This is a genomic window from Pullulanibacillus sp. KACC 23026 (assembly GCF_029094525.1).
Classification (GTDB): domain Bacteria; phylum Bacillota; class Bacilli; order Bacillales; family Sporolactobacillaceae; genus KACC-23026.
In genome coordinates, this window is sequence record NZ_CP119107.1 from 2,422,208 (window position 1) to 2,479,878 (window position 57,671).

General features: G+C 40.1%; 57 protein-coding genes, 1 other RNA gene and 1 pseudogene (2 of these 59 running past the window's edge). 45 read left to right on the forward strand and 14 right to left on the reverse strand.

Annotated elements, in window-relative coordinates; genetic code table 11:
• The 35 genes and pseudogenes from PU629_RS11265 to PU629_RS11430 form a co-directional block, all read left to right on the forward strand.
• Window positions 1-522: the 3' portion of a carbohydrate ABC transporter permease gene (locus tag PU629_RS11265; protein ID WP_275280166.1), read on the forward strand. Its footprint begins 378 nt before the window's first position; only the last 522 of its 900 coding nucleotides appear in the window; the start codon falls outside the window, past its left edge; its stop codon occupies window positions 520-522.
• Between the two features lie 9 nt (window positions 523-531).
• Window positions 532-1,437, forward strand: coding sequence for a carbohydrate ABC transporter permease (locus tag PU629_RS11270; RefSeq protein WP_275280167.1), 906 nt, complete (start codon window positions 532-534; stop codon window positions 1,435-1,437).
• Window positions 1,438-1,441: 4 nt separating this feature from the next.
• Window positions 1,442-2,428: an N-acetylglucosamine kinase gene (locus PU629_RS11275; RefSeq protein WP_275280168.1), complete on the forward strand. Its 987-nt coding sequence runs from the start codon at window positions 1,442-1,444 to the stop codon at window positions 2,426-2,428.
• A complete protein-coding gene (locus tag PU629_RS11280) occupies window positions 2,425-3,735 on the forward strand; it encodes a 6-phospho-beta-glucosidase (protein WP_275280169.1) in 1,311 nt (436 codons plus the stop codon). Before PU629_RS11275 ends, PU629_RS11280 begins: the two co-directional genes overlap by 4 nt.
• Window positions 3,736-3,774: 39 nt before the next feature.
• Window positions 3,775-4,905: a GNAT family N-acetyltransferase gene (locus PU629_RS11285; protein ID WP_275280170.1), complete on the forward strand. Its 1,131-nt coding sequence runs from the start codon at window positions 3,775-3,777 to the stop codon at window positions 4,903-4,905.
• Between the two features lie 59 nt (window positions 4,906-4,964).
• On the forward strand, window positions 4,965-5,939 hold the full coding sequence (locus PU629_RS11290; RefSeq protein ID WP_275280171.1) for a Gfo/Idh/MocA family protein: 975 nt from the start codon (window positions 4,965-4,967) through the stop codon (window positions 5,937-5,939).
• A complete protein-coding gene (locus tag PU629_RS11295; RefSeq protein WP_275284403.1) occupies window positions 5,939-6,919 on the forward strand; it encodes a Gfo/Idh/MocA family protein in 981 nt (326 codons plus the stop codon). The genes PU629_RS11290 and PU629_RS11295 overlap by 1 nt, the downstream gene beginning before the upstream one ends.
• 241 nt (window positions 6,920-7,160) lie before the next feature.
• On the forward strand, window positions 7,161-8,330 hold the full coding sequence (locus PU629_RS11300) for an MFS transporter (RefSeq protein ID WP_275280172.1): 1,170 nt from the start codon (window positions 7,161-7,163) through the stop codon (window positions 8,328-8,330).
• A 198-nt stretch (window positions 8,331-8,528) separates the two neighbouring features.
• Window positions 8,529-9,266 carry a glucosamine-6-phosphate deaminase gene (gene nagB / locus PU629_RS11305; protein ID WP_275280173.1) on the forward strand — a complete coding sequence of 246 codons (738 nt, stop codon included), beginning with the start codon at window positions 8,529-8,531 and terminating at the stop codon, window positions 9,264-9,266.
• A 338-nt stretch (window positions 9,267-9,604) separates the two neighbouring features.
• Window positions 9,605-10,321, forward strand: coding sequence for a 6-phosphogluconolactonase (locus tag PU629_RS11310; RefSeq protein ID WP_275280174.1), 717 nt, complete (start codon window positions 9,605-9,607; stop codon window positions 10,319-10,321).
• Window positions 10,322-10,342: 21 nt separating this feature from the next.
• A complete protein-coding gene (locus PU629_RS11315; protein WP_275280175.1) occupies window positions 10,343-11,242 on the forward strand; it encodes an ROK family protein in 900 nt (299 codons plus the stop codon).
• Between the two features lie 19 nt (window positions 11,243-11,261).
• Window positions 11,262-12,644 carry a family 4 glycosyl hydrolase gene (locus PU629_RS11320; protein ID WP_275280176.1) on the forward strand — a complete coding sequence of 461 codons (1,383 nt, stop codon included), beginning with the start codon at window positions 11,262-11,264 and terminating at the stop codon, window positions 12,642-12,644.
• 391 nt (window positions 12,645-13,035) lie between these two features.
• Window positions 13,036-13,161 (forward strand): annotated as a pseudogene (locus tag PU629_RS22600) (DUF255 domain-containing protein); the annotation flags it as partial.
• A 160-nt stretch (window positions 13,162-13,321) separates the two neighbouring features.
• Entirely contained in the window at window positions 13,322-13,576 is a 255-nt protein-coding gene (locus tag PU629_RS11325) for a hypothetical protein (protein ID WP_275280177.1), read from the forward strand.
• 56 nt (window positions 13,577-13,632) lie between these two features.
• On the forward strand, window positions 13,633-13,947 hold the full coding sequence (locus PU629_RS11330; RefSeq protein WP_275280178.1) for a retropepsin-like aspartic protease: 315 nt from the start codon (window positions 13,633-13,635) through the stop codon (window positions 13,945-13,947).
• A gap of 375 nt (window positions 13,948-14,322) precedes the next feature.
• Window positions 14,323-14,652: a helix-turn-helix domain-containing protein gene (locus PU629_RS11335; protein ID WP_275280179.1), complete on the forward strand. Its 330-nt coding sequence runs from the start codon at window positions 14,323-14,325 to the stop codon at window positions 14,650-14,652.
• Between the two features lie 147 nt (window positions 14,653-14,799).
• Window positions 14,800-16,854: a thioredoxin domain-containing protein gene (locus PU629_RS11340; RefSeq protein ID WP_275280180.1), complete on the forward strand. Its 2,055-nt coding sequence runs from the start codon at window positions 14,800-14,802 to the stop codon at window positions 16,852-16,854.
• A gap of 304 nt (window positions 16,855-17,158) precedes the next feature.
• Window positions 17,159-19,444 (forward strand): DEAD/DEAH box helicase, encoded by a 2,286-nt coding sequence (locus PU629_RS11345; RefSeq protein ID WP_275280181.1) that lies wholly within the window; start codon window positions 17,159-17,161, stop codon window positions 19,442-19,444.
• Complete coding sequence (locus tag PU629_RS11350; RefSeq protein WP_275280183.1) at window positions 19,434-20,732, forward strand: ribonuclease H-like domain-containing protein; 1,299 nt, start codon at window positions 19,434-19,436, stop codon at window positions 20,730-20,732. The genes PU629_RS11345 and PU629_RS11350 overlap by 11 nt, the downstream gene beginning before the upstream one ends.
• Before the next feature lie 462 nt (window positions 20,733-21,194).
• The gene (locus PU629_RS11355) at window positions 21,195-21,758 is read left to right on the forward strand and encodes an SLOG family protein (protein WP_275280184.1); all 564 of its coding nucleotides are present in this window, start codon (window positions 21,195-21,197) and stop codon (window positions 21,756-21,758) included.
• Window positions 21,759-21,938: 180 nt separating this feature from the next.
• Window positions 21,939-22,244, forward strand: coding sequence for a cell division regulator GpsB (gene gpsB, locus PU629_RS11360; protein ID WP_481900429.1), 306 nt, complete (start codon window positions 21,939-21,941; stop codon window positions 22,242-22,244).
• 73 nt (window positions 22,245-22,317) lie between these two features.
• Window positions 22,318-22,706: RNase P RNA component class B (gene rnpB / locus PU629_RS11365), an RNA gene on the forward strand.
• A gap of 173 nt (window positions 22,707-22,879) precedes the next feature.
• A complete protein-coding gene (locus PU629_RS11370; protein ID WP_275280185.1) occupies window positions 22,880-24,010 on the forward strand; it encodes a THUMP domain-containing class I SAM-dependent RNA methyltransferase in 1,131 nt (376 codons plus the stop codon).
• Between the two features lie 422 nt (window positions 24,011-24,432).
• Window positions 24,433-25,191 (forward strand): sugar phosphate isomerase/epimerase family protein, encoded by a 759-nt coding sequence (locus PU629_RS11375; protein WP_275280186.1) that lies wholly within the window; start codon window positions 24,433-24,435, stop codon window positions 25,189-25,191.
• The gene (locus tag PU629_RS11380) at window positions 25,188-26,147 is read left to right on the forward strand and encodes a sugar kinase (protein ID WP_275280188.1); all 960 of its coding nucleotides are present in this window, start codon (window positions 25,188-25,190) and stop codon (window positions 26,145-26,147) included. The genes PU629_RS11375 and PU629_RS11380 overlap by 4 nt, the downstream gene beginning before the upstream one ends.
• Before the next feature lies 1 nt (window position 26,148).
• Window positions 26,149-27,429 (forward strand): MFS transporter, encoded by a 1,281-nt coding sequence (locus tag PU629_RS11385; RefSeq protein ID WP_275280189.1) that lies wholly within the window; start codon window positions 26,149-26,151, stop codon window positions 27,427-27,429.
• 117 nt (window positions 27,430-27,546) lie between these two features.
• The gene (locus PU629_RS11390) at window positions 27,547-28,557 is read left to right on the forward strand and encodes a substrate-binding domain-containing protein (protein WP_275280190.1); all 1,011 of its coding nucleotides are present in this window, start codon (window positions 27,547-27,549) and stop codon (window positions 28,555-28,557) included.
• Window positions 28,558-28,695: 138 nt separating this feature from the next.
• Window positions 28,696-29,331, forward strand: coding sequence for a 3-hexulose-6-phosphate synthase (gene hxlA / locus PU629_RS11395; protein ID WP_275280191.1), 636 nt, complete (start codon window positions 28,696-28,698; stop codon window positions 29,329-29,331).
• Complete coding sequence (hxlB, locus tag PU629_RS11400) at window positions 29,328-29,876, forward strand: 6-phospho-3-hexuloisomerase (protein ID WP_275280192.1); 549 nt, start codon at window positions 29,328-29,330, stop codon at window positions 29,874-29,876. The genes hxlA and hxlB overlap by 4 nt, the downstream gene beginning before the upstream one ends.
• A gap of 255 nt (window positions 29,877-30,131) precedes the next feature.
• Window positions 30,132-30,428: a phage holin gene (locus PU629_RS11405; RefSeq protein ID WP_275280193.1), complete on the forward strand. Its 297-nt coding sequence runs from the start codon at window positions 30,132-30,134 to the stop codon at window positions 30,426-30,428.
• 109 nt (window positions 30,429-30,537) lie between these two features.
• Window positions 30,538-32,052, forward strand: coding sequence for a carboxypeptidase M32 (locus tag PU629_RS11410; RefSeq protein ID WP_275280194.1), 1,515 nt, complete (start codon window positions 30,538-30,540; stop codon window positions 32,050-32,052).
• 135 nt (window positions 32,053-32,187) lie between these two features.
• Window positions 32,188-32,604 carry a CoA-binding protein gene (locus PU629_RS11415; protein ID WP_275280195.1) on the forward strand — a complete coding sequence of 139 codons (417 nt, stop codon included), beginning with the start codon at window positions 32,188-32,190 and terminating at the stop codon, window positions 32,602-32,604.
• A gap of 240 nt (window positions 32,605-32,844) precedes the next feature.
• Complete coding sequence (parE, locus tag PU629_RS11420; RefSeq protein WP_275280196.1) at window positions 32,845-34,809, forward strand: DNA topoisomerase IV subunit B; 1,965 nt, start codon at window positions 32,845-32,847, stop codon at window positions 34,807-34,809.
• A gap of 3 nt (window positions 34,810-34,812) precedes the next feature.
• Window positions 34,813-37,257, forward strand: coding sequence for a DNA topoisomerase IV subunit A (gene parC / locus PU629_RS11425; RefSeq protein WP_275280198.1), 2,445 nt, complete (start codon window positions 34,813-34,815; stop codon window positions 37,255-37,257).
• A gap of 229 nt (window positions 37,258-37,486) precedes the next feature.
• Window positions 37,487-38,215, forward strand: coding sequence for a metallophosphoesterase family protein (locus PU629_RS11430; RefSeq protein WP_275280199.1), 729 nt, complete (start codon window positions 37,487-37,489; stop codon window positions 38,213-38,215).
• A 58-nt stretch (window positions 38,216-38,273) separates the two neighbouring features.
• On the opposite strand, the gene PU629_RS11435 is transcribed toward PU629_RS11430, so the two are convergent.
• From PU629_RS11435 to PU629_RS11450, 4 genes are all read right to left on the reverse strand, one after another.
• Complete coding sequence (locus PU629_RS11435) at window positions 38,274-38,369, reverse strand: YjcZ family sporulation protein (protein ID WP_275280200.1); 96 nt, start codon at window positions 38,367-38,369, stop codon at window positions 38,274-38,276.
• A 52-nt stretch (window positions 38,370-38,421) separates the two neighbouring features.
• Entirely contained in the window at window positions 38,422-38,517 is a 96-nt protein-coding gene (locus PU629_RS11440) for a YjcZ family sporulation protein (protein ID WP_275280201.1), read from the reverse strand.
• Window positions 38,518-38,570: 53 nt separating this feature from the next.
• A complete protein-coding gene (locus PU629_RS11445) occupies window positions 38,571-38,669 on the reverse strand; it encodes a YjcZ family sporulation protein (protein ID WP_275280202.1) in 99 nt (32 codons plus the stop codon).
• A gap of 785 nt (window positions 38,670-39,454) precedes the next feature.
• Window positions 39,455-39,925 carry a hypothetical protein gene (locus PU629_RS11450; protein WP_275280203.1) on the reverse strand — a complete coding sequence of 157 codons (471 nt, stop codon included), beginning with the start codon at window positions 39,923-39,925 and terminating at the stop codon, window positions 39,455-39,457.
• Between the two features lie 333 nt (window positions 39,926-40,258).
• On the opposite strand from PU629_RS11450, the gene PU629_RS11455 reads away from it, so the two are divergent.
• The 7 genes from PU629_RS11455 (at window position 40,259) to purU (ending at window position 46,812) form a co-directional block, all read left to right on the forward strand.
• A complete protein-coding gene (locus tag PU629_RS11455) occupies window positions 40,259-40,660 on the forward strand; it encodes a thiol-disulfide oxidoreductase DCC family protein (RefSeq protein ID WP_275280204.1) in 402 nt (133 codons plus the stop codon).
• A 92-nt stretch (window positions 40,661-40,752) separates the two neighbouring features.
• Entirely contained in the window at window positions 40,753-43,107 is a 2,355-nt protein-coding gene (helD, locus tag PU629_RS11460) for an RNA polymerase recycling motor HelD (RefSeq protein WP_275280205.1), read from the forward strand.
• A 75-nt stretch (window positions 43,108-43,182) separates the two neighbouring features.
• A complete protein-coding gene (locus PU629_RS11465) occupies window positions 43,183-43,656 on the forward strand; it encodes a DinB family protein (RefSeq protein WP_275280206.1) in 474 nt (157 codons plus the stop codon).
• Between the two features lie 128 nt (window positions 43,657-43,784).
• Window positions 43,785-44,093, forward strand: a complete 309-nt coding sequence (locus PU629_RS11470) for a hypothetical protein (protein ID WP_275280207.1) — start codon at window positions 43,785-43,787, stop codon at window positions 44,091-44,093.
• Window positions 44,094-44,219: 126 nt separating this feature from the next.
• Window positions 44,220-44,714, forward strand: a complete 495-nt coding sequence (locus PU629_RS11475) for an Lrp/AsnC family transcriptional regulator (RefSeq protein WP_275280208.1) — start codon at window positions 44,220-44,222, stop codon at window positions 44,712-44,714.
• Window positions 44,711-45,892, forward strand: coding sequence for an aminotransferase (locus PU629_RS11480; protein WP_275280209.1), 1,182 nt, complete (start codon window positions 44,711-44,713; stop codon window positions 45,890-45,892). The genes PU629_RS11475 and PU629_RS11480 overlap by 4 nt, the downstream gene beginning before the upstream one ends.
• Before the next feature lie 17 nt (window positions 45,893-45,909).
• The gene (gene purU, locus PU629_RS11485; protein ID WP_275280210.1) at window positions 45,910-46,812 is read left to right on the forward strand and encodes a formyltetrahydrofolate deformylase; all 903 of its coding nucleotides are present in this window, start codon (window positions 45,910-45,912) and stop codon (window positions 46,810-46,812) included.
• 65 nt (window positions 46,813-46,877) lie between these two features.
• On the opposite strand, the gene xerS is transcribed toward purU, so the two are convergent.
• The 4 genes from xerS to PU629_RS11505 all read right to left on the reverse strand — a co-directional run bounded on the left by xerS (window position 46,878) and on the right by PU629_RS11505 (window position 52,114).
• On the reverse strand, window positions 46,878-47,975 hold the full coding sequence (gene xerS, locus PU629_RS11490) for a tyrosine recombinase XerS (protein ID WP_481900512.1): 1,098 nt from the start codon (window positions 47,973-47,975) through the stop codon (window positions 46,878-46,880).
• Window positions 47,976-48,767: 792 nt separating this feature from the next.
• Entirely contained in the window at window positions 48,768-50,165 is a 1,398-nt protein-coding gene (locus PU629_RS11495; protein WP_275280211.1) for an MDR family MFS transporter, read from the reverse strand.
• 151 nt (window positions 50,166-50,316) lie between these two features.
• Entirely contained in the window at window positions 50,317-50,784 is a 468-nt protein-coding gene (locus tag PU629_RS11500) for a MarR family transcriptional regulator (RefSeq protein WP_275280212.1), read from the reverse strand.
• Between the two features lie 205 nt (window positions 50,785-50,989).
• Window positions 50,990-52,114, reverse strand: a complete 1,125-nt coding sequence (locus PU629_RS11505) for an FUSC family protein (RefSeq protein WP_275280213.1) — start codon at window positions 52,112-52,114, stop codon at window positions 50,990-50,992.
• 270 nt (window positions 52,115-52,384) lie between these two features.
• Between PU629_RS11505 and PU629_RS11510 the strand changes: the two genes are divergently transcribed.
• Window positions 52,385-52,675, forward strand: a complete 291-nt coding sequence (locus PU629_RS11510) for a hypothetical protein (protein ID WP_275284406.1) — start codon at window positions 52,385-52,387, stop codon at window positions 52,673-52,675.
• A gap of 104 nt (window positions 52,676-52,779) precedes the next feature.
• Here the strand turns inward: PU629_RS11510 and PU629_RS11515 are convergent, their stop codons facing one another.
• The 5 genes from PU629_RS11515 to PU629_RS11535 all read right to left on the reverse strand — a co-directional run bounded on the left by PU629_RS11515 (window position 52,780) and on the right by PU629_RS11535 (window position 55,772).
• The gene (locus PU629_RS11515; protein WP_275280214.1) at window positions 52,780-52,980 is read right to left on the reverse strand and encodes a cold-shock protein; all 201 of its coding nucleotides are present in this window, start codon (window positions 52,978-52,980) and stop codon (window positions 52,780-52,782) included.
• Between the two features lie 221 nt (window positions 52,981-53,201).
• A complete protein-coding gene (locus tag PU629_RS11520) occupies window positions 53,202-53,606 on the reverse strand; it encodes a MaoC/PaaZ C-terminal domain-containing protein (protein WP_275280215.1) in 405 nt (134 codons plus the stop codon).
• Window positions 53,603-54,052: a MaoC family dehydratase N-terminal domain-containing protein gene (locus tag PU629_RS11525; RefSeq protein ID WP_275280216.1), complete on the reverse strand. Its 450-nt coding sequence runs from the start codon at window positions 54,050-54,052 to the stop codon at window positions 53,603-53,605. The genes PU629_RS11520 and PU629_RS11525 overlap by 4 nt, the downstream gene beginning before the upstream one ends.
• A gap of 19 nt (window positions 54,053-54,071) precedes the next feature.
• Entirely contained in the window at window positions 54,072-54,836 is a 765-nt protein-coding gene (locus tag PU629_RS11530) for a beta-ketoacyl-ACP reductase (protein ID WP_275280217.1), read from the reverse strand.
• Window positions 54,837-55,064: 228 nt separating this feature from the next.
• A complete protein-coding gene (locus PU629_RS11535) occupies window positions 55,065-55,772 on the reverse strand; it encodes a hypothetical protein (RefSeq protein ID WP_275280218.1) in 708 nt (235 codons plus the stop codon).
• Window positions 55,773-56,003: 231 nt separating this feature from the next.
• Here PU629_RS11535 and cax point away from each other — a divergent pair, with 231 nt between their 5' ends.
• Window positions 56,004-57,053, forward strand: coding sequence for a calcium/proton exchanger (gene cax, locus PU629_RS11540; protein ID WP_275280219.1), 1,050 nt, complete (start codon window positions 56,004-56,006; stop codon window positions 57,051-57,053).
• Here the strand turns inward: cax and PU629_RS11545 are convergent, their stop codons facing one another.
• Window positions 57,054-57,380 (reverse strand): CHY zinc finger protein, encoded by a 327-nt coding sequence (locus PU629_RS11545; RefSeq protein WP_275280220.1) that lies wholly within the window; start codon window positions 57,378-57,380, stop codon window positions 57,054-57,056.
• A gap of 179 nt (window positions 57,381-57,559) precedes the next feature.
• Between PU629_RS11545 and PU629_RS11550 the strand changes: the two genes are divergently transcribed.
• Window positions 57,560-57,671: the 5' portion of a YndM family protein gene (locus PU629_RS11550; protein WP_275280221.1), read on the forward strand. Its footprint extends 365 nt past the window's final position; only the first 112 of its 477 coding nucleotides appear in the window; it begins with the start codon at window positions 57,560-57,562; its stop codon lies beyond the right edge, outside the window.

Below are 57,671 nucleotides of genomic sequence, written 5' to 3' on the forward strand. Positions count from 1 at the left end.
CTTTGGGATACTATGCTTCAGCCAGGTTCTAACGGAGGTGCGATTCAAATTGTCCTTCACGCCCTTCATTTATTACCTCAAAACAGTAATCCCGTATGGCTCGCAACGGTTACAGGATCTGTCTTTTTTGCAGGTATTGCTGATATTTGGAAAATGACCCCTTTTATGACCCTTTTAATGCTTGCCGGTTTGCAACCTATTTCAGGGGAAATGTATGAAGCGGCAATGATTGATGGAGCTGGATTCTGGAAGAAAATTTGGTTAATTACAATTCCTCAGTTAAAGCCTGCGATCATTGTTGCTGTAGTATTGCGTATCATGGGCGCGTTCCGCGTATACGATATCTTAACTGAATTTACAGGCAGTGACACCACTTCGGTCACTTATCTGACATTTAACAATGCATTTCGGTATTTTTATTTAGGAAAAGCGTCTGCAATGGCGTGGTTTAGCACCCTCTTTATTATCGGAATCATTATTTACTATATCCGTATTCTGAAAAAGAATATGGAGGAAGCGTGAGGTGGTAATATGAAAAAAATACAGAGAAGTGCTACAGATATTATCCCGCGCGGCTACATGTGGATTGGATTAATTCTATTGTTTCTCTTCTCAGTATTACCCTATGTTTATTTGGTCACAACATCATTTTCTAATCAAGTTGAGATCAATGCGGGTCACTTATTTCCGCAACATCCAACACTATCTAATTATCGGCAATTATTCAGTCCAAAGGATAGTTATGCTTTAGAGCTGATCCAAGCGATGAGAAACAGTCTCGAAGCTTCGATTTTAACGACGATCATAGCGCTTATTTTTGGCTCTATGGCAGCCTATGCGTTTGCCAGAATTAAATTCCCTTTCCGGATGACCGGGTTATTCGCAATATTGTCAATGCAAGTGCTTCCCACTGTCAGCATTGTTGTACCGCTTTATATGATGTTTCGTAATGGTTTTGGGATTCCAATTCCATTTACACACTATTCCATCCAATTAACTGGTCCTTTGCTAAACACGCCGTGGGCGCTCATTATATCTTACGCCTCGGGTACGATTCCTTACGTCGTGTGGATGGTCACAGGTTATTTTTCGGCAGCACCGAAAGAACTTGAAGAGGCGGCATATATTGATGGGTGTGGTCTTTGGGGCACCATGATCCGTATTATTCTTCCACTCTCCTTACCAGGACTTGCAGCTACTTTTATTTTTAGTGTGTTAAATAATTTTGACGAATTCATGTTTGCGAATGCCTTTACCAGTACATATGCCTCAAAAACAGTTCCACTTTTTATCGCAGAACTTGTGGGTAAACACAGCTTGCCTTGGGGACTGATGTGTGCGGCAGGAGTTGTTGCGACCATCCCGTTTGTCATTTTATCCATGATTTGTTATCGCTGGATCGTTACTGGCGTAACGGCTGGAGCAGTAAAGGGGTGATTATGTGACGTATATTCTAGGACTTGACGGTGGAGGAAGTAAAACCTTCGTCGCCGTTGTTGACGAAAAAGGCAACCTTTTAGGTAAAGGGACGGCAGGACATGGGAATTATCAAAACCAAAAAGTAGGAATCAATGGGGTTCTTTCCAATTACCGTTCTGCGATCGATGTGGCACTTCAAGAAGCAAATCTATCGATTGCCGACATAGAATTTGCTCAATTTGGGCTTGCGGGTGCCGATCGCGAAAAGGACTTCAGCATCCTTCGTCCAGCACTTAAAGAACTTGGTTTTAAAGCTTGGGATGTAGTATGCGACACCTATGAGGGGCTGCGCACAGCCAGCCGTGAAAATATTGGAGTTGTGTTGGTCTGCGGAAGCGGTACGAACGCAGCAGGTAGAAATCCATTTGGTGAAACCAAACAAATCGGAGGGTTTGGGTATTTATTTGGTGATACAGCGGGTGGAAGTTATTTAGCGCAAGAAGCTTTTCGAGCAGCATGCCGTGATTTCGAACGACGAGGTCCCAAAACTAGTCTGCGAAAAAAGATCGCTGATTATTATAAGATGAAGGAAATGGGAGAGGTTCTTGATTATTATTATGACAACGACCTCTACCAAACGAATTTAGATATGTGTAAACTTCTTCACAACGCTGCAGACGAGGGAGATCTGGTATCTATCGGGATTCTTAAATCTGTCGGACGAGAACTTGGCATCGCTGCCAATTCGGTGATCTATCACCTTGGGGGATTTAATAACATCGATATTCCTATTGTTCTTGTTGGATCTGTTGTTCAAAAAGGTAAAAACAAATATTTACTGAAAGAATTAGAGGATACAATTCGAAGAGAAAACCAAAACTTTCACTTCGTTATCCCGAAAATGGAACCTGTTTACGGCTCTGTTCTTTTGGCAATGGATCATCTTAACATTCAAGTTGACCGTGAGATCGAAAACAAATTTGAATCATACGGGGGTTACGAACTATGAAAAAAGACAGTTTGAAAGTTGCAGTAATTGGAGGCGGCTCTTCTTATACACCAGAAATTGTAGAAGGATTTATTCAACGCTATCATGAATTGCCAGTTCGTGAATTATATTTGGTAGACATCGAAGAAGGACGGCACAAGCTTGAAATTACAGCAGCACTCGCAAAACGGATGGTTGAAGAGTCTGGTTTACCTATTAAAGTCGTACCCACACTGAACAGACGAGAAGCGATTGAAGGTGCGGACTTTGTCACCACACAACTTCGAGTTGGACTATTAGATGCGCGTGCAAAGGACGAATCAATTCCCCTTAAATATAGCATTATCGGCCAAGAAACTACAGGAGCCGGTGGCTTTGCAAAAGCGCTGCGTACCATTCCTGTACTTCTCGATATTGCCCGTGATATTGAAGAACTTTCTCCAGATGCGTGGATGTTTAACTTTACAAATCCAGCTGGTATTAACACCGAAGCTGTCTTAAATCACAGCAAAGTGAAATCCGTCGGGCTTTGTAATTTACCGATAGGTACACAAATGCAAATTGGGAAACTTCTAGGTGTTGAAGCCTCGAAAATCGGTTTGGAATGGGTAGGACTTAACCACCTCAATTGGGCAACAAAGATTTTAGTTGAAGGCGAAGACCTTTTACCTGTGATTCTTGGAAAAGCATCCAGTGAAAAAGGGTTAACCATGAAAAATATTCCTGACTTCCAATGGGGTGAAGAATTTCTTCGTTCGATGGGGGCTCTTCCTTGCAGTTATCTTCGTTATTTCTATATGACGGATGATATGCTTGCGGAAGAACTTCAGGCTGCGAAAACAACAGGAAGTCGCGCTGAAGTAGTGAAGAAGCTTGAAGGAGAACTGTTCGAGATTTATAAAGACCCTAATCTTAAAGAAAAACCAAAGCAATTGGAACAACGCGGTGGCGCTTATTATTCTACCGCAGCGGTAAACTTGATTGATTCCATTTATAACAACCGCAACGATCAGCAAGTTGTCAACATTCAAAACAATGGTTTGCTTGATTTCTTACCCGATACAGCATCGATTGAAGCAAATTGTATTATTAATTCCGAAGGTGCAACACCTGTGCAAATTCGCTCAGAGATACCTAATCAGATTAAAGGATTAATTCAGGTCGTCAAAGCGTACGAGTCATTAACCGTTGAAGCGGCTGTTAGTGGTGACTACGGGACAGCCCTACAAGCACTTACCGTTCACCCATTGGTTACAAGTGCAAAAGTTGCCAAAGCAGTCCTTGATGATTTACTGAAAGCACATAAGCCGTATTTGCCACAATTTTAAGAAGGGCCCGGAAGGGCTTTTCTTATTAGGAGGAGTTACATGGTCACCATTAGACAAATTAGAGATAAAGAAGAACTTGAAAAATGTTATGACTTATGGGGTCAAGTTTTCCAAGGAAACGAAACAAGAGATTTTTTCGCGAATCGCTTAAATAAGGATTCCAGTTACAAGTTAACTACAACGTGGATTGCAAAAGTTGATAACGATATTGCTTCTTCGGTTCAAATTTTCCCCTATGAAATGCGCATCGGAAAGGAAAAACTCCTTGTAGGAGGAATCGGAAGCGTCGCCACTAATCGGTTGTATCGCGGGAAAGGATACGCCCAGGAAATCTTGCATGCCCAGAATCTTTGGATGCACCAAAACAAATATGACCTGTCACTATTATTTAGTGGAATTGGAACAAAATTTTATGAAGAGGTTGGCTATAAAAAAGTAAAAAATGTCGCCTATCAAGCTAAAAAGTTACCTAAGATCGAATCGGATCTGTTATTTGCTAAAGACGATGACATGGAAATGATCCAAAAAGTGTATCAAGAATACAATCGTGAAAAAACAAATAGCTGCATTCGTTCTTCACAATATTGGAAGGATCAGATCGCTTGGAGAGGGGAAACCAAAGAAAATTTTTGTGTGATTAAAGAGGATCGAGAAATAAAGGCCTACTTACGGTTCGAAAATAAAAAAGGAAAAACGAGTGTTCTAGAAGCATGTTACCTCCCTGGTGCGGAGATGTATATGACGAAACTTTTTCACCAGTTTTGTGCAAGCGCCTATTGTCTAAACGACTTTACTATAATGCTTCCAAACGATCACATTTTAACGCAAAACAGAGAGAAAATTGAAGAAGGGACACACATGTGGAGATTCTTTGATTTTCAAAATTTAATGCATAAGCTAGAACCCGTATTTAACGAAAGAATGCCGAACGATAAAAAAATAGTCTTCAGATGCGAAGAGGACTGTGTTGTACTAAATAGAAATAAAGTCGAAGTAACAGGTCATAACTACGACTACGATGAAAGAATACTTGTCACAAAAAAGGAATTTTTTGAGTTGTTAACGCAAGGCTATCAAGCCACAGAAAACCAAAAATTGAGAAACAATTCGATCATTCAAAAATTATTCCCACCACAAAATGGTATCCTTTGGCAAAGTGATTTTTTCTAAGTGCAAGACGTGTTTATAACATAAAGGATATAGACTGACCAAATTGAGGAGAGGTTTTTATGAAAATTGTTGTAATCGGTTCTGGCACCATGGCACACACCCATACGGATGCCTATACAAATATGACTAATGTTGAACTTGTCGGTGTCGTCGATATTCGTGAAGACCTCGGTCGCCCATTTGCACAAAAGTATAATATTTTATATTTTTCTTCTCTTGATGAGGCGCTGGAACAAACTGAAGTTGATGTCGTCGACGTTTGTGTGCCTACTTATTTGCATAAAAACTATGTTATTCAAGCTGCAAATGCCAAGAAGCATGTCATTTGTGAAAAACCATTGGCGAGAAGTATAGAAGACGCATGTGAGATGATTGAGCATTGTAAATCACAAAGCGTTCGCCTATTTGTCGGGCATGTGGTTCGCTTTTTCCCGGAATTCGAAAACGCACGCCAATTGATTCTCGATGGTGAAATTGGCAAAGTAGGAACCGTTCGTTTCTTCCGCGGCGGACCTTTTCCAAAGGCCACCTTCGAAAATTGGTATGCGGATACAGCTCGAAGCGGTGGTGTCATTTTGGACCTCATGATCCATGATTTTGATTTTCTGCAATGGACGTTCGGTAAGGCAGAAAGGGTTTATACCAAGGCGTTGCCTGATATGGATTACGCACTTACAAGTATTCGTTTTAAAAACGGTGTTATAGCAAATGTTGAAGGAAGCTGGTCAGATGTCGATGACTTTCACACAGAGTATGATATTGCAGGTTCTGAAGGTCTTCTTCAACATGATAGTCGAAAGGAAAAACCGCTCCAGATTTCACTGAAACAAGAAAATTCATGGAACGCAGAAGGCGTTGCTGTTCCTGAAAGCCCTATGTTTAAAAGGCCTTATCAACTAGAATTAGAGAATTTTATTCATTGCATTGAAACTGGTGAAACAGCACGTGTGACTCCAAATGATGCTTTGGAAGCACTGCGTCTCAGTTTCGCATCAATTGAATCTGCTAAGACAGGAAAGGCGGTAACATTATGATAAGAGTTGGCATTCTAAGCTTTGCTCATATGCACGCCTACAGCTATGCTCAAGTTTTACGTCAGTTAAAGAATATTGAACTACTCAGTGTCTACGACGAAGAGTTTTCTCGCGGTGAAAACTATGCAGCCGAATTTGGAGCCAAGTATTTCTCTAATATAGATGACTTCCTCCAAGATGAGAGTCTTGATGCCGTGATTGTTTGCAGTGAGAACAGTAAGCACAAAGAACATGTAATGGCTTGTGCCCAAGCAGAAAAACATATTTTATGTGAAAAGCCAATCGCAACGAACGTTGAGGATGCCCAACTTATGATTGATACATGTGAAAAATATAATGTCCTGCTGCAAATTGCTTTTCCTGTCCGTTATTCTCCTCCAATGGCTAGATTGAGGCAGATTATTCAAGAAGGAAAAATTGGAACGATTCGAGCCATGCGCGGGACCAACCACGGACGCAATCCTGGGGGATGGTTTATCGATCCTGCCCTTTCCGGCGGAGGTGCCGTACTTGATCACACCGTTCATATTATCGACATTATGCGTTGGGTATTACAAAGTGAAGTTAAAGAAGTCTTTGCAGAGGTGGATACAAAGTATTCAAATATTCTAACGGATGACTGCGGATTATTGACGTTTGAATTCGAAAATGGTGTGATCGCAAGTCATGATCCAAGTTGGTCAAGACCCGTAAGTTTTTCGGCTTGGGGTGATGTAACCCTGAAAATTGTTGGAACTAAGGGGTCTGTGTATGCAGACGCTCTCGCTCAACATATCGATGTCTACCGCAACAAAAATCTTCATCATGCTGCACATATGTGGGGAGAAGGGTATGACTTTGGTCTGGTATCCGATTTCATAGATTGCATTAGAACAAAGAGAACACCCTCGATTACCGGTTACGACGGTCTAAAAGCTGCAGAGGTTGCTTTTGCAGCATATGAGTCGGCGAGGATCGGTCAACCTGTAAGACTTTTATGATTAAAAGAGTTTTATAGCTGTAAGGGGGACAATGCTCACCAGCCAAGAGGACTTTTTTCTAAAAGAGGAATCCAATCGTGGTTGAATTCATGGCGTTTGGTTCGTGGATTTGTTTATAAGGTGAAGGCAAAGTGAGCCTTCCCACCTCAATAAATTAAATATCTAGGAAAAGTTGACCTCTATTATTAAGGTTAACTTGTTGTGATTTTAGTGTAAAGAGATTGAGATGGGGGGAGAGGCTTTGAAATTAAAAGTCTCACTGTTTTATTTAATTTTTTATTTGGCTGAAGGGGCTTTTATGCCTTTTACGAGTTTGTTTTTGCATCAAAAGGGTTATGACGGGGGCCAAATTGGGGTCGTTCTTGCAATCATTTCTTTAGCGGGAATAATTGGTCAGCCTATTTTTGGCGCGATTAATGACTCTGCAAAGGATTATCGAACGGTATTAAAAGTTACCACCTTCCTATCGGCGCTGGTGTCTTTTGGTTTTTTCTTAAAACAATACTTTGTACTCACGTTGATTATTGCCAGTTTATTTTCTTTTATTGTAAGCCCAATTGGACCAATTATGGACTCTATTTCAGTTGAAAAAGGACCACAATTTGCATTTTCATATGGTCAGGTTCGTCTTTGGGGAGCTTTCGGATTTGCAATCATTACAGCAATAGTAGGCTATGTATACAGTAATGTCGGGTACCAGTACAGTTTTACCATTTATGCGGCTTTTTCGATCCTAGTTTTTATTTTAATGTTTATTTTCCCGAAATTTGAAGCCCCAAAAAGACGTTCGGCGTTTGGAAAAGAGAGTTTGTCTGAGGTTTTAACGAATAGATCTCTTGCCTTATTCATTTTAATAAGTATTTTGATCTCATCCATTGTCAACATTAACTTCAGTTATCTCCCGATCTATTTTCAAAAAATGCACTATCCCATTAATCTTGTGGGTTGGAATTTCACAGTTGCTGCTTGTATTGAAATTCCTCTCTTTTGGCTTTCTGCAAAAGTAAGAGAAAAAATGGGGTTGTTTTCAATGCTCTTAACAGGTACATTGGCCTATTCGCTTAAATATTTGTTTATGGGCTTCGCTCCACCGGTTGGAATAGTCATTTGTTTACAGACACTTGATGGCTTAGCCTTTGCTTTTTATTATAGTGCAGCGGTCGAAATAATTAGCCAAATGGCTCCTAAGCGTGCAAAATCAACGTCGCAAGCACTTTTTGGTGCAGCAAGTGGGCTCGCTGGAATTATAGGAAATCTCGTCGGAGGTTTGATTATAGAAAATCAAGGCGCTCAGTTCCTTTATTGGGTCATGAGCGCTGTTGGATTATTGGCGACTTTCTTATTTCTTCTGTTTTCTCGAAAATCAATGTATCGATTGGAGTTTGAGACAGAAGCACGCAATCAGGCATAAGCCTAATTAAGAATTGTTTGGTTTCAATTATAAGGAGAGACGTGGTTATTTAGTCAAATGATACTTAATTCTTATGAACGTTAATGTAGCTTTTCCGCTAGCAAGAATGCAGACATTGTATGGCTGATGAAGATGACAAGGTGATCATACATTTATTTTACCGCGGAAAACTAGCCTATTCTAAAGGAGGAGTATATTTTGAAAATTATAGAAGCAATCGATTATAAAACCATGTGTAAAATGGCCGCCGATTATATAATCACAAAGGTATGTGAAAATCCAAGATTAAAACTTGGACTGGCAACGGGCGGAACACCTCTTGGGATTTATAACACCTTAATTGCCGATCACAAGAAAAATGGAACTTCCTATCAATGGGTCACGACCTTTAATTTAGATGAATATGTCGGGCTTACAGGTGATGACCCGAGTAGCTACCGTCATTATATGAATCATAATTTGTTCAATCAAATTGACATCCCATTAAGTCAGACTAATATCCCGCATGGAGACGTCCAGGATTTGGAACAAGAATGCATAAGGTATGAAAACTTAATTTCCGAACACCGTGGAATTGATTTGCAGATTCTTGGAATAGGTAACAATGGACATATTGGATTTAACGAACCGGGAACATCCTTTAATTCAAAAACTCATGTAGTGGAATTAACCTCGTCCACTAGAGAGGCAAACTCTCGTTTTTTTAATAGTGTAGAAGAGGTACCTACGCGTGCGATCACAATGGGAATTGGAACCATCATGAAAAGCAGAGAAATTCTTCTACTGGTATCGGGTGAATCCAAAAGCAATGCCCTTCACGCACTCTTAAATGGTAAAGTTGATGAAAGTTTTCCAGCATCAGTTTTAAAGACTCATCCTAAAGTAACCGTTTTTGCAGATAAAGAAGCAGTTGCTTGTCTAAAGGTATTCAGATGAGGATCTTTTTGTAGTTTTTCTTTCAAAGAGGAAATGGAGCAGAGCATAATAACAGATAGTTTTCATTTCAATTATATGTAACGTAAGAAACCTGTGAAAAATTATATTTAGTTTTTCAGAAAGTGACCATGTCATTTTTAATAGAAAAACAATAATTTTGGTTTTGGAATAAAGATCCTAGGAAATGCCACATTGTACATTAACAAATTTACAGGCTGGGGACCTACCCTTTTAGTAAATCTATCTAACCACTCAACAGAGGTTGGTGTTGCATTCTGCAATTGCAGAAAGAGATGTCCAAAATCATATCTGAATAATGAATTAAGGGAGAAGATTCCGTGCTGAAAATTTATGAAAATGAGGAAATAATTGCGCAAGAAATCGCTAAAGAAATGAAAGTGCAATTGCAAACGAAAAATAATCCAGTTTTCTGTTTGGCATCTGGCAGTACACCGCAGAAGAGCTACTTCCAGTTTGCACAAAATTTAGTTGATCGCCCGTTATTAGATAAATTGAAAATTGTAAGTTTAGATGAATGGGTTGGTATACCGCGCCATGCAAAGGGAAGTTGCTATCAAATGCTAGAGCAAGATTTATTCTCTCTTATTAATATTAATGAAAAGCAAATTGAATTTTTTAATGGGGAGGCCGAGGATTTAAAAAGTGAATGTCAAAGAATTGACCAGTTCATTCTTAATAATCCCATAACGTTTAGTTTGATGGGGGTAGGAATGAACGGTCATATTGGTTTAAATGAACCTGGTTCAACGGTGGAGGACCAAAGCCGTGTCGTTCCACTGTCCGAAACGACAAAAGAAGTTGCCCAAAAGTATTTCGATGAATCAATCGAATTAACAGACGGGATTACATTAGGTTTAAAACAGATAATAGAGAGCTCAAGAGTGATTGTGGTAATAACAGGTGAACATAAAGCAAGAATGGTAAAACAGCTATTTGAGGAGCCAGAGGCTAAATTGCCGGCACAGGAATTGTTGGGTTACCAACATATTGATTTCTTTTTAGATCAGTCGGCTGCAAAAGAGTTAAACAAATAAATTTTACGGGGAGTTAACAAAATGGAAGAGAAGATAATAGGAGTTGATATTGGGGGGACAAATATTAGAGTGGGATTCATGACTCGAAATTTGCAGTTGGTAAAAAAGGAAACTGCCTCAACATCCAGGTTCAAAAATAAAGAAGAATTCTTTCAGTACTTAAGACAAATGATTGAACGAGTGGATGTTAACAGGGAAGCAAAGAAAATTGGGATGGCTTTTCCTGTTCCATGGAATGAGGGGATAAAAACACTCTATGACTCTACGAATCTCACGCTTTTAGAAAATATGAGTGTAAACGAAATGAGATCCTATTTTGCAGAATATGATCTCTACCTTGAAAATGATGTAAATGTCATTGCCTTGTTAGAATCGGATTTCGGTGCTGCTAAAAATTCAAGAAATTCCATCTATATCACAGTAAGTACGGGTATCGGGGGTGGCTTGATCGTAAATAATTCTATTTATCGAGGGACACACGGTTATGCAGGAGAAGTAGGAAGCATGATCATTTCCAATGAAAATAAAAACCATTTTTCCCTCTATAGTGGTACATTAGAATCGCTTTGTAGTGGAAAAGCTTTGGAAGATGAAAGTCAAAAGTTATATGGAAAAAATGCGACAACCAAATTATTATTTGAAAACTATAAAAAAGGAACGGCCGATGCCATTAAAGTCGTTGAAGTGTGGGTGGACTATTTTTCAAGCGCTATAGCTTCCCTTATGCAAGTCCTCGACCCGGAAGTCTTTGTCCTAGGAGGTTCGGTCATCTTAAATAATCAATGGCTCGTCGAGAAGTTAATAGAAGGAACAAAAAGAAAGGTGTTTAAACAATTAATAGATAAAGTGAGAATCGTCATCTCAGAATATGGCCATGATGCGGGTATAATCGGCGCAGGTTACATTACTATTAAAAATTAAGGTAAAGGGGAACTTAAAAGTGGGAAAATTAAAAGTTGCTTTGGTTGGAGCAGGTAGTATTTCGTTTGCTTTAGGGGCTCTGCAGGATTTAGTGCTGTCTGAAAAGCTTAAAGGTTGCGATTTAGAAATCGCTTTAATGGATATCGTTGAAGAGAATTTGAATCGTACCTATCAATATGCCACAGAAATGTTTACGGCATTTAACCACTCTGCAAAAATATGGAAGTCAACTGATTTAAGGGAAGCATTAATAGATGCTCAATTTGCAATCGTCGCAATTGAAGTTAATCGCTATCATTATTGGTCTCAAGATTTCCATATTCCACGTCGATTTGGAAGCAAGCAAATCTATGGGGAAAATGGGGGGCCAGGCTCCATGTTTCATACTTTAAGAAATTTGGGCCCGATGTTAAAAATTGCTCATACAATGGAAGAAGTCTGTCCTGATGCGTGGTTTATAAATTATACAAATCCAGAAGCCAAGCTTGTTGAGGCTATTTCAAAACTTACTTCTATTAAGGTTGTTGGCTTATGCCATGGTCTGGATATGGGAATCGATCAAATTTCTGAATTTCTAGACATGGACAGAGAAGAAATTGGCGTTGAGGGCGGGGGATTAAATCACTTTGGGTTTTTCACTAAAATATGGGATAAAAAGACAAACGAAGATTTGTATCCGTTATTTCGTGAAAGAGAAAAACAAGCGAATCGTTTAGCCCACTTTGATCATATTGGACTTTCTAGAACTATGTTTCAAATTTACGGTTTATATCCCTATCCGGGCACGAACCACATTGGCGAATATATAAGTTATGCAGATGACTTTTATGCAGGTTTATCCCTTCAATACAGATATGATCCCATTCATGAGAAGCTCTGGGAAAAGGAGTCTAGAACACCAGACTTTATCTATGCTGCAAGTGGAAATACTATAGATAAAGGACTGTTTGATGGTGTGAAAACTCAAGAAGTATGGACTGAAGAAGCTTATGTTTTTGATAAAAATAATGTCAGAATGAGCAATGAATATGCCATTCCAATTATTGAAGCGATTTATTTTGATGATGAAATTCAACTTAATGCGGTCAATATGCAAAATAATGGCGCCATAAAAGGTCTCCCAGATGATATGGTCGTAGAAACACAGGCAATTGCTAACGGGAAGGGCATTAAGTTAAAGGCGATGGAAGTGGAACTTCCTGTTGCTTTAATTGGAACCATTCACATTCAAGGCACCATTCACAAACTATTAATTGAAGCCTATTTGGAGAAGTCCAAAACGAAATTGCTTCAGGCGATTTTAATAGATCCACAGGCACCGAGCTATTACCAAGCGTGTGCCATGATTGATGAAATGTGTGAACTTCAGCAAGATATTTTACCTGAACTTGGATGGAAATAACATAAAAGAGTAGTAACCGTGCAATCTTTTATTCTCAAATAGACAGAATCTTGTGTATGATCGAAATGATTTACTGAAACAAATGATACTCAAAATCAAGAGATTGGCAAAGATATTGAACCAATCGATTTGTATTTCCTTATCGGAATGCCTGTTCGTAAGGGAATGTACAGCATACTTTTTATCAACCGGAATCAAATAATTCAAACAAGAAACAAGTAGTCAAGCTATGTACATTTATAAATGATGGGCCTCTCCTATATTAAAGTAAGAATTGACACTAATTTATTTAGTGTCTTTTCTCTTTTAGGGTAAACCTAACAATGGAACCATTAAATATGGAAAAAAGGTGATCTAGGGAAATGTCAATGATTCACCCCCCCCTAATAGATTGATTGCCGAAAAATCCCCTAACTGACTTCAACATGCTCATAACCTTGTAGAATGATTTCCATGGGGAGAGGGGGTTGAAAACAAGCCTGTCTTTGTGAGTATCGGCTATTCGACTTGCCATTGGTGACAGGTTTGACTGTTTAATGGATTTAATTTCAACAACACACGCTAAGTTTGAGGTTTAATAGAAATATAAGGGGTTAAGATGAGTTGAAATAGGATTGTTATTAATGGATTCTTTCTAGAAAATATCTTATAATTTTGAGAAAGAAAGGGGGATATATATGAAATGGCAAGAGGTTAGAGAAAGATTTCCAAATCAATTTGTTCGTGTTTCCATTCTAAATTTTCATCAAGATGGTGATTTGAAGATTGTGGATGATGTAGCGATTAATAAAACGTTGACGAATGAAGAGGCCAACCAAGAATTTTTCAAATCGGCTCCAGATGAAATTATCTATCATACATCTAATGAAGAATTAATTATCCATATTAGAAAAGATCCTTTATTGAGAGTTGGGCAAATTCGTGAAAATTGAATACAATGGGCAACTTATAACCACGACATTAAAAGTTACTTTTCAGGGGGAAACCTATGGAGATTAATAATGTTGTCATTGATACAGGATCTTCTCACACTGCGATTAATCCAGATTTTTTGTCGGAGATTGGTGTCTCCTACGAGAATGGAGACATAGTTTATGAGGCTTATGGGATTGGTGGAAACGTCCATTTTTATTCGAAGAAAATGGATTCCATAGAAATTGGGGATTTTAAAATAAGCAGCGTTGAGATTGATGTATCTATTTTGCCAAATGAACATAGCGGATTACTAGGTTTAGACATACTTTTAAAGAGTGGTTTTATTTTGGATTTAAACAACCTCGAATTATCCCTCAGTAAGAGCTAATTGAGTCTGATTCTTATCCTTATCCTTAATTCATTCCAAACTATAATTTAAACTCATATGATTTACAAAAAATGACCCACAGTGGTCCACATTGTGAAGTGGCGTGGGAGGGTGTTTACTATAATTTAAAGAAATATTAATAAGCAGTCACGAAGTTTAAAATAATTCTATTTGCACACAAAGTTTTTTCATGGTTTGTGTCCCATCCTTTATTAAGATAACCTAATTGACTTATAGCCTTTCAATCTTTTTCAAACATCCTTTGAAGCATTTGCTCTTTAGTATCGACATAATCATAACCTTAACCTTAGTTTTGTCTTCATGAACGCAATGTAATTCCCACCAAATATTGCTGATGTTAAAGGAGGAATAAATTTGAACGAAGATGAACGAATAAGAGTTGTACTTGGAGAAGTTTTAAGAGAAAAGAGAAGGGGGAAAATTGACATGACAGAAGAATTTGCGGCTCTGATTGATATCGATGTCGAAGAACTACGCAAGATAGAAAATGGACTGGAACTTCCGTCAATACCAACACTATTTAAAATTCGTACAAAAAATGGGCTTAGTATAGATGACTTGTTTGATACAATGAAAAATAAATTAGAAAAAAATGAATTAATTAGAAAGGGACGAAATGACTCATTATTTTGGAGTAAAATCAAAGAAATCGAGAAATCAAACTACATAAATCGGTTATATTAGAAGTGACAACGAGTTAAAGACAAGTGTCACTTTTTTATTGTTATAATAAATAAAAAGTAAAGCTTCCCCAAAAATTCACTGGCTTGATGGAGCCGTTCAAAAAAGGGGATCAAAACTTAAGGAAAGTCCAACAAAGGACGTGTTAAAATGGTTAAAGACAAAAAGAATCCGAGGTATACAAACCGATTAATTAATGAGAAGTCTCCGTATTTACTCCAACATGCACATAACCCAGTGGATTGGTATGCGTGGGGAGAGGAGGCTTTTGCAAAAGCAAAGGCTGAAAACAAGCCTGTCTTTGTGAGTATCGGCTATTCGACTTGCCATTGGTGTCATGTGATGGCTCATGAGTCATTTGAGGATGAGGAGATTGCTTCTCTTCTTAATGAACGATTTATTTCAATTAAAGTTGACAGGGAGGAGCGCCCTGATATTGATTCGGTCTATATGAATGTTTGTCAGGCGTTAACAGGACACGGCGGGTGGCCGCTCAGCGTGTTTCTAACACCCGACCAGAAACCATTTTATGCGGGCACTTACTGGCCAAAGGAAAGCCGTTATGGGCAGCTTGGTTTTAGAGATGTGATTTTGTCGCTTTCTGATCACTATCAAGAGACCCCTGAAAAAATAGAAGGGACGGGGGATCAGATCATAGCGGCTCTCAAGAAGGCGGGAGAGGAAGCCGCCTCCATCCACCCGCACATTCTTGAACAGACGTATGAGCATTTCAAAAGTACCTTTGATCCTGAATATGGTGGGTTTGGACAAGAACCTAAATTTCCCTCCCCCCATCAACTCATGTGGTTGATGCGATATGCTCAAATTTCTAAGGAACCTGAAGCGCTGCAGATGGTAGAAAAAACACTGGAAAGCCTAGCAAAGGGCGGCATCCACGATCATATTGGCGGCGGCTTTTCACGTTATTCAGTTGACAGAGAGTGGCTCGTTCCACATTTTGAGAAGATGCTCTATGATCAAGCTACTTTGATGATCGCTTATTCAGAGGCGTATAAAATCACCAAAAATCCAGCCTATGCCGATAGCGTCGATGATATCTTTCAATATGTAACCCGGGAACTAACGGATGAAAAGGGCGGTTTCTATTCAGCTGAAGATGCCGATTCAGAAGGCGTCGAGGGTAAATTTTATGTCTGGCATCCGGAAGAAGTAATAGAAGTTCTCGGTGATGAAGAGGGTGCGTTTTATTGTGATGTTTATGATATCACTAAAAATGGTAACTTCGAAGGGGCAAGCATTCCTCATTTAATTGGTGTTTCATTGGATGAGGAAGCGGAAAGATATCAGATATCTGTCACTGATTTTGTGGCCCGCTTAGAAAATGCAAGAGAAAAACTATTTTTACATAGAGAGAAGCGCATTCATCCACATAAAGATGACAAAGTTCTGACAAGCTGGAACGGCATGATGATTGCGGCATTAGCCACCGCTTATCAAGCCACGCAAAACAAGGATTATTTGCAGGCAGCCGAGAGAGCTTTTAATTTTTTAAACGAGCATTTGTGGGTTAACGGAAAATGGAAAGCCCGCTATCGGCAAGGGGATGTCAAATATGACGGCTATTTAGACGATTATGCGATGATGCTCTGGGCGTGTGATGCGCTCTATGAATCAACCTTTAATAGTGTGTATTTGACTCACATGGAAGAGTGGGCAAAGGGCATGATTCAAGATTTTTGGGATGAAAAGGGGCACGGCTTTTTCTTAACTGCGAAGAGTACGGAGCTTTTTATTCGACCAAAAGATATTTATGACGGGGCGACCCCTTCTGGAAACAGTGTAGCCAGTCTGATGCTATTAAAGCTTTCTAGACGGACAGGAAATCTTGACTTTGAAATGTATGTTGATAAAATGTTCAACCGTTTCGGTGCGGAGGTTAACCGTTATCCAATGGGGCATACCTTTTTCCTGATGACCTACCTGCTTGCCAAGCAAGGAACAAAGGAACTGGTCGTGCTGACCCCTCAGAATGAAGCGGCTCAACCCGAATTCAAGGGCATCCAGACTGAGTTTTGCCCCGAGATCATTCCTCTTGTTGGAACTCATAAAGAACTGATATCAGTTGCTGCATTGACTCAAACCTTTTACTTAATGGATGACAAAACCACTTATTATTTATGCAAAAATTACGCGTGTGAGCGCCCAACGACCGACTGGGAACAGGTGTTAAAAGAAATAAGATAAGAATCATGCAGAACGCAGAGAGCTAACAGCAGTCTCTGCGTTTTATCGTTAATCGTGACCGAGATCCTAAAAGGTTAGCCACATATCCCAAAAGGCGGCCAATAAACCCTAAAAGCAGGACGGACAGGAACGAAGAGACCTCCATCGTCAGAATTCCTGAATTTCCCTTCATGAAGAAACGCATTTTATCGCTAAAGATCAACCCTTTCCCTTCCTATTCGAACGTTTATTCGCTATTATTAAAAGAGAAGCATTAACGAGTTAAATAGATGATTGATAGTTTAAATAAAAGGATGAGTTTGTTATGAAAGTTCGCGAGTCCATGGCTGATATACTACAGATGTTAAAAACTGACCCGAATGTCGCCTATTGGAAGACCCTACCCGAACAAAAAGCGGTGAGTCGTCCATTTCCTGAAAAGATGGACGAGCGTTTGGTAAATGCTTTAACAACACGGGGTATTCCATCGCTCTATTCGCACCAGCGTCAAGCGTTTGATGCAGCGACATCTGGACAAGATTTAGTCGCGGTCACACCAACAGCATCAGGAAAAACACTTTGTTATAACTTGCCTGTTCTTCAAACCATTTTGGATGATCCAACACGTCGTGCGCTTTATTTATTTCCGACAAAGGCCTTGGCACAGGATCAAAAAAGTGAGATGAACGAAATCATAGAAGAGATGGGTGTACAACTTAATAGCTACACCTATGACGGAGATACACCAGCAGCGATCCGTCAAAAGATCCGCGTAGCCGGCCATATTGTCATGACCAATCCAGACATGCTTCATTCAGGCATTTTGCCGCATCATACGAAATGGGTCTCTCTTTTTGAGAATCTCCATTATGTGGTGATCGACGAATTGCATACTTATCGCGGTGTGTTCGGTAGCCACGTTGCTAATGTCTTAAGACGCCTTAAACGCATTTGTAACTACTACGGCTCTAATCCTATTTTTATTTGTACGTCAGCCACCATTGCCAATCCTAAAGAGCATGCGGAAGCACTGACAGGACGAACGATGACCCTCATTGATAAAAATGGGGCTCCGGCTGTGAAAAAGCATTTTATTTTTTATAATCCCCCTGTCGTTAATCCGGTCATGAATATCCGTAGAAGTGCTGCCTTGGAAGTTCGCAAGCTTGCCCAGCGATTTTTGAAAAACGATATACAGACCATTGTCTTTGCTCGAAGCCGAACGCGTGTTGAGCTTCTGTTAAGCTATCTGCAAACGATGAATGTAGGGCGAGTGGACCGGGCGACTATCCGTGCCTACCGCGGAGGCTATTTACCTTCTGAGCGGCGGGAGATTGAGAAGGGCCTTCGTACAGGCGAGATACAAGGGGTTGTGAGCACAAATGCTCTTGAACTTGGAGTCGACATCGGTCAGCTTCAAGCATGCATCATGACGGGCTATCCGGGCTCCGTTTCCAGTACTTGGCAGCAGGCAGGCCGGGCAGGCAGGCGTAAGGATGAAGCGGTTATCCTGCTTGTCGCGACATCTAATCCACTCGATCAATACATCATCCAAAACCCGGATTACTTCTTTGAACGGAACCCTGAATCGGCCCGAATCAACCCGAATAACCTTGTTATTTTAGTCGATCACATTAAATGTGCGGCTTACGAGCTTCCTTTTTCAGAAGAGGACACTTTCGATGGGGTAGAGGTTGTGGATATCTGTACGTATTTAAGTGATGAGGATGTGCTCCATTTTCAAGGTGGAAAGTGGTATTGGATGAATGATGCGTTTCCTGCGACGAATATTAGTCTGCGATCGGCCTCGCAAGAAAATGTTGTTATTATTGATCAAACCGAACAATCACGTGTAAAAGTGCTTGGTGAGATGGACCGTTTCAGTGCCATGACATTGCTCCACGAAGAAGCAATTTATATGCATCAAGGCGAGCAATATCAAGTGGAAAAGCTCGATTGGGATGAAAAAAAGGCGTTTGTTCGGAATGTTGATATCAATTACTACACAGATGCAAATTTAGCCGTCCAATTAGACGTGTTGGATGTCGACAAACTTCAGGAGCTTGGATCAGGTATTGAGCGGGCATATGGTGAAGTCACGGTACGTGCCAAGGCAACATTATTCAAAAAAATTCGTTTTGAGACGCATGACAATATCGGTTGGGGACCGATTCATTTACCCGAAGAAGAAATGCACACAACAGCGGCTTGGTTAAGCTTTGACCAAAGCTGGATGGATGAATTCGGGAAAGAATTGTTTGACAAAGCTCTCGTCGGATTATCACAGGTGTTAAAGTCAACTGCACCGCTTTTTGTTATGTGTGACCCCGTTGACTTGGAAGTTGTGCCTAAAATTAAGTCACCTCATAATGATAAGCCGACACTGTTTTTATATGATCGTTATCCAGGCGGCATTGGTCTAAGTGAAAAGCTGTACGATCATTTCTTTGAGTTGCTAGAGTCGGTTGAAGGTTTATTGCATCGTTGCTCCTGTCAATCGGGCTGTCCGTCTTGTATAGGCAGCGAGGAAGCCAATCTGCACCAAAACGTTAAGCAAGCAGTGAAGAAACTGGTGACCCAATTAAAGGAAGTTAATCATTATGTCTCTTAAGAAACAATTAGAGCGCTACAAAAAGCATTTAAAGCACACCGCCGAAATGGAATCACCGGAGATAAGTGCAGCCGTAAACGACTTGCCTTCTTCAACTCCTGTTGAAAAAGAACCTCTATTAAACGAGGCGTTGCAAGAAGCGGCGATGGGGCTTGACGCGACGGTAAAAGAATTTGAAGATCAAGCGATGCTTCTGAAAGAGAGTGTGTATCCACTTTCTACTAAACACGGGCTTTATACTTTTCATGAGATCTATAATGCTGTTGACTTATGGCAAGAACACTATAGCCAGCATCCTTTATCTTCACATGGTTTGGCCGCAGAGGACTTGCTCTTTTTTGATACAGAGACGACAGGACTTGGAGCTGGAGCTGGCCACATGATTTTTTTACTTGGAGCCGGTCGAATTATCGGAAGCGATCTTCAAGTGAAACAATATTTTCTTCCCGGCCCTGGCCATGAGACAGCCTTTTATTATTACTTTCTTAAAGATTGTCAGACTCTATCCAATCTTGTTACCTTTAATGGCAAAGCGTTTGATTGGCCAAGAGTAAAGACGCGTGTTCAGTTTGTAAGGGATCGGGTGCCAAAGCTCCCTGATTTTGGTCATTTTGATCTTCTCCATGCCTCCCGTCGTCTTTGGAAGCAGGAACTTGAATCTGTCCGATTATCAACAATTGAAGAAAAAAAACTTAATCTCGGACGGGATCTCGATGTTCCGGGGCACATGGCACCCTTCCTGTATTTTCAATTTCTTAAATCCCCGAAAGCCTCTTTAGTCGAAGGGGTGTTCGAACACAATTGCGAGGACATTCTAACATTAGTCACGCTTTATATTCACTTATCAAAACTGCTGCATCAAAAGGTCGAGGGGACAGCGATGGAACAATACCAATGCTGTCGCTGGCTGTTTCAATTAGGATTTTATGGTGAAGCACGCAGTTGGTTAGAGGCCCATTTGGAAAAGGTACAGATGAACAAAGAAGAGCACGCACATTGGATAGAGCTTCTTGCCTATACGTATAAGAAAGAACATTTATTAGATAAAGCCCATCATTTGTTTGAACAACTCGTATTAAATGACTGGTCGTGCAATTATAAACTATCTGAAGAGGTTGCTAAATACTACGAGCATCAAAAAAAAGATTATGAAAAGGCTCTCTTTTTTACAAAAAAAGCACAAATGTTTTTTGACAAGACGGTCTCTCTAAAAGGAAATGCGAGGGAGCATGAGCAAGAGGCACTTCAGCATCGACTTGATCGACTGCTATCAAAAAACGTGCTATAGCGGGAAATACCTTCATAATAGATTGTCCGGGCAAGCGCAAAAAGTGCCAAAAAAGTTAGGTTTTCGAGCCAAAACCACTCTTTCATACATGTGTGAATTGGAGAAAAAACCCTCTTTTGTCGAATGGTGTCTTCGGGTAAAATAAAACCTATGAAACTATCCTTCTGAGAAATAGAGGTGCCAGCCACCATGAGCCGCATTTTACTCGTTATGTTTTTTATCATGATCGGCGCTGTTTTGGTCGTAATGAAATCTATTTAATAGATGTAAAAAGTAAACATGCTTTTTCTTTATTTAAGCGGAAGTATACAGGCCATCTCAAAGGGCAAAAGGCGGGATGTCTTGTATATTTCCTCATGGTTATATTAAAACGACCGACAGTTGCAATTAGAATGTCTATCATAGGTCTTTCTTAACTTGTCATACTTTTACAATAATGAAATAATATAAAGGGGGAGTAAGATGAATGCCCTCGCTATTACAGGTTATAAGCCGCATGAACTTGGTATCTTTTCTGACAAACATCCAGGGATTGCGGTGATTAAATTCGCCCTGAAAAAACGCTTGATATCGTTCATTGAAGAAGGGGTCACATGGTTTATAACGAGTGGACAGCCCGGTGTTGAACTGTGGGCATCAGAAGTGGTGATTGAACTGCGTGAGGACTTTCCTGACATTCAGTTGGCTATCTTAACACCGTTTCTTGAACAAGAAACCCGTTGGCCAGAACACGCACAGATACACTATCAGGAAATACTCGCTCAGGCTGATTTTGTTGACAGTATTACAAAACGTCCTTATGAAAATCCTTCACAATTGCGTTTGAAGAATGAATTTATCATTCAGAAGACGGATGGACTATTAGTGATATATGATGATGAAACGGAAGGGACACCCAGCTTTTACTTGAAGCCTGCAAAGGTACGCGAAACCAATGACGGTTACCCGATCTACTTTTTGAACCGATATGATCTTGAAGCAGCAGAAGAGGAGATCCGAAACGCCCTTCCTGAGTCTTGGGATTAAAGAACAGAAGGGCACCGTTTTAGTTCCTTGAGAGCGCAGCAGAAAAAGAGTGACAAAAGGGCAAAGTATGACATACATAAATAAACCAAGTGATCGATTCTCGTATTTGTGTCAATTGACTTTTTGATCGTTGTTTGGAACAATAATTGGTATATGAGTACCAAATTTGAGGTGATGGGATTGGAAAATCGAGTGGTTCAATTAACGACAAAAGATATTTTAGAAAAAGAGTTTAAATCCGGTCTTCGCGGGTATTCTCCTGATGAGGTCGATCAATTTTTAGATGTTATTATTAAGGATTACGAGGCTTTTGAAGCAGAAATCCAAAGGCTTCGTCAAGAAAATCAAAAACTTAAGCAAGATATGACGCAACAACCTGTTGAGTCTAGACGTTCAAGCCTTGCACAAGGTCAAACGAATTACGATATTTTAAAACGGTTATCAAACTTGGAAAAACATGTATTTGGAAGCCGCTTAAACGATTAATTTGCATTTTATTAATTAACACTTGTATTTATGGAATTATAGTGGTATAATATATTCTTGTCACATGTTATTTGTGTTTGGGCAATTGCTGCGTCTCTTTGAAGGCGTAGAGGAAAGTCCATGCTCGCACGGTCTGAGATGATCGTAGTGTTCGTGCCTAGCGAAACAATAAGCTAGGGTAGCTGTTTTGACGGCTAACGGCAGGGGAAGCACCTAAGTCCTTTTTGGATATGGTCCAGTACCCTTGAAAGTGCCACAGTGACGGAGTTCTTTCGGAAACGGAAGAAGTGGAACGAGGTAAACCCCGCGAGCGAGAAACTCAAATTTGGTAGAGGAACTTCCTGGATGGAACTTGAACAGAAGGGGAGACAGATGCAAGGCATCTGTAGATAGATGATTGCCGCCTTTGTACGAGGGATTGCTCCCGTTTGCAGTACTTGGAACAGAACATGGCTTATAGAACACAAATAACCATTAATTTTGCTGTTTATAAAAGTCTTCAGTCCATGACTGGAGGCTTTTTTATTACGAACCGTTACTTTATTTTTCAGTAAAAGCATGTCTATAATACTAAAGGATTAGAAATTGTGGGAATGATTACGCCCCCCTTTTTCTGTTAAAAAGGAGGCAACAGAATGAAACTAATAGCAACAACGGCGATGGGTCTTGAAGCCATATGTGCCGATGAATTAAGAGCGCTTGGTTATACGGACCTTAAAGTTGAAAATGGCCGGATTCTATTTGAGGGAAATCCGCTTGATATCTGCCGGGCTAATTTATGGCTCCGTACAGCCGACCGGATCAAAGTTCTAATAGGTGAATTTAAAGCCACGAGTTTTGAAGAGCTTTTCGAACAAACCAAAGCCTTACCTTGGGCGGACTTTATACCAAAGGATGCCGAATTTCCGGTGACGGGTAAATCGGTTAAATCAAAATTGTTTAGTGTCCCAGATTGTCAAGCCATTGTGAAGAAGGCCATTGTTGAGCGACTAAAGGAAACGCATCGTATAGAATGGTTTGAAGAAACGGGTGCTTTTTATAAAATTGAAGTTGCCCTTCTTAAGGACATGGCAACCTTATCCATTGATGCTTCAGGTGCAGGGTTACATAAACGCGGTTACCGTTATCTGCATGGGGAAGCGCCGCTTAAGGAGACATTGGCAGCAGCCATGATCTATTTAACGAATTGGAAGCCAGACAGACCTTTTGTCGATCCTTTTTGTGGATCTGGTACCTTACCCATTGAAGCGGCCATGATTGGTCAAAATATTGCCCCAGGATTTAATCGTGATTTTATTTCTGAACAGTGGGAATGGATTGAACGCGCTGCTTGGGATCGTGCAAGGCAAGAAGTAGAGGATCTCGCCCGCTATAGTCAACCTTTAGATATTCAAGGATCCGATATCGATCATCGCATGGTAGAACTCTCACAAACTAATGCTCAAGAAGCCGGTTTTGGGGACATCATTCAATTTAAGCAAATGCAAGTGACCGACTTTACGACTAAGAAGGAATACGGTACTCTTGTTGCCAATCCTCCTTATGGTCAAAGGATTGGTGAAGAAGAAGAAGTCATCGCCATGTACCGGGCGATGGGCAAGGCGCTTCAGAAGTACGGGACTTGGTCCATGTATTTTATTACGGCCGACGAACAGTTTGAAAGCCATTTCGGTCGTAAAGCTACAAAAAAGCGCAAACTGTACAACGGCCGAATTCGCACCGATTATTATCAATATTGGGGAAAACGACCACCGAAAAAAGGTTAATTTGGGTGCAGGATTGCTTGTTTCGTGCCGCGTTTACCAAATCGATATACTTAAGCCGATTTTTCTATGGGCTTCAACAATTTTGTTGGAGTCCTTTTATTTACGCAAAAACGCTTAGAATTTGTTATTCTAATTTCTGGGGAGGTTATTCAACTCAGATGAAGATGAACTTGAAACTGCTTTAAATAGAGGGTCCATTTCTAAAAAGCTAGATGATTTATCTTTATTGAAGTGATAAAAATGAGAAACAAATAGACATTGAAGACTTTGCTTAAATCAGATTACTTAATGTAGATAAATGAATTTCAGAAAAAGAGAATTTATTTTAACTATTGTATTGATAAGCGCTTACATTACATTTATAATGTTACTAAACCGATTTACTAAATCGGTTTATCAAACTAGAGAAAGGGATCATCATTATGTGCAAGATCATCATTCCACTAAATGCTTATCGGCAATCTGAAATAGCTTCAAATGAATATGAAATGCTTTTTAAGGTCATTAAAGAGGCAGGGGCTTACGGTGTTGAACTGCGTCGCGAATTGCTTTCCCATTCGACTGAAACTCTAAAAAAAATTAAAACTAGTTTGGATAAATATGATTTATTCACGGTTTTTTCAGCTCCTATCTTTTTATGGAAAGACGATGGTGCTTTTAATCAAATTGAAATGGAAAACGTTTACGAAGAAGCGAGCCAAGTTCAGGCAGCCTGGATTAAAGTCTCCCTCGGCCATTATAAAAAAGACATGTCAGATTTAAATGTGCTAAATGAATTTATTAAGGATCATTCCACCCAGCTTCTTGTGGAAAACGATCAAACCTTGTTCGGAGGCAAGATCCAACCTTTAAAGCAATTCTTTGATCAAGCTGCCCTACAGTCGATGAATATAAAAATGACTTTTGACAGTGGTAATTGGTTATATACGAATGAAGACCCAATAGTAGCATTAAGTTACTTTTCCCCTCATGTTTTGTATTTGCATTTAAAGGACGTCGTCAATGAGAACAATCACTTAATCACGGCTCCTTTGTCATTAGAAGACCACTCCAATTGGAAACGCTTTGTTAAGGCATTTTCAGATGATGTTGTTAAGGCTTTAGAATTTCCGATTAACCCAATAGTAAAGACAAAAGATTATGTAGATTTGTTTGTTGAGAGGAAGGGGGAACAAGTATGAAACCATTAGAAGTGGTTACTTTTGGTGAAGCGATGGCCATGTTTATTGCTAATGAAGTAGGCGAACTGCGAGATGTTGATCATTACACACGAGGATTGGCTGGGGCAGAGGTTAATGTTGCGATAGGACTCGCTCGCCTTGGGTTTAAGTCTGGCTGGGTGAGTAAAGTTGGAAAGGATCCCTTTGGCGAGTATATTATCAAAAAACTCATTGAAGAAAAGGTGAATATCGATCAAGTTCTAATTGATAACACCTACCCGACAGGCTTTCAAATAAAATCAAAGGTCCTCTCAGGAGATCCTTCCGTTCACTATTTTAGAAAAGGATCTGCAGCCAGTCATTTGAATGTGACTGATTTTGATTCATCCTATTTTGAAAGCGCTAAACTATTGCATCTGACTGGGATTCCTCTCGCTATCTCAAATGAAACGAGAGAGTTTTCTCGTCATGCATTCACTTTTATGAAAGATTTAGGTCGTAGTGTTTCATTCGATCCTAATTTGCGTCCTAACCTTTGGAAAACAGAAGCCGAAATGATAGCCGTTACAAACGAGTTTGCCGCACAGGCTGACCTTTTTCTTCCAGGGCTTAACGAGGCGAAAATTCTTACCTCTTATGATAACCCCCGTGACATTGCTTTGTTTTATCTAGATAAAGGGGTTAACTGTGTGGTTGTTAAATTAGGAGAACAAGGGGCTTTTTATAAGACAAAAGCAGAAGAGGGAGTTGTACCGCCTTTACCTGTCGAAACAGTCATTGATACTGTTGGGGCAGGCGATGGATTTGCGGTGGGAGTGATCAGTGGCCTTTTAGAAGATTTACCATTAAGAGAGGCAGTAATAAGGGGAAATGCCATTGGAGCGATAGCTGTGCAAGCTTCAGGTGATCACGAAGGTTACCCAAACAAGGTTCAATTAAATGAATTTATACAACTTAAATTAAAAGGAGTGCATTAACATGAAAAACCAGTTAGGAAGGAAAAGATGGTTTTATCTCATTCCAATTGCTTTTATAACCTATAGCCTTGCCTATCTTGACAGAACAAACTATAGTTTTGGTGCGGCAGCAGGGTTAGCGAAAGACCTCAATATTACATCGGGTACCTCTTCAATGCTAGGGTCATTGTTTTTCTTAGGTTACTTTTTCTTTCAAATACCCGGGGCCCATTATGCTGAAAAACGCAGTGCAAAAAAATTAATATTTTGGTCCCTAATTGTATGGGGGGTTCTAGCCTCTGCAACAGGTCTTATCTCTGATGTAAAAGTTCTTTTGGTCATACGCTTCTTACTCGGGATAGTTGAAAGCGCTATTATGCCAGCCATGCTTGTTTTCTTAAGTCACTGGTTCACCAAAAAGGAACGATCTCGTGCAAATACTTTCTTAATTCTTGGGAACCCAGTCACTGTATTGTGGATGTCAATTATTTCAGGGTATTTATTGCAAGCGTTTAATTGGAGACTGATGTTTATAATTGAAGGTGTTCCATCCATAATTTGGGCTTTTATTTGGTGGAAGCTTGTGAATGACCGTCCTAAAGAATCAAAGTGGTTATCTGAAGGTGAAAAACTAACGTTAGAACAGGCTTTAGAAGAAGAACAACAAGAATTAGTACCTGTAAAAAATTATCTTGCTGCTTTCAAGAATAAAACGGTTATTTTATTAAGCTTTCAATATGCATTGTGGAGCATCGGGGTTTATGGATTTGTTATGTGGCTGCCTTCCATCATTAAAGCTGCTCCGAATATGAACATTGTCAAAACAGGTTGGTTATCTTCTGTCCCTTATATTCTAGCTGTCGTCTTAATGTTAGTCGTTTCTTATCTCTCGGATAAAACGTTAAATCGCGGAGCCTTTGTATGGCCAATTTTATTAATTGGAGCAATCGCCTTCTATGCTTCCTATGCGATTGGAACCTCACATTTCTGGTTGTCATTTATTCTATTAGTTATTGCGGGTGGAACCATGTATGCCCCATACGGTCCATTTTTTGCCATTATTCCTGAAATATTACCAAAGAATGTATCGGGTGGTGCTATGGCTTTAATTAATAGCATGGGTGCTTTAGGTTCCTTTGTAGGCTCATATGTAGTGGGTTATTTAAATGGGGCAACAGGCGGTTTTGGATCTTCATACATGTTTATGTCACTATCGCTTCTGGTTTCAGCCATTCTTACTCTAATTGCTGTAAAAGGGGCAAAAAAGTCTAACCGATCATCCAATTTGAATAATATTGCTTAAGTCTATATAAAAAGGGACTTCACTCACATTGTTTATGACGAGATCTTTCTTTTACTGGCTAATTATCTCGCTAAACTATAAAATAATGAAAGCTAAAGTAGTGAGAGGTTGATCATTATGGTAAAAGTAACGATTGGAGATGTGGCAAATAAAGCGGGGGTATCAAAGAGCACGGTCTCGCAATTTTTAAATAAGCGGTATCGCTATATGGGGGAAGAAACAAAAAAGAAAATTGAAGATGCCATTGAAAAGCTTGGTTATCACCCTAATTATGTAGCTCGAAGCTTAAAGCAAAAGCGAACCTCTATGGTTGGAATAATTGTCGCCAATATCATGCATCGACTATCAACGGAAGTTAGTCGTTCAATTGAGGACTTTTACCATAAGCACGATATACACGCCATTTTTTGCAATGCTGATAACGACCCAGAGAAAGAAAAGAAATATATTGAAATGCTGCGTGCTAAACAGGTAGATGGCCTTATTATCTTTCCAACCGGTCAGAACATAGCTCTTTATAAAGAAATGATTGACGAAAATTATCCAGTTGTTTTTATGGATCGGCGTGTCCCAGGACTTCCGGTTAATAGCGTTATGGTAAATAATGAAGAAGCCACCCAAGAAGCTGTTAATCATCTCGTTTCTCTTGGGCATAAGAGGATCGCCATTGTCACACAACCATTAGTTATCAGTTCTCGGAAAGAAAGGGTAGAAGGCTATAAGAAGGCTTTGCAGGCTAATAGCCTTACAATTAACCCGAATTTCATAATTGTAAATGAAATTAGAGATTTAATTAATGATTTAAAAAGGACCTTTTCGGAGAGTGAACCGCCTACAGCATTAATTGCCGGAAATGATTTGGTCCTTTTAGAAATTTTACGATTCGCAAAGGAAAAACAGCTTAGAATTCCTGATGCTTTCTCTTTAATCGTTTTTGACAATATCTCGTTTGCTGACTTTGTGAGTCCTTCTATTACAACAATAGGTCAACCTTCCTTTGAGATGGGGGAGAAAGCAGCGGCATTACTTTTAGAACAAATAAACAAAGCTTCTGATGAACCGCCCAAAGACTTTTTATTTAAGTGTCAGTTAAATGTAAGGGAGTCATCTATAAAAAGAATTGAGTGATCACTACCCATTTTTATATTTAAAATCTGTAATTTGAATAGCAGGCTTAGCACTAAAACTAAGAAGGAATCAGGAATTTTTTTTAGAGGTTTGATAAATCGATTTACTAAATCGTTTTATCTGATGGGAGATAACAAAATGAAGATACAACTTGCTTTAGATCGATTGACAATTGATGAAGCCATTAGAATAGGTGAAGAAGTAAAGGACTATGTGGATTGGATTGAAGTGGGGACCTCACTTATTAAGGAATTTGGTGTGGAGAGTATCCAAAAAATAAAATCTGTGTTTCCTGACAAAACAATCGTCGCTGATATAAAGACAATTGACAATGCCAAATATGAAATGGAGTTGTACTTCCGGGCAGGTGCCGATCTAGCAACAGTTATGGGTGTAGCACCGCTTGTTACAATTGAAACGAGTCTGGAAACAGCTGCAAAATGGCAAAAAGAAATCATGATCGATCTGTTAAATACTTCAAAAGATATTCAGAAACGGCTTTTAGCTTATGATGCAATCTTCTGTAGTCATGTAAGTAAGGATGAGCAGGAGGAACAAGGTCGACTAGCAAACAATAATGAAAAAACGAGCTACCTTTTCCAACAAAATAAAAAAATAGCGGTAGCAGGCGGGATTACACTGGAATCCCTTAAAAACATGAAGGAATTAAATCCATTTGTTGTCATTGTTGGGTCAGCTATTACGAAAGCAAATAATCGACCAGCCGCAGCTCAAGCCTTTCAAAAACTTATTTTTGGGGGAGAAATAGAATGACAAAAACAAAAGCGATCTTAAATGAGATCGAAAATGTAATAAACCAAGTGAAGGAGACTGATCTTGAGATAATAAGTCAGCAATTGGTGAAGGCACCGAGAATTTTTGTTGTGGGAGAAGGGCGTTCGGGATTAATGGCAAAATCTTTTGCTATGCGTCTAATGCATTTAGGGGCTACTGTTTATGTTGTTGGTGAAACGATTACCCCATCCATGACAAAAGGGGATTGCCTTGTGGCTGTCTCAGGGTCAGGGACTACTCAAAACGTAGCTTCAGTTGCCCAAAAAAGCCGCGCTTTAGATTGTGATGTGATTGTTGTTACAACCAACCCAGAATCTCTTGCAGCTTTAAGTGCTGCATCTATTCTTCACGTTCCCGCAGCTACAAAGTTTAGAAAGGAAAATGAAGCCCGATCCATCCAACCGCTTGGTTCACTATTTGACCAATCAGTACACCTCCTTTTTGATACGATTTGTTTGATCTATGCCGAATTAAGAGATATCGATAATCAAAAGGCTTTTGAACAACATAGTAATTTAGAGTAAGAAGAGATTTGCATGAGTTTTTGTTTAAATTACTTGCTTGGCCCATGTATTCATAACGAAAACGGATCGTTTGAAAGTGTCTAGGGAAAGTAAGTCACTAAGAAAGTGCAAGTTTGTACAACGGCTAAATCTGCACTATTTATTACTAATTTGGTGGAAGAAGCCACAAAGAACAGAATAATCCGCTTTGTTCCATTAAGTTCCAAAAAAGGAAGCCTTTCATAAGATAATAATTATTGATGAAAGGGGGATAACATGAAGATTAATTGGTCCATTCGGTTTAAAAATGGGAAATGGGTCATTTGTTTTGTATCGCAAATTTTAATTATCATCCAAATGATAATTGCTGGCGGCCATTCAATCGGATTGTGGTCCTTCCAATGGACAGCCGCCATAAACTTATGGGTCATTGGTTTGGTCAACGCCATTTTGGTTTTTCTGTCTCTGCTTGGTCTTGTACAAGATCCTACAGTTGAGGGCTTTAGTGATACGAAACAGGTTATGCGTTACGAACAACCTAAACCTACTAAAGAAGACCCTAAAGTCTCTTAATTTTAATTGGAGTACTCCTAAATGGGGTGCTCCTAAAAAGGATATACAGTCTTTTTGTCGAATTACATATGAAGAAATGTATTCGCTTAATTGTAGAGGAGTGCAGGACATGACCAATTCTATTAAAGAGATTGAGAAAAATTATTATTCGCTCGTTAAGAAAATGGAGAATTATAAAGAGGCATTAGGTGTTCTCGGCTGGGATCTTCGAACAGGAGCACCCAAAAAAGGGATTGCCCAACGTTCTGAAGTCATTGGAACCCTTTCACAAGAAATTTATAATCTATCCACTTCAGATGAAATGAAAAGCTATATAGATGCCCTAACAGACCCATCTGTTCAAAATGGATTAAGTCCTGTAACGAAGCGTTCCATTGAAGAAGCGAAAAAGAAGTACGATCAAAACATGAAAATCCCTCCTAAAGAATTCCATGAATATGTTGTCCTCCAATCAAACGCCGAAAATGTGTGGGAAGAGGCTAAACAAGCGGCTGATTTTTCACGCCTTCAGCCTTACTTAGAAAAACTTGTGGATTACAACCAACGTTTTATTGGTTATTGGGGGACAAAAGAAACCAAATATGATGTTTTACTTGATCAATATGAACCGGGCGTTACCGTCAAGACCATTGATCGGGTGTTTAACCAGGTTCGTGAAGCAATCGTCCCACTTGTACAAGCGATTTCAGAAGCTGGACAGCCTCAAACTGACTTTCTCTTTCAACATTTCCCTAAAGAGGACCAGCATGCATTTGGCCTTTATATGCTCAAAGAAATTGGCTATGACTTGGAAGCGGGGCGCCTTGACGTCACGGAACATCCTTTTGCAACTGGATTAAATCCGGGAGATGTCCGTGTGACCACTCATTATCGTGAAAATGATTTCAGGGTTGCCCTCTTTGGAACCTTACATGAAGGCGGCCATGGGATTTATGAACAAAATCTATCAAAAGATCTTATTGGAACAGGCCTGTGTACAGGGACCTCTATGGGGATTCATGAATCACAATCGCTCTTTTTCGAGAAATTCATTGGTCAAAACCGTGCTTTGTGGAATCATTATTATCCGCAATTTCAAAAATATGCGAAGGGCAAGTTTGATCAGGTGAACGTTGATGATTTTTATCGAGCGGTTAATGTGGCAGGGCCCTCTCTCATTCGAATTGAAGCTGATGAGCTTACCTACCCGCTACACATAATGGTGCGATACGAGATAGAAAAAGGCCTGTTTAACGGCGACTTCAAGGTTAAAGATCTTCCTGGAATTTGGAATGAAAAATATAAAGCCTATCTTGGTCTTGAGCCTTCAAATGACCGTGAAGGTGTGCTTCAGGATATCCATTGGTCAGGTGGTTCTTTTGGCTATTTCCCGTCCTATGCACTCGGCTATATCTATGCGGCCCAATTCCAACAGGCTATGTTGAACGATCTGCCTAATTATGATGCCCTTTTGGCTGAGGGCCAGATTACACCTATCAGACAATGGCTTAATCAGAACATACATCAGTATGGAGCGCTTAAAAAACCAATTGAAATTATCCAGGATGTAACGGGTCACTCACTTCAGGCAGAGCCTTTAATTCGTTATCTAACCGATAAATATCGGTCTCTTTATAACCTCTAATCCATTATTTGGTGAAAATTGGAGAACGGCTGCTCTCTGTCTTGGCAACCGTTATAAAATAAAGAAGAAGTAGGAACAATTAATGTAAATCGTGTTCGGATCGAACATGACAGATATCAGAAGGGGCGATTTTCTATGATCAAGCTGCCGGAAGATCAAGAGATGAAAACGATTTTGCAAAAAACTAAACGTATTGCTGTTGTTGGCCTTTCTGACAAACCTAGCAGAACGTCCTATCAAATTGCTCACTATTTGTTGCAAAAAGGCTATGAGATTATCCCTGTTAATCCCCAAGTAGAACAAGTATTCGGTATAAAAGCGGTGAAGCGTTTAGCAGATATTACGGAATCGATTGATATTGTGAATGTTTTTAGGCGGTCTGAATTTCTAACAGAAGTAGCTGAGGAAACGATAGACATTGGCGCACCTGTTTTTTGGGCACAACTCGGTCTTTCCAGTGAAACTGCCTATCACCTTCTCAAGGAACATAACATAACTCCTATCATGGACCGCTGTATCATGGTGGAACATAGACGCCTTTTAGGTGTATAATTGATTGTTTGAAGAATGGGATGATCTTGGATTGTGATCATCCCTTTTTTACCCAAATTTCCAAGTCAATGAAAAACGAACAAATGATCCCTTTTTTTGAAAATGACTACCCAAGTTTCCTCACACATGCTATGCTAATAGACAGACATTAAAACGTTGGAAAGTTCAACAGTTAGACCAAACCGTTTAAAAACGAACGTTTTATATAGCAAGGCCTGCTTTTTGAAAGGAGTTAATGACTTGGCAAATACAAATGTTTATTCGGATGATACAATTCAAGTTCTTGAAGGACTAGAGGCCGTTCGTAAACGTCCTGGTATGTATATAGGATCTACAGATGCGAGAGGTTTGCATCATTTGGTTTACGAAATTGTCGATAATGCAGTCGATGAGGCGCTTGCCGGTTTTGGTGAATCCATAACCGTCACGATTCATAAAGACAATAGCATTAGCGTTTTGGATCAAGGGCGGGGGATGCCGACGGGAATGCACCGGACAGGCAAACCGACTCCCGAGGTCATCTTAACGGTTCTTCATGCAGGAGGAAAATTTAACAGCGAGGGCGGCTATAAAACATCTGGCGGATTACATGGTGTCGGCGCTTCAGTTGTTAATGCTCTTTCCGAATGGCTGGTTGTCACAATTAAGCGAGACGGATCCATTTTTCGTCAGCGCTTTGAGAATGGTGGAAAGCCAGTCACGACACTTGAGAAAATTGGGACAACCCGGCAAACTGGTACCGAGATTCATTTTAAGCCGGACCCCACTATATTTAGCACAACGACTTATAACTTTGAGGTATTAAGTGAGCGGTTAAGAGAAGCGGCCTTCCTGTTAAAAGGAATGTCCATTCGATTGGTTGATCAACGAAATGGGGAAGAAGAAACCTACCATTATGAAACGGGAATTAAGGCGTTCATTGAGTATTTGAACGAGGATAAGGATATCCTTCATCCCGTCGCTTCTTTTGAAGGCGAGCAAAACGACATTGAAATTGAAGTGGCTTTTCAATTTAACGATGCTTATTCTGAGAATATATTATCCTTTGTTAATAATGTTCGGACAAAAGATGGGGGTACTCATGAATCCGGTTTTAAGACAGCTGTCACACGTGCTTTTAATGACTATGCTCGTAAAGCAGGTCTATTAAAAGATAAAGATAAAAATCTAGAAGGCTCAGATATACGTGAAGGCTTTACCGGCATCGTCTCGGTTCGAGTTCCGGAGTCCATTTTACAATTTGAAGGTCAAACAAAAGGCAAGTTAGGAACAAGTGAAGCACGCTCAGCCGTTGATGCGGTTGTATCCGAACAATTAACTTATTTCTTAAATGAGAATCCCAAAATAAGCGAAATGCTGATTCGTAAGGCGATCAAAGCGTTTCAAGCTCGGGAAGCCGCACGAAAAGCTCGGGATGAAGCGCGCAACGGCAAGAAAAGCAAGCGCCGTGATACCATCTTAAGCGGGAAGCTAACGCCTGCTTCTTCAAAGAATCGCGACAAGAATGAGCTTTATTTAGTCGAGGGTGACTCAGCAGGAGGTTCTGCTAAACAAGGACGCGACCGCACTTTTCAAGCCGTACTTCCGCTGCGAGGCAAGGTCATTAATACGGAAAAAGCCAAACTTCAGGATATCTTTAAAAATGAAGAAATAAATACAATTATTCACGCGATCGGTGCAGGTGTGGGGAATGATTTTACGCTTGAGGATTGCAATTACGATAAAATAGTCATCATGACGGATGCTGATAACGACGGAGCTCATATTCAAGTATTGCTTCTGACGTTTTTCTATCGCTATATGAGACCGCTTGTGGAAGCAGGGAAAGTCTTTATCGCCCTTCCGCCTTTGTACAAAGTTAGCAAAGGGACTGGAAAAAAAGAAGTGATTGAATATGCATGGGATGAAAAAGGTCTTAGAGAAGCTGTTCAAAAAATCGGAAAAGGTTATATCATTCAGCGTTATAAAGGGCTTGGTGAGATGAATGCTGATCAATTATGGGAAACCACGATGGACCCGCAAACGCGAACGCTTATTCGCGTCAAAATAGATGACCTCGCTCGTGCTGAACGCCGAGTTTCTGTATTGATGGGGGATAAGGTTGAGCCCCGACGCAAATGGATCGAATCACATGTGGCCTTTGGATTGGATGAAGAAACCAATATTCTTGAAAATGAAAACCTATCCGTCACGGAAGGAGTTTAATACATGGGAAAGCCTGAGAAACTATTAGACCTCCCGCTAGAAGACGTTATAGGCGATCGCTTCGGGATATATAGTAAATACATCATTCAAGAACGTGCCTTACCAGATGTTCGTGATGGCTTAAAACCAGTACAGCGACGCATTTTGTTTGCGATGCATCAGGAAGGGAACACGCAAGAAAAACCTTTTAGAAAATCAGCCAAGACGGTTGGTAATGTCATTGGTAATTATCATCCGCACGGGGATTCATCCGTTTACGAAGCAATGGTTCGGATGAGCCAAGACTGGAAGATGCGCAATGTCTTAATCGAAATGCACGGTAATAACGGGTCTCTTGACGGCGACCCGCCGGCTGCTATGCGTTATACAGAAGCTCGTCTTTCTGCCATTGCATCAGAACTGCTTCGCGATATCGATAAGAAAACCGTTGATTTTGTCTCAAACTTTGATGATTCAACGGAAGAACCGATTGTATTTCCAGCCAAATTCCCCAATCTCCTTGTTAATGGATCCACCGGAATTTCGGCCGGTTACGCAACGGATATTCCTTCTCATAATTTAAATGAAGTGATTGATGCGACCATTTATGCGATGGAACACCCTGAATGCACGCTCGGCGATCTGATGCAGTTCGTAAAGGGGCCAGATTTTCCAACCGGAGGCATCCTCCAAGGACTTGAAGGAATAAAGAAAGCCTATCAAACTGGAAAAGGCAAGGTCGTACTGCGAGGAAAAGCAGAAATTGAACCGCTTAAGGGTGGTCGCGAGCAAATCGTCATTACTGAACTCCCTTATGATGTCAACAAAGCCAATCTTGTGAAAAAGATGGAGGAGCTTCGTTTAGATCGAAAGGTCGAGGGAGTAGCTGAAGTTCGTGATGAAACCGATCGGACAGGTCTTCGCGTTGTCATCGAACTAAAAAAAGATGGCGATGCAGAAGGCATCCTAAAGTATTTTTATAAGAACACAGATCTTCAGATTACGTACAATTTCAACATGGTGGCTATATCCAAAAAAACACCTAAGCTTATGGGGTTAAAGGATATCCTTACCTCCTACATTGATCACCAAAAAGAAGTTGTAACTCGCAGATCTCAATATGAACTTCAAAGAGCGCGCGATCGACGCCATATCGTTGATGGATTGATTAAAGCGATCTCGATTTTGGATGAAGTGATTGCAACGATTCGTGCGTCTAAGGACAAAAAAGACGCTAAACAAAATTTAATGACAGCTTTTCAGTTTACCGAACCGCAGTCAGAAGCCATAGTTAACCTTCAATTATATCGGTTAACGAATACCGATATACAAACACTCCAAGCGGAAGCAGAGGAGCTTGAAAAGAAAATTGCTGAGCTCGAAGCTATTTTGGGTTCTGAGAAACGTTTAATCAACGTGATTAAATCTGAATTGCTCGATGTTAAAAAACGGTTCAGTTCACCTAGGCGAACCGTTATTGAGGCCGAAATCGAGGAGATTAAGATTGATTTAGAAGTGGTCGTGGCTGCAGAGGATGTGCAATTAGTCGTCACGAAGGAAGGCTATATTAAACGTTCCAGTCTTCGTTCTTACGCCGCTTCTAATGGTGAAGAGGGTGCCATGAAAGAAGGCGATCGAGTTCTCTATGAACAGCAAGTGAATACGACGGACACACTGCTTGTCTTCACGGATAAAGGGAATTATCTCTATCTCCCGATTCATGAGATCCCTGATAAAAAATGGAAGGAAATGGGACAGCCGATTGCACAATTAATCCCGATTGATTCCGATGAAACGATTGTCGAGGCCCTGTCCCTCCAATCCTTCGATACGCCTCATTTCTTGACTTTCTTTACAAAAAACGGTCTCGTCAAACGGACAGAGCTCAGTCAATATAAAGCTCAGCGCTATTCAAAACCGTTAATGGCTTTAAAGCTTAAAGAAGACGACCGAGTCATCGATGTTCATTTAACAGATGGTCAGATGAATTTTGTATTAGCAACCGTCAATGGCTATGGATTATGGTTTGATGAAGAAGAAGTAAGTGTAGTCGGCCAACGTGCAGCAGGTGTGAAAGCTATTAATTTAAAGGACAATGATTTAGTCATCGGGGCAAAGGCCTTCCCTGTAGGGCAAAATCCAGATCTTTTCATCGCGACACAGCGGGGTGCCGTAAAAAAAATGTCCGTCTACTCGCAATTGGAAAAGTCAACACGCGCTCGCCGAGGACTTATTATGCTTCGTGAGTTAAAGACGAATCCGCATCGAATTGTTGGCATTGACCTTGTCGATCAAAACGATGTAATGGCTTTAGAGACGGAGAATGGCCGAGAAATCGAAATCGAAATGACGACGCTGAAGAATCATGATCGTTACAATAACGGTTCTTTCATCATTGATGAAGAAGCAGATGGACGAATCATAGATATTTGGAAGCTCTCTATAAAAAAAGAAGATACTCTGTTTTAAAGAAAAGAATCCCCTAAGTTGATGACAGACGCTTAGGGGATTTTCATTATGACGATTTTAATAAACGGTTGTCACTTAAGAAACTCTCACTCTACAGGCTCATTATCTTGAAAGTTAAGCTTAACCTGATTTTGACATTCCGCAGACGTTTCGAATAGGTTTGTTTGGTTAAAGGGAAACTAAACGTTGGGATTCAAGAAGAAGTTAAGAGGAAGGGAAGGAGAGACAAATGGAAACGGTAGCGATCATTACTGATATTCATGGAAATTCACCGGCATTAAAAGCGGTTCTAGAAGCCATTAGCCAAAGAGACGATGTATCTCGTATTTATTGCTCTGGTGATTTAATTGGGATAGGACCAGATACCAATGAAGTGCTTGAATTGGTCATTCGTCACAGAATAGAATCCGTGTCAGGAAATCATGATGAAGCAATATTAGCTTTAGTAAAAGGTCGTCCTTATCCAAAGAGTCATGAAAAGTCATTGAAACATCATGAATGGGTTGCAAAGCATCTCGATACTCAATTTGTCCCTTATTTAGAGAATCTCCCCCGTCAAATTACCACCACTTTTGGTTCAAGTGACGCCCTTATAACACATTATCATTATCTCAATGAAAAACTCCCGATCGACCAAGATCCTTTTTCTCCGATTGTGGATCCGACATTTGATAACATTAAACAATTATTCAGTGATAATCAGGAGCCGTTCATCACCTTTGGCCATCATCATCCTGTCCACTATTTTCATAGTCTGTCAAATTGGTGGGTGAATCCAGGTTCATTAGGTTGTCATGTCAAAGCAGAAGCGCGTTATGCTTTAATCCATATATATAATGAAGGGTTGATCGTGAATCTTCACGCTGTTCCTTATGATCGCGACACTTGGCTGAAACAATATGAACAATATAAGGTGCCTGACCGAGAATTCATTCTTAAAGCTTTTCATGGACAATAAGTGATAAACACTAAAAAACGAGACAAGAGGCAGGCTCTGTCTCGTTTTCTATATCGCTTTACCAAACATAAGAGGTCCCTACAATAATGAGAAGGATGAACAACACGACGATCAGAGCAAAACCGCCGCCAGCATAACCTGCACCATAAGCCATGCCTAACACCTCCCATTCGTCAGGTTATAGTCAACTTTATTTTCAAATGGGTTTACCAAACGTAGGAGGCACCCACAATAATTAAAAGAATAAACAACACGACGATCAAAGCAAAACCGCCGCCAGCATAACCTGCACCGTATGCCATTTGCTTCCACCTCCAAAAAAGTGTTTCGCTTGATAGATCAACTGAATGACAACCTACCAGACGTAAGAAGTCCCTACAATAATTAAAAGGATGAACAACACGACGATTAAAGCAAATCCGCCGCCAGCACCAAAACCAGCACCGTATGCCATCGTAATAACACCTCCTGGAGTCCATTTTGTAAACAACGCTATGTGGGATCAGCGTTTACTATAACTTATGAGTTTTTAACTCATTTTGTCTAGGCAGGTATCACAGCTTGAATAAAAAAAGGATTTATTTCATAGAAGAAATCGAAAGCCTCGGAATACCATCTTAGAAACAGAAGGTGTATAATTGAACACACGGATTTGGATGGAAGGTTTCTTAGTACATTTGATGCTTGGAGCTGTTTAATGGATTAGAAAGAACGAATGAAATGAAGGAAGACAAGAGGTGTGTTAATCTGGAAGAGAGTGCTCAGGGATCGGGGCTTTTTTACTGCAGTATGCTTCCATGTTAATCCTTTTTTGCCATTATTCCTGAAGCCATTCGGTGCTCATACACCTATTGAAGTTTAGTCCGGGCTAATTTTTCTAGCGCAGCCTTTATGGCGAGTGTCATTTCTTCACCGATACAGGTAGCTCTTGATGAGCGTTTTGGCGGAAAAACGATGAGGATTCATACCAATCTATTTCTTGCCATTAGTTATACTTTAACCGTCTTTCTCACCTATTCATTCACGTTTCCCTGAACTTAATCAAACCGCCAATCAAATTGGCGGCATGTTTGGTCCGATTATAGGAGAGAAAGTCCAGTTCATAGGGTATTCGTTGTTACAGGCTTGTTTTAATCACTTCCCTGTTCATTCATATCCTATTTCGAGAGCATCGTCTTAAATTTAAGAATTTGAAAACACCCTAATGTGAATTACGGTGTAAAGTGAAAGGCAGGGAGCTCATTTTGAGGATGGCTCCAATACTTTTTTAATGATCCAGCCAATAAGTAAACCAGGAATTAGAGCTAACATGGGAAAGAAAATCGGTCCAAAAAGCTTTCCCGTCACATAGTCATTCGTTGAATAAAAGATAGCGGTGGTAACCGTGACAGCTCCGCATAAAAACGGAAGATACGTTAAGCGGGAGGGATCGGCTTCTTCAGCATCTTTAAATGCATCCCACATGGCGTACATGTAGCAACAGGGATAAAAGAGAAGCCATTGAAAATTGAGAATGGTTTGGGCATCGAGAAAATGTCCTTGAAAGCTGTACATAATCCCAAGATTAAAATGACTTTTCATATTTACGACAAACTCAATTAAAATAAAGAGGATTCCTTTGATCAATTTTCCGTTCAGTAACTGTCCAAAACCAGGTAAGGCGATGCTCCATAGAAGCGCCTCAGAACGACTTACTTTCTTTTTTTTCATAAGCTTCGACCTGTCTTTTCATTCGGGGATTTGAGGAAGCGCCTCAGAACTTTATTCTAAGTATTTCAGAAAACGGGGTTTTCTATTACAATTTTCCTATGTTTTTATATAGGAACTTCCCAATTAATGTTATGGTTTGGAAAGTTACGTTTCATTTCGGCTCCTTTTTAAAATGAACGAATGGCTATATGAACAAACTAAAACGATATCTATAACAGCCCTCCAAACGGAATCGGGTCTACTTAGAGCGGCTGTTTGTTGGGAGAGACTGGCTTTTCAAATGGAACGGGAGAACCGTCCCCGCGTTTCAAACCTTGGAGGGAGGAATCTTGGATGGAACGGTCAAGGCCTATTCTTTTATTTGATGGGGTTTGTCATTTGTGTCAGAATAGTGTCCGATTCGTTCTGAAACATGATCGCACTGAGTCCATTCAATTTGCTTCACTACAAAGTAAGATCGGACAGCAGTTATTAAAAGAAAGAGGCCTATCAAAAAAACTGAATAGCCTTGTTTTTATTAATGGCCTTGATTTTTCGATCAAATCAGAGGCAGTCCTAAAGCTTTTGACCTTCTTTGGTCCTGGCTTTCGATGGTTCGTTATAGCTCGACTCATCCCACGATTTTTTCGGGACAAATTATATGATCTAGTGGCACGTAATCGTTATAAATGGTTTGGACAAAGTGAGTCATGCCCGCTCCCAACAGCCGCTAACAGAGATCGTTTTTTGGAATAAATGAGTTAAAAAAACAAACACTTGTATAAGATGATATCATTGGTCGTGATCAGACTGAAGACTACCCAGTCACTTAAGGGGGCTTTTTAAATATGGGAGAAACCAATTCAGAGTGGAAGCAAGAACAAGAGCGTGTTGATAACGTTATTAAAGAAATAGATAAAAAAATAGATCGGTTAGAAGAAAGTACAGGGGGCTTAAAAAAAGAAATCATTAATTTAAGGGAGTCTTTTTGGGAGGATGTGACGGTTAACTTAGATGAACCCGATGACGTTATTGAAACCCATACAAGCCTGCGTCAACAAGCGGAGCTGCTTGCTGAGAGAGAACGTACTCATGGGGGCGGCCACCAGCAACTCAAAATCTTACACCGGCTAAGAGAGAACCCTTACTTTGGGCGGATTAATTTTAAAGAAGAAGGCGAGCCTGAGGAATCCATCTACCTAGGCATTTCATCACTCATGAATGATGAGGAAACTGATTTTCTCATTTATGATTGGCGGGCACCGATCTCAAGTCTTTATTATGATTTCTCACCCGGTCATGCGGTCTATCAAACACCCGGAGGAACCATCGAAGGGGATATGACGTTAAAGCGACAATTTATTATCCGCAATGGTCTTATTAAAGGGATGTTTGATACCGGGATCACCATAGGCGATGAAATGCTTCAAGAGGTGTTAAGCAACCAATCCAGTCAACAAATGAAAAGCATTGTGGCAACGATTCAAAAGGAACAGAATCGGATTATCCGTAACACAAAGGCTTCATTGTTAGTTGTTCAAGGAGCTGCCGGAAGTGGGAAGACGTCGGCTGCACTTCAGCGGATTGCGTTCTTGCTCTATCACTTTCGCGAATCACTGAACACATCCAATATGATCCTTTTTTCACCTAATCCGTTGTTTAATAGCTATGTGGCGACGGTTTTACCTGAGCTTGGGGAAGAGAACATTACCCAAACCACTTTTCTGCAATATTTAGAAAAGCGTATAGGGAACGAGTGGACCATTGAAGATCCTTTTGAACAATTAGAGGCTGTTTTGAATAAACAACCAAGCAACAAAGCAGAGCGTTTGAAGAGCATTCAGTATAAGGCCTCACTTTCTTTCAAAAGGCTTTTGGATGAGTATATAAGTCATTTGAGTCAAGAAAAAGGTCTTTATTTTAAAGCTTTACGTTTTAGAGGAGACGTAATGGTTTCTTCTGAAGCCATTGCTGATTATTTTTATTCGCTTGACCGAACACTTTCCATCCCTAACCGGATCGAACACGTTGCTGATTGGCTCTATCAAAAGACACGGGAAAAAGCGAAACAAGAGCGAAATGAAGAATGGGTAGAAGAAGCAATTGGTTTACTCGATAAAGAGACGTATGCCAAAGTGCATCATAAGATTCAGAAGAGACGCCGGGGGAGAGAGGCTTCTTTTGATGATCAAGAACTAGAAGAACAGCTTCTTAAGAAAATGGTAGTGAATCGTCATTTTAAAAAAATGCGACGAAGCATTAAAGCGTTCAAGTTTATTGATTATCAGGCCATTTACACTAAAGTTTTTGAGAATTTTACACCGAAAGCAGAAAAACTTCCTGAGGACTGGACATTAATCGGACAGTTAACCATACAGGAGTTAAAAGAAAATCGTCTCTATTTTGAGGATGCGACTCCTTTTCTTTATTTGATGGAAAAGATTGAAGGTCAAAAAAGACAATTAGATATTCGGCATATTTTTATTGATGAAGCACAAGATTACACCCCTTTTCAGATGGCTTTTATTAAAGAGAGTTTCCCGGTTAGTAAATTTACCGTATTAGGTGATTTCAGCCAATCGATCTTTCCTCATGCGCTTCAAATCGATCGCTTATTTGATCAATCGCATTATAAATTAGGTGAGGAAGAACGCATTAATCTCATGCAGAGTTACCGTTCTACCTTTGAGATTACCGAATTTACAAAAGGCTTATTAGGAAATGACGCTAATATCATTCCATTCAGCCGTCATGGAAAAAAACCAACTGTCAATATAAGCAAAGATTCGACGGACCATTTAAATTTATTGCTGTCTCGGATCGGGGAGATCTTGCGAGAGGGCCATCAGACCGTTGCAGTTATCTGTAAAACGGCAGAAGAGAGCCGAAAAGTCTACGAAGCGCTTCATCCACATCTGACTGTACAACTAATGACTCAAGAGACGGCTTCCTTCCATAAAGGAGTCCTCGTCTTGCCCACCTATTTGGCAAAGGGAATCGAGTTTGATGCGGTGATCATCTTTAATGCATCAGAAGTGGAGTACGGAGAAGAATCCTTGCGCCGTTTGTTTTATACGGCCTGCACAAGGGCTATGCATGAACTGCATTTGCTCTCAAACGGTCCTCTCAGCCCCTTTGTGAAAGAAGTTCCTGATGATCGTTACTCAAACATTTATTCCTTCTTTCATGATCCAACCGAATGATCTGATCGTTTTATTATGACTTTTGAAGATCTCGGGTTTAAACTATAAGTAAATGAAGATGGAGAGGGTGCTTTTATGTCAATCGATCATTTGAAGTATGTGCGACAAAATACAGTGAAATTTGCTAAATCATTGGATCAGGAACAAGCGCTTATCACGCCAGAAGGCTTTAACAATAACAGTCTCTGGAACTTGGGCCACATTTACATTGTTCATGAGAATCTCGTTATGAAGGCTTCAGGACGGGAACCAATTTATCCAGATGGCTATGTGAATCTCTTTAAACCCGGTACACGACCATCGGAATGGAATGAAGCCTTGCCTACAAGCCTTGAACAAGTGATTTCTCATCTAGAAGAACAAGGGCAACGATTTGCTCAAACATTCGAAGGGCATTTAGATGAAACGATTCCCGAACCCGTTACATTTCCTAAGTTCCCGCTTTCAACCGTCAGGGATTTAATCAACTTTGCCTTGGCGCATGAAACAGCGCATCTTACTACCATCAAACTTTATAAACGTTTGTTAGCGACCAGCAGCAGCAGCTAAAACCATGAACTGAAGCAAACCCATGAGAGAAGGATTTTTATCAATCCTTCTCTTCTTTTTGTGTTCATTTATGATAAAATGGATAGAAAATAATGATAATTCCAAAATGAATTCCGGGGAGATAGTTCATGATCAAAAGAAAAGGATGGAGGATCGCGCTTGCAGCATTTATCCTGCTGGTGTTTCTCGGCTACTTACAACTTGCAGGGAAGCATAAATTTGAAACCGTTAATGTCAGTTCCTCTCAATCACATCCGCTTCAAAATGAGATTCATCTAACCAGCGATCAGGTTGCACTCGTGTTTAATAAACATTCCGAAAAGCTCACCCCTCAATCGTTGACTTCAACGAAACTTGACCTTAATGGTGTGCATCCTAACGTCTATCTCATCAACCAAAACAAGAACGATTCGGCGGATAAAACGAATCGAATTTGAATTTTAAGTTTCTTTTTTTCTAAAAGGGTGTAAAATAAACAAAAGGTATTATTTATTGCGTCAACGCATAGAAGTTATAGGCATTTATCTACTAGTTAAGAAACAACATGAAGGAGCGAATCAGTCTTGAAGGAAAAGGAACGAGAACTTTTACACCTTATTGAAAAAAACGGTCGTCTGGACATAGATACACTTGGAAAACTTTTAAATCTATCAAATGATGAGATCCAATCGATGCTTGAGGAGCTAGAAACCGTTGGGGCGATCCAAGGCTATTCCGCTTTGATTGACTGGTCGAAAGTCCTTGATTACGAAGGTGTCACCGCTATGATTGATGTCAAAGTAACGCCGACCCGCGGTGTTGGCTTTGATAAGGTAGCTGAGCGCATCTATCGCTTTCCGGAAGTCAAGGCGGTTTACTTAATGTCAGGAGCTTATGACCTATCCGTCTCAATCGAAGGCAAAACGATGCTCGAGGTTAGTCGATTTGTTTCAGAAAAGTTATCAACCCTTGAATCAGTTCTATCTACAACCACACATTTTGTTCTCAAAAAATATAAGCACGATGGCATCATCTTGGGAGATGATGAAGAAGATAAACGAATGGTGGTATCTCCATGACCTTAAAAAGATCCCCGCATTCATATTTATCAGAAACGGTAGCCAATCTAAAGCCATCAGGAATACGCCGTTTCTTCGATCTCGCCTCACAGATGGAGAATGTGATCTCCTTAGGTGTTGGGGAACCTGACTTTGTTACACCATGGAATGTGATCGAAGCAAGCTATCATTCTTTAGAACAAGGACACACCGCTTATACCGCTAATGCTGGATTGCCCGAGTTACGCGAAGAAATCAGTACTTATTTGCGAACACAGTTTCACATCAGTTATTCTTCTCAAGATCAATTGATTGTGACAGTTGGAGCGAGTCAAGGGATTGATCTTGCTTTAAGAGCGATTGTTAATCCTGGTGATGAGGTCATTATTGTGGGACCTACTTTCGTTGCTTATGAATCGGCCGTTTTGTTAGCAGGAGGGATCCCTGTTACGATTCAGACTTGTCCTGAAGATCAGTTTAAGCTAACGCCTGTTCAACTAGAGAAGGCGATTACTTCAAAAACAAAAGCCGTGATTCTTTGCAATCCTAATAATCCAACAGGCACTTTTTTAAATAAAAAGGAACTGACAGCGATTGCAGAGGTTATAAAACAGCATGATCTCTTAATCTTGTCAGACGAAATTTACGCTGAATTAACCTATGACGAGCCTTATACGAGTGTTGCTTCTCTTGAGGGAATGAAGGAGCATACCCTTCTTATCTCTGGTTTTTCCAAAGCTTTTGCCATGACAGGCTGGCGATTAGGTTATGCAGCCGGACCGACAGATATCATTCAAGCCATGATCAAAATTCATCAATATACGATGATGTGTGCGCCCACTATGGCCCAATATGCGGCTGTCGAGGCATTGAAAAATGGAGAAAACAGCGTCCGGGAAATGAAGATTAGCTATAAGCAAAGACGTCATTTCATCGTGCAAGCTTTTGACAATATGGGTTTGGAGTGCCCGATGCCAGGAGGCGCTTTCTATGCTTTTCCTTCTATTAGGTCGACTGGGTTCACGTCGGAAGAATTCGCTGAAGCTCTGTTAATGGAAGAACAAGTGGCGGTTGTTCCTGGAAGTGTTTTTGGTCAAAACGGAGAAGGCTTTATCAGATGTTCTTACGCAACTTCACTAAAAAGGCTAAATGAAGCCACCAAGCGAATGAAACGATTTGTAGAAAAGCATGCCAATTAAGTAAGAAGGAGGCTGACATGAATCCATCAGTTGCGAATCAACTCAATCAATATAGGGATGAACGAAAAAAACAAGCTCGACTATTAATCAGTTGTCCGGACCAAACCGGCATTGTGGCTGCTATTTCTCATTTTTTAAATGAGCAAGGCTGTAATATCATTGAATCTAGTCAATATTCCACAAACCCAACTGGTGGATTATTTTTCATACGCCTTGTGTTTGAAATCCTGGAACCTCAAGTTACGATTTCAACACTAAAAAATGGCTTTCAACCGATTGCGGATAACTTCGCTATGAAGTGGGACCTTCGTGGTGTATCTGATCTCAAGAAAATAGCAATCTTGGTATCTAAAGAGCTTCATTGTCTTCAAGAGCTTTTATGGGAATGGGAATCCGGGCATTTGAAAACAGAAATTAAATTGGTGATCAGCAATCACCAAGACGCAAAAGAGCTTGTTGAGTCATATGGAATTCCTTTTTTCTGGATACCATCAAATAAAGAGAATCGGTCTGAAGCAGAAAGGGAGCAGCAAAACCTTTTTAAAAAGTATCAGGTCGATACCATTGTTTTAACTCGTTATATGCAAATTTTAACACCAGATTTTGTCAGTGCTTATCCCAATCAAATCATTAATATTCATCATTCATTTCTCCCTGCCTTCATTGGGGCAAAACCTTATGAGAGAGCCTTTCATCGAGGAGTGAAGTTGATTGGAGCCACTTCTCATTATGTCACGAATGATTTGGATGAAGGTCCAATTATTGAGCAGGATATAATGAGAGTTGACCATCGTGATACGATTACTGACTTGAAGAAAATCGGTCAGAGTGTGGAGCGGAGTGTTTTGGCCCGCGCGGTTAAATGGCATTTGGAGGACCGAATTATCATTCATGAAAATAAAACGATTGTCTTTAATTAATTTCTTAGTCATTTCATTTTTTAAATAAGAAGACTCGGGGTGCATGTCCCGAGTCTTTTATCATGTTATTCTGATTCGGTTTGTTTAGATGGATAACCGTCCATGTTATCAACTGCACGTTTAAGCTCATCATTCGTTAAGTGTGTGTAGATCATCGTTGTTTGGATAGAAGAGTGGCCTAATTGCCGTCTAAGCTTAGGAACATCATTATTCTCGGCGTGATAGCGTGTTGCAAAGGAATGCCGCAATTTGTGAACGGAAAGGGCAGGTTTGCCAAATTCTGCTGCATACTTTTCAACCATTTTTTCAATCGCCCGCGGTGTCATCCGGCGTGTCGTTCCTTTTGGTCCCATAGGCGAGGAAACAAACAACGCTTTAATTTGATCCGTTAACTTATACCGGGCTTTGCGCACAGCCAAATAGTCTTGAAGATCGAGAAGTGCCTGTTCACTGAAAAAGACATATTGCTCTTTATTCCCTTTACGAATAACACGAGCACTGAATTTCTTCAAATCCAAGTCATCTACATCCAAGCCAACAATTTCAGATAGTCGGAGTCCAGAACCAAGAATAAGGGAGATAATGGCTGTATCACGCTCCCGATTTTGCAGATGAAAGTGGTAGCGTCTTTTGTTTTCTTTATATAAATCACCATATCCTTGAGCAACAAATTCGCGGAATTGCTCATATTCCTGATCCCAGAGGATTTTACCTGACATTTTCTGCGCGATTGCTTCTTGATCCTCTTTGACTTGATTGAGCTCGACCTTGGCCATAACATTGCGATCAAGGTAAGGCTGGAGGTCATTTGTTTCCGCAATATTCTGTAAATAATGAAATAAGGCTTTAAGAGCCGAAAGTTTGCGATTAACGGTCAATGGTGAATTATCCAGGCGAAACTGTAAAAAAGTAAGGAAATCCTCAATTTGTTGGACAGTAAGACCGTTTAAAAGTTCAAGTGGAATATCGGTGCGATCGCCATTAAAATAACCTTCAGCGAGCAGCCAATCAAAAAAGATGATGTAGTCATGGCAATAGTTTAATAAAGTAGCCGGTGACAGCGTTCGGCGTTTTTTAGAGATGAACTCATTAACATACCAAGGCAACATGCGGGATTTTTCATCAACGCGTTCGTGAAAACGCATTTCAGCTTCATGATTCAACAACAATCAACTCCTAATAAGAGACTAATAAGAAAGTGTATGTAACTATAAATGAATTTAAAAGAAAAGCTTGCCGAAATGATAAGATGAATCAATAAAGGTAAAGATCAACTATTTCTAGTATAAACTTTTAGGTTTATTTCGTCAAAATGATATTTTACGTAATAATGTACATTTTAAATTCAAAACAATTCTTTATCATCTTTCATACTCTGTTCGTTAATGCCCAACTCCTGACTTTTTGACTTTGATTGTGTTCCTATTCTTTTTCTATTTATCAATTACTGCGACCTCAAACTCGTGATAGTCAGGCGGTTAATAATCTATGCTTAACCTCATTCCAATCCTCAGGCATTTTACTGATTGTGATTGCAAACTCAGCTATTCGTTTCATTATGAAAAGCTTGAATGATAGCCTATTCGATATTAATGAGCTTATCTTGCAGTGTTATTCTCTATTAATCTCTGGTGATTAATACTAGTTAGATAATCCGAGTTTTTTTACCTAAAAACGATTTAAAGATTCCACCCACGATTGATGAGTTATCCAAAGTCCAGATTCTAAAGCTTTCTAAGAAATAAAAAGGAATCATCTAATGATCCCTCCTGGCTTGATTAGTAATTGAGGTTAACTCGTCTTTTTAGGTTGATTCCCCTCTTTCCGTTAGGTTTATTTTATGTTTATAAAATTTCTTAACTTTCAAATTGATTAAAACTTTAATTTTTTTGTGGTACCCTCCTTAGGCATGAACATGTCAGCCGAGTCACATTACCATGCGGCCATGTGTTAATTTACTTTTTATGTGTGAGAAATAGACTTGGGATAAAGAGTATGGCAAGGACAACAACAGATGCTAAGAAACCGGCCTGATAGCCTTTTACGTCACTCGTCACAGATGCATGCGCACCTTGTATGACCGTTGCAACAATGGTTGCGATAACGGCTGATCCGAAACTTGACCCCAGGTTTTCAATAATGTTAATACCAACACCTGCTTCTGGAAGTTGTTTGGTGTTAAGTCCTGTATAAGCGTCACTCATGAGTGGAAGCATAATCCCTCCAAAACTTGTCCCGCGGATGAACAAGAGGATAGAAATCCAAATCATACTTGATTGATCAGTGATAAAGATAAGCGGAATCGATCCGAACAACGAAACAACAAGGCTAACCATCACCACATATTTTGCACCGATTGTGTCTATCATTTTTCCAATCAATGGTCGAGTAACAAGCATGCCAAGCCCTTGAGGAATTAGAGCTAAGGCTGCTTCAATTGCTGTGAAATGACGGATGTTTTGGAAAAACAATGGAAAGATTAACAGAGGTCCCATGACGGCAACATTCGCTAGAAACAAACCAACGCTTGCTGTTGAAAAACTCTTATGAGCAAACAAATCTAAAGGAAGCACCGTTTGATTCTTTCTGATTCGATTGTATAGGATATAAATGACTGCTAAAAGTAGGCCAATACCCACCCACAAGATGGTTTCGCTATTGCTAAATGAGGCATGGTCTGCCGCTTTGGTTATTCCGTAAATCATGGCCGCACTCATTAAAGATAAATCGATTATCCCAAGAACATCAAGTTGACTATCTTTGTTGAAGGGTTCAAAGTCAGGAATTCTTTTAATCATAAGCGGTGCAGCGATCAAAACGATAAACACGTTGATAAAGAACATCCAATGCCACGATACACCTTGAATAATAACCCCCCCGACTACAGGGCCGAAGATTGGGCCGAAGATCATAGGGGTGCTAACAATTGCCATAACCTTTCCTAAGTTCTCTTGACCTGCTGTTTTAACCAGGAGCGTTGACATAAGCGAGGTAATAATTCCTGCGCTGAAACCTTGTAGCAAGCGGAATAAGAGGAAACTTGAAACATTCCAACTTGTTCCAGCTAATACCGACATGATACCGAAGGCGATGACTGCGCCAATGTAAATTTTCTTTCCGTTATATTTGTTCATCAACCAACCAGATACAGGAACGGCCATCGCAAGTGCTAAAACATAACCTGTAATGGCCCATTGAATGATAGCCAATGTGGTATTGAACTCTCTAGTCAGTTTGTCGATGGCAATGTTCACCATGGTTGAGTCAAGCATTGGTGCAATGGCTCCAAGTGCAATGGCCCAACCAGCTGCGAGTACTTCTTTTGGTAATTTGTTAACTTTATCTTTTAACATCTCGTTCTCCTCTTTTTTTGTTTCTGTGTCAACAAAATCGTAACACCGTTTTGTTTCTATGTCAACAAAATAAATCGAATAAAAAAGACAGATCTATCTCTTCTTTAGAGGTGATCTGTCTGTTGCTTAGTACGTGGTAAGTTCATCTGATTTAATTATTCATAAACCCTTGTTTTTTTATTTCTGCATCTAAATGCTTGCTGTATGTTTCTAAAAAGTTAAGCATTGAGTCAAATTGTTCCTCGGTCACTTGTTCGAATACAACTTTGTCCCGCTCTTCAAACTCCTTGTGTAGTTGCTCGTGGATTTTATAAATGACTTTCCCTTGCTCCGTAAGCCTAAAATAGATTTCCTTCTGGTTATCCGGCCTCTGGTAGTCTTCTATAAGGCCTTTTTTTATAAGTCTCTTAGTTAATTTACTTATAGCGCCTCTCGTCATATAAAGAGATTCCGCCAGTTTTGTTACATTGGGATCCTTATTTTTTTCAATCGCTTCGATACAATGGACTTCAGAGGCCTTATAACCTCTAAGATGTTCTTCCATCTTAGGCTTATTTAGCCAAGCTATCTTGTTAAATAAGTCCCTAAAACTTATTAATAGCTGTTCTTCTTTGTTCATGGCCTATCCCCTTCACCAATGATACACTAACAACATTATAGCATTTGTTGTTTCTGTTTCAACAATATGAGAAGGATACGCAAGCCAACCAAAATCTAGATGAGTCTTTGAAAAGTCAAGGTTTCAAGCAAATGGACAGCATAACAAATCGCATTCTTAAAGATCCGGATTATGAAAACCAATGAGTAAACAGGTGAGTCGGACTTCATTTGACGATTCGATTCACTTTCATTTGTAGTGATAGACGATTGTTTTTAGTAGTATCTAATCTTGACAATAATTGGATCGTGTCATTCTGTATGGCATATGCCCAACGATAGTCCTTAAACGATGTCGGTTGAATAAAATCTGTTTCCCATTTTGTGCAGGTCTCTTCTAAATCAGTTGAGTTGGTCGTTTCATTATTAGACATCCAACTCTTATAATTATGAGCAATATCCAGCATCCGCCTTGCCCAAAGATGCTTCTGTTCCGCAGAAATTTCACTGTAATTATTCCATTCTATAAGTGTTTCAATGATATTAATTAATCGTGTATAGCCATGTTCAAGAAATTTTAGTTGATCCTGGACATCCTTTAACCGTTGATGGCTCTTCATGGTGAAGGGATGGAAGCGGAGACTTTTTTCTGCCTTTTGATAAGAATTGATCGTTTGATTTAATTCCTTTAACAGGCCGATTGCTTGTTGGTGAAGGTACTCCCCTTCTTGAAGAATAAAAGCAGACTTTAACCAGTTTCCAACATTCTGAAATCCCTCGGTTAAATGTTTGGAGAATTGATCGGTCTCTTTGATCGCTTGTTTCGTTAAATCAGGCGGAAAGATCAGCATATTTATCAATACGGCGAGAATACAGCCGATTAGTGTATCCCGCACACGGTCCAATCCATAACTCGGATGACTTTCAAACGATAGAACGAGCAACATGCTAAGCGCCACTTGATTCATCATGATCTTACTGAAACCAAGCAAAGCGATAATGGTAGAGGCAATTAATATGGATAAGGCGATACTCCAGGCTGACAGTCCGATATAAGGAATAAATAAGGCCGTTATTATAACACCTGCTAGTGTGCCTAACGTCCTTTGCAGTCCATAGATAATCGATTGATCAACCGTCACTTGTAATGTGAGAATGACAGAAAGCGGAGCCAGATAGGGATGCGTGGAGCCCGCCCATTTTGCGATTTGCCATGAAAGACCGGCTCCAAGCGCTAATTTCCAAGCTAGAGTTGTATCATAAAAAAATTGCGAGTAAGATTTTGGCATGATAAGGAGTGATCCTTTCCCTTTACCTTTTCCCTTTATCATCCCCATAATTTCAAAGATCAAACACCAACCGCCTCACTCAAACCTCATCTTTTCTGCACTTCAATCGTTGTGTCAATAGAGTTCTTTATAGACAAATCAGGTACGCCTAGATGATGATACCTTGCTCGTTTTCGCAAAAAAACGTTCTCTCGATGACTAACAGGTAAGTCCGCTAACCTGATATAATAGAATAATTCTTAAAGCAATAGCTTTTAAAATGTCTGGAGGCCGATTCATTTGTCTAACGAACTTGAACAATCCATCATCCAAGCCTATAAACGAGATGAACAGATGATGATCCTTGTCTTTTCTCAGTGGTGCATTAATCATGATCTCGATCCTTTTGATCTCTACCAGAAAGCTTACCCAAACCAAGTGATTGGAGACAGGTCTCTTCAAGCAGACAGTCATTCTTCTGCGGCCAGTCCCCTCCATGATGCACTAGCCCTTACTGTTCCTAAAGAAGAGGCAGGAGAAATCAGCCTAGATACGGTTTTAAATGTTCTAGCGTTATACGGGAACGATGACTTAGCTTGTGTCGTGGCAGAAGCAGCGGACCAACTAAAAGAAACTAAACGCTAGATGTGAAGTTAAACGTTTCGCAATAGTGGAGTTTACCTAAAAAAAGAATATAAAAAGGCTAACCCATAAGGATTAGCCTTTTATTATTCTTTTGTTAAAAAGAATTAGCCTTTAACAACGTTAGCAGCTTGTGGTCCGCGTTGACCTTGCTCTACGTCGAAAGTTACTTCTTGACCTTCGTCAAGAGTTTTGAAGCCTTCGCCTTGGATTGCGGAGAAGTGTACGAATACGTCGTCTCCACCTTCAACTTCGATGAAACCGAAACCTTTTTCTGCGTTAAACCATTTTACTTTACCTTGAGCCATTTTATTTCCTCCTGCGTGGATCAACCACTTTTATTACTATTACTGTCCATTGAATGTTCCAAGGAGAAAACCATTAAACAAAATTTGTAACGATTCTTCTTTGTAAACACCGAACAACAATAATTTATTAAATTATAACATGTCACCCATAATTTTGGCAACGCTAATATTAAAAATAAATATAGACTTTTCTGTTTTCAAAGATCCCATGTTCATTTTGTTTACTCGATACAAGTAAAAACGAGTTTACCTTTAATAATCGTCTTGCCTTCTTGATTGGTCGTCACCACATCAAAGGTTAAATCTTCACCATCGATCTTGGAAAGCGTTGCCTCAAGTGTCAATCGATCGCCTAAGAAGACCATATGACGAAAACGTACGGAATAATCCTTTACAAACCCACTGTCATAATAAGGTGAGAAAAGCTTTGCAAGATTACCCATTGTCCACATACCATGAGCAATGATTCCTGGCAGTCCTGCTTTTTTGGCCTCTTCGTCAATCGTGTGAATGGGATTGAAGTCGCCTGAAGCCCCAGCGTATTTAATGAGATCTAAACGAGAAACTGGTTCAAGTTCAATAGGCGGTAAAGCATCTCCGATTGAAAGTTCCTTTAAACCTGTCATACGCCCATCCCCTTTTTAACGGCTTCACTAATAATGATGACTTGCTCATCGGTAAAAATGAGCTCACCAAGAGGCGATTCGCCCACTCGTTTAATCACTAGAAAGCCCATTTCTCCAAAATTCCCTTTTCTCTCATAATAATTAATGACTTCTTGATAACAATAAATCGTTTCTCCCACAAGGAGCGGCTGCTCATAATGGAAGCTCTGTTCGCCATGAATCAACCCTTTTTCCGGTAAAGGCATCTCTTCAATAACTCCATAATCAAAGGTCCTTGGAAAGGTTGGCGGAGCTATGTTGACACCATATTTAGAGCGTATTCCTGCTTCCTCATCCACAAAAAGAGGATGAGGATCACCGATGGCCTCCGCAAATTTTTTAACAGCTCCGCGCTCAACCGTGTTTTTCACCTTATTAGAACGTTTGCCAACGATCTCGTTAAACATCTAACTCACCTCACCCGCATTAATTCTTCGGCCCGCCTGCGACATATAAGACCTGGCCGCTGACAAATGAAGAACGTTCGTCAGCAAAAAAGGCGACAGCATTAGCAATATCACTTGGCTGACCCGAACGGCCGACCGGAATTTGAGCGACGCTTGCATCGATCAATTGTTCAAAAGTGATGCCGATTCTTTCAGCTGTGTTACGCGTCATCTCTGTCTCAATAAAGCCTGGAGCTACTGAGTTGGCGGTAATGCCAAACTTTCCCAACTCGATGGCCAGCGTTTTTGTGAAGCCTTGTAAGCCAGCCTTCGCAGTTGCATAATTGGCCTGACCGCGGTTACCAAGAGCAGACGTTGACGAGATGTTAATGATTCGTCCATATTTTTGTTTGACCATATGTCTTTGCGCTGCACGTGCCGCATTAAAGGACCCCTTAAGATGCACATTCATAACGGTATCCCAATCATCATCGGTCATTTTAAAGAGCAGATTATCTCGAATGACACCTGCATTATTTACTAAGATATCAATTGACCCAAAAGCTTCTGCCGCTTCGTTAACCGCTTGTTCAACTTCATCAAAACTCGCGACATCCGCCACCTTTGAAAATACCTCATATCCTTGTTCGCGTAATTCATTTGTTGATTCAGAGAGTGCTTTTTCATTAATGTCAATAAAAGCAATTTTTGCGCCTTCTTCTGCAAAACGGTCTACAATAGCTCGACCTATTCCGCGACTTCCCCCAGTAACAAACGCAACTCTTCCATCGAATCTTCCCGACATTTTATAAGCCTCCTCTAAAAAGTACTTCAGTTAATTGTAAATGAATGTCCCATCATCCCCTTTAATTATAATGTAAACGCTGACACTTTAAAAGAATCCGAAAATAAATACACCTAAATAGCCGAGTACTTAAATAAACTCAAGGCAATCCATACTTAGTTTCAAACATTTTTGGATAAAAAAAAACGGGTCACTAAAAATCAGCGACCCATAACAATCACTCTTTTTTTATAAATGCGTGTCACTTATAAACTGACAAAAGGGATAAATCGCCGGGAGGAGTTCGCCAAATGACGTACGTAAAAAATGGCTAAAGGAAGTCGAGGATGATTGTTTAAAATGAGCATAAATTAAATCAGTTAGAGGTAATACAGAGGATTCTGAAATGCGAAGGAAGTTAAAGATAGGACTGTATGTACCATCGCCAAATGGGATCAAGAGCCCTATCAAAAGATCACCTTGTTCTGGATATTGAAAGTTCTCGTTATAAACAATCACTGACTTTTGGTCACCATTTACTAAGTCATAGACAATGACGTCGTTCTCACTGACAACATGTACAACTTTATAAATCCCCGGATGTAAATAATTCCAATTGAAAATGACTTGAAGCAGTGTTTCATCGTAGCGAAAACGTCGCCAGTTCTTCTCGACAAAGGATTGGTAAATCGTCGCCTGATGATAATCTTGGATGTCGCAGAAAACCACCCACCAAAATAAATGATGTTTCATTTCTAACTTCAGATCAGGGTCTCTTAAATTAGGTAAGTCCTGCATCAATTGTTCGAAATGATGAATAATGGTCCCATCATAATGGTAAATAGCAAAAGTCATGATGTCATTGACGATCGAAAATACCTCTCCTTTTCGTTCTTCCGGAAAAGGCCCTTCTCTCATAAAAGACAAGTGGACAAGTCGTTTTTCCAAATCTTCCATACTTCTTACACCTTCCTTTATAGAATTTTCTGTTTCCCTATACTATTTCGCTACTTCTAATGAAAACCCTTCCTAAAATCGCTAATTTTTGACATTATTTTCACACGGTTTTTAGTTTCAGTATTTTTATTCAGGACTTCTCTCCGTTAAAACTTCTTTTTTACAATGCATAACAAATGCTTTTGAAGGTGAGTCTAACGGGTGACTTTCTTTTTCGTTGGGAGGACATGTATGAATACATTTTTCAGGGGAATCGCCCTTATAGGGGTGCCGGTATCTATAATAGGTGAACTTTTACATATGAACGAGATCCTCCAATTTTTCATTTACTGTGTCACACTTATTGGCCTTGCCAATGAAATACGCCGGTCAACGGAAAGCCTGGCCTTCATTGTCGGGCCAACTTTAGGCGGTTTATTAAATGCTACCTTTGGCAATGCAGCAGAAATTATTATTTCTTTTTTCGCTCTCAGAGAAGGGCTGAACACGGTTGTGATTTCTTCTATTACGGGAGTCGTGCTCGTGAATTTACTTTTTGCAGGTGGAATTTCAATCTTAATTGGCGGTTTGAAATTCAAAGAACAAAAGTTTAGCTTGTTCAAAGCTAGACACAACACAGGCATTTTGTTATTTGCACTAGCTGTCTCCTTTGTTCTTCCTTACATTTTCTCCTTTCGTCTCAATGAAGCGAAAATGCAAGTATTATCCACTGCTTTCTCGATTGTCATGATCATTATTTATCTACTAGCCTTAATGTTTCGTCTGGTCACTCATAAAGGAATTTTCAAAGGGGTTACGGAGTTTAACGAAGAAGAGGAAGAAGCCGAATGGGGAGCTGGAAAATCTCTCTTGGTTCTGGCTGTAGCAACCGTCCTTCTCGCCTATATTAGTGAAAACTTAGTGGGGGTTATTGAACCGATTGGTAAGGCGTTTGGCTGGAGTGAGGTTTTTATTGGCATCATTGTGATTGCGATCGTTGGGAGTGCCTCTGAGTATGTATCCGCTATATCCATGGCGCTTAAGAATAAAATGGATCTCATGATGGAAGTTTCCATCGGTTCTACGGTTCAAACCGCCATGTTCGTCGGACCCGTTCTAGTCTTATTATCATGGATGTTTACGTTTCTGCCATTAGTCTTTAATTTGACTGAGCTCATCACAATGATTGTCGGTGTTTTCATTACGATCACAATCGTCAATGACGGTGAGTCCAATTGGTTCGAAGGGGCGGTCCTATTAGCGACTTACATTGCCATGGCTTTTGGTTTTTACCTGCTATGATTATTTAAAATACAAATGATAATGCAATTGGCAGTTCGGATTGAACGATGACTGACAAGTCGGGCATCTCGACCCGCTGTTCAGATAAGCTTCGATGGTAAGCTCCTCGCCGCAGTGACCGCAAAGAATCGCCTTAACATGGCGCTCATCGACTTGCCATTGTTCAGCCGGATGATCCGCACAAGCCTCATGACATAAATAACAAGGGTAATACGTCTCACAACACTTAAATTTTATCGCAATAATATCTTTTTCCGTGTGGTAGTGACTGCATCTAGTTTCAGAATCGACGCCAACGCCCACCACATTCATAGATTTAACATTCATGTGCATGCTCCATTCTCAAGGCTTACTGATCTTTTAAGTGTACACCCTCCTGCTCCCACTTTCAAATCTGGGGACAGTCCTCAACACGCCGTATTTCATTCAGTGGAGGCCTGTCCTCCCCATTGAGTATGAAATGGGGTGAAGTTACCCATAATGTGAGCACAAGGAGGAATCCATTCATGAAGTCTCTGATGATCATGCTCTTAAAATTAGTCGTCTGTTTAATTGCTTTCACTGTTGGATTGGACTTATTTTTCCGAGCCACAATAACTGAAATTGTGTCATTTAGCA

Coding starts and splice junctions, on each gene's coding strand:
- PU629_RS11465 (WP_275280206.1), top strand. CDS start 43,183: ATGTCAATCGATCATTTGAAGTATGTGCGACAAAATACAGTGAAATTT.
- PU629_RS11280 (WP_275280169.1), top strand. CDS start 2,425: ATGAAAAAAGACAGTTTGAAAGTTGCAGTAATTGGAGGCGGCTCTTCT.
- PU629_RS11535 (WP_275280218.1), bottom strand. CDS start 55,772: ATGGAAGATTTGGAAAAACGACTTGTCCACTTGTCTTTTATGAGAGAA.
- PU629_RS11510 (WP_275284406.1), top strand. CDS start 52,385: ATGATGATCCTTGTCTTTTCTCAGTGGTGCATTAATCATGATCTCGAT.
- PU629_RS11445 (WP_275280202.1), bottom strand. CDS start 38,669: ATGGCATACGGTGCTGGTTTTGGTGCTGGCGGCGGATTTGCTTTAATC.
- PU629_RS11530 (WP_275280217.1), bottom strand. CDS start 54,836: ATGTCGGGAAGATTCGATGGAAGAGTTGCGTTTGTTACTGGGGGAAGT.
- PU629_RS11545 (WP_275280220.1), bottom strand. CDS start 57,380: ATGAATGTTAAATCTATGAATGTGGTGGGCGTTGGCGTCGATTCTGAA.
- PU629_RS11355 (WP_275280184.1), top strand. CDS start 21,195: ATGAATGCCCTCGCTATTACAGGTTATAAGCCGCATGAACTTGGTATC.
- PU629_RS11325 (WP_275280177.1), top strand. CDS start 13,322: ATGAAATGGCAAGAGGTTAGAGAAAGATTTCCAAATCAATTTGTTCGT.
- PU629_RS11290 (WP_275280171.1), top strand. CDS start 4,965: ATGAAAATTGTTGTAATCGGTTCTGGCACCATGGCACACACCCATACG.
- PU629_RS11390 (WP_275280190.1), top strand. CDS start 27,547: ATGGTAAAAGTAACGATTGGAGATGTGGCAAATAAAGCGGGGGTATCA.
- PU629_RS11450 (WP_275280203.1), bottom strand. CDS start 39,925: ATGAAAAAAAAGAAAGTAAGTCGTTCTGAGGCGCTTCTATGGAGCATC.
- hxlB (WP_275280192.1), top strand. CDS start 29,328: ATGACAAAAACAAAAGCGATCTTAAATGAGATCGAAAATGTAATAAAC.
- PU629_RS11385 (WP_275280189.1), top strand. CDS start 26,149: ATGAAAAACCAGTTAGGAAGGAAAAGATGGTTTTATCTCATTCCAATT.
- PU629_RS11430 (WP_275280199.1), top strand. CDS start 37,487: ATGGAAACGGTAGCGATCATTACTGATATTCATGGAAATTCACCGGCA.
- helD (WP_275280205.1), top strand. CDS start 40,753: ATGGGAGAAACCAATTCAGAGTGGAAGCAAGAACAAGAGCGTGTTGAT.
- PU629_RS11405 (WP_275280193.1), top strand. CDS start 30,132: ATGAAGATTAATTGGTCCATTCGGTTTAAAAATGGGAAATGGGTCATT.
- PU629_RS11500 (WP_275280212.1), bottom strand. CDS start 50,784: ATGAACAAAGAAGAACAGCTATTAATAAGTTTTAGGGACTTATTTAAC.
- PU629_RS11370 (WP_275280185.1), top strand. CDS start 22,880: ATGAAACTAATAGCAACAACGGCGATGGGTCTTGAAGCCATATGTGCC.
- PU629_RS11410 (WP_275280194.1), top strand. CDS start 30,538: ATGACCAATTCTATTAAAGAGATTGAGAAAAATTATTATTCGCTCGTT.
- PU629_RS11330 (WP_275280178.1), top strand. CDS start 13,633: ATGGAGATTAATAATGTTGTCATTGATACAGGATCTTCTCACACTGCG.
- PU629_RS11415 (WP_275280195.1), top strand. CDS start 32,188: ATGATCAAGCTGCCGGAAGATCAAGAGATGAAAACGATTTTGCAAAAA.
- purU (WP_275280210.1), top strand. CDS start 45,910: ATGAATCCATCAGTTGCGAATCAACTCAATCAATATAGGGATGAACGA.
- parC (WP_275280198.1), top strand. CDS start 34,813: ATGGGAAAGCCTGAGAAACTATTAGACCTCCCGCTAGAAGACGTTATA.
- cax (WP_275280219.1), top strand. CDS start 56,004: ATGAATACATTTTTCAGGGGAATCGCCCTTATAGGGGTGCCGGTATCT.
- PU629_RS11440 (WP_275280201.1), bottom strand. CDS start 38,517: ATGGCATACGGTGCAGGTTATGCTGGCGGCGGTTTTGCTTTGATCGTC.
- PU629_RS11345 (WP_275280181.1), top strand. CDS start 17,159: ATGAAAGTTCGCGAGTCCATGGCTGATATACTACAGATGTTAAAAACT.
- PU629_RS11350 (WP_275280183.1), top strand. CDS start 19,434: ATGTCTCTTAAGAAACAATTAGAGCGCTACAAAAAGCATTTAAAGCAC.
- PU629_RS11375 (WP_275280186.1), top strand. CDS start 24,433: ATGTGCAAGATCATCATTCCACTAAATGCTTATCGGCAATCTGAAATA.
- hxlA (WP_275280191.1), top strand. CDS start 28,696: ATGAAGATACAACTTGCTTTAGATCGATTGACAATTGATGAAGCCATT.
- PU629_RS11340 (WP_275280180.1), top strand. CDS start 14,800: ATGGTTAAAGACAAAAAGAATCCGAGGTATACAAACCGATTAATTAAT.
- PU629_RS11380 (WP_275280188.1), top strand. CDS start 25,188: ATGAAACCATTAGAAGTGGTTACTTTTGGTGAAGCGATGGCCATGTTT.
- PU629_RS11435 (WP_275280200.1), bottom strand. CDS start 38,369: ATGGCTTATGGTGCAGGTTATGCTGGCGGCGGTTTTGCTCTGATCGTC.
- PU629_RS11480 (WP_275280209.1), top strand. CDS start 44,711: ATGACCTTAAAAAGATCCCCGCATTCATATTTATCAGAAACGGTAGCC.
- PU629_RS11495 (WP_275280211.1), bottom strand. CDS start 50,165: ATGTTAAAAGATAAAGTTAACAAATTACCAAAAGAAGTACTCGCAGCT.
- PU629_RS11455 (WP_275280204.1), top strand. CDS start 40,259: ATGGAACGGTCAAGGCCTATTCTTTTATTTGATGGGGTTTGTCATTTG.
- PU629_RS11520 (WP_275280215.1), bottom strand. CDS start 53,606: ATGACAGGTTTAAAGGAACTTTCAATCGGAGATGCTTTACCGCCTATT.
- PU629_RS11315 (WP_275280175.1), top strand. CDS start 10,343: ATGGAAGAGAAGATAATAGGAGTTGATATTGGGGGGACAAATATTAGA.
- PU629_RS11515 (WP_275280214.1), bottom strand. CDS start 52,980: ATGGCTCAAGGTAAAGTAAAATGGTTTAACGCAGAAAAAGGTTTCGGT.
- PU629_RS11285 (WP_275280170.1), top strand. CDS start 3,775: ATGGTCACCATTAGACAAATTAGAGATAAAGAAGAACTTGAAAAATGT.
- PU629_RS11525 (WP_275280216.1), bottom strand. CDS start 54,052: ATGTTTAACGAGATCGTTGGCAAACGTTCTAATAAGGTGAAAAACACG.
- PU629_RS11470 (WP_275280207.1), top strand. CDS start 43,785: ATGATCAAAAGAAAAGGATGGAGGATCGCGCTTGCAGCATTTATCCTG.
- PU629_RS11270 (WP_275280167.1), top strand. CDS start 532: ATGAAAAAAATACAGAGAAGTGCTACAGATATTATCCCGCGCGGCTAC.